The sequence below is a fragment of the Paraburkholderia sp. genome (genome assembly GCF_004298475.1).
Classification (GTDB): domain Bacteria; phylum Pseudomonadota; class Gammaproteobacteria; order Burkholderiales; family Burkholderiaceae; genus Paraburkholderia; species Paraburkholderia denitrificans.
Map to the genome: position 1 here is coordinate 1 of NZ_SCRP01000007.1, position 56,419 is coordinate 56,419.

The window sequence follows — 56,419 nt, forward strand, 5'->3', positions numbered from 1 at the left end:
CGCCAGCGAAGTGGCACGCCGTCTTCGCGGCAAGCATAAGCCTGAGTTCACCCCGCACGTCGACACCGGTGATTTCATCATCGTCATCAACGCCGGCAAGCTGAAGGTCACGGGCAACAAAACCACCGACAAGAAGTACTACCGTCACTCGGGCTACCCGGGCGGCATCTATGAAACGACGTTTGGCAAAATGCAGGAACGCTTCCCGGGCCGCGCGCTCGAGAAGGCGGTCAAGGGCATGCTGCCGAAGGGTCCGCTCGGCTACGCGATGATCAAGAAGCTGAAGGTCTACGCCGACGCAACGCATCCGCACTCGGCCCAACAGCCGAAGGCGCTCGAGATCTAAGGGGAGCCCACATGATCGGTAACTGGAACTACGGTACGGGCCGCCGCAAGAGCGCCGTCGCTCGTGTCTTCATCAAGTCGGGCAAGGGCGAAATCGTCGTCAACGGCAAGCCCATCGCCGACTATTTCTCGCGCGAAACCTCGCTGATGATCGTGCGTCAACCGCTGGAACTCACGAACCACGGCCAGACGTTCGACATCAAGGTCAACGTGACCGGCGGCGGCGAAACCGGCCAGGCCGGCGCAGTTCGCCACGGCATCACCCGCGCGCTGATCGACTACGATGCGACCCTCAAGCCGGCTCTGTCGACCGCAGGGTTCGTCACGCGTGACGCACGTGAAGTCGAGCGTAAGAAGGTCGGCTTCCACAAGGCACGCCGCCGCAAGCAGTTCTCGAAGCGTTAATCGCTTGGGCGTTGCGCGCCTCACGGAGCGCAACTGCTACAAAAAGCCGCCAGTGCGTCATGCACCGGCGGCTTTTTCGCTTTCAGGGCCGCCGCGCAGGGCCGCCGTGCGCGTTTTGCGCGTGTTTTGCACGTGTTTTAAGGAGAGGGCCTCTTGACTTTGTGGGCTTAAGCACGATATTGGGAACAGCCCTACAATAGCGGTTAAAGCCTTTTTGGAGAGTTCGAATGAGCGCTGTCACCGAAACCCCCGTGACCGAAATGCCCGGTCCCTTCGTTTTCACCGACGCGGCGGCTGACAAGGTCAAGCAACTGATCGACGAAGAAGGAAACCCGGAGCTGAAGTTGCGCGTATTCGTGCAGGGCGGCGGCTGCTCGGGCTTCCAGTATGGCTTCACGTTCGACGAAGCGATCAACGACGACGACACCGTCATGAACAAGAACGGCGTCCAGCTGCTGATCGATTCGATGAGCTATCAATATCTGGTCGGCGCCGAGATCGACTACAAGGACGATCTGAACGGCGCGCAATTCGTCATCAAGAACCCGAACGCCAACACCACCTGTGGTTGCGGCTCGTCGTTCTCGGCTTGAGCGAATACTGGGCGAAAGCGCCACAGCATGAAAAACGGGGCATCAAGCCCCGTTTCCATTTGTGCAGCGCATCGGCGTATCGATGTATCTGCGTGCGCGCGGGCGTTCAGCGCGGATAAATCGCACCGAGCACGCGTTCGCCCGCAGCGCCCGTCACGGAAGCAAGATTGCCGGGCTCGCGCGCGAGACAGCGCATCGCGAGCCACGCGAACGCGAGCGGCTCCACCTGCTGCGGCGGCACGCCGAGCGCACCGGTCGTCGCGACCTGCGCGCCGTTTGCGCCGACCGTCTCCAGCGCGCTTTGCAGCGCCGTCATCAGCACCGGATTGCGTGCGCCGCCACCACATACGTACACGTTGCGGCAGTCCGCCGCGTGACGCTCGATCTCGCGCGCCACGCTCACAGCGGTGAGCGCAACGAGCGTCGCTTGCACGTCGGCGGGAGCGAGCGTCTCGAAGCCCTTGAGCTTCGCATCGAGCCACGGCGCGTTGAACAGATCGCGCCCCGTGCTTTTCGGCGGCTGCTGCGCGAAGTACGGTTCGTCGAGCAACGCGTCCAGCAACGGCTGGCGCACGGCGCCGCTTGCGGCGAAGTGGCCGTGATCGTCGTAGGGCTTGCCGAGATGGCGCTCCGCCCACAGGTCGAGCAGCGCGTTTGCCGGGCCGCAATCGAAGCCGCGCACCGCGCCCGTGACCGGCAAAATCGTGATGTTGCTGATTCCCCCGAGATTGCAGACGACGCGCGTATCTTCGCTCGATCCGAACACCGTCGCATGAAAAGCCGGCACGAGCGGCGCGCCCTGGCCGCCGGAGGCGACATCGCGGCGGCGGAAATCGGCGATCACGTCGATATGCGTCAGTTCGGCGAGCAGCGCCGGATTCTGGATCTGCACCGTGTAGCCTTTTTCGGGGCGGTGCCGCACCGTTTGTCCGTGTGCGCCGATCGCGCGGACGTCGTCGGCGGCGAGATTGCCCGCGCGCAGCAATTCGTGGCAGCACACGGCGTAGCGCGCCGCGAGCGCGTTGCCGGCCAGCGCCTCACGCTCGATTTCGTTTTCGCCCGGCTGTTGCAGCGAAAAGAGCGCCTCGCGCAAATTGTGGGCAAAGGCAACGAACGCCTCGGCCAGCACGACGGGCCGTTTGCCCTGCTCGAAGCGCACGGCGACGCCGTCCACGCCATCCATGCTCGTGCCCGACATCAGGCCGAAATACACGCCATCTGCAGGGTTTGCGCTCTCTTTTCGCGCATCGCGTAGTCCCACCTCGTGCTCCTCGTTGATTGCGACGTTCGTTTCGTGGCGTCGATTATCGGCGCATCGGCGCTTGCACGTAAGACACGTCCACACAACCCCGGCGACAGCCCGGGCCGTAACCCGGACGAAGCTTTTAACGGGGCGCAGGCGCTTAAACATCGGGGACGCCGCTCGAATCACGTAAAATCGCGGTCTAAACCTGACTTTACGATCGAAGCATGAGCACCGAGTCCCCGAATACCCCCGCCTTTCCGGTCACCGACGAGGTTCGTCACGCGCTCGACGTCACGAAGCGCGGCGTGGATGAACTGCTGATCGAAGAAGAATTCCTGCAGAAACTCGCGAAGAGCGCAGCCACCGGCAAGCCTCTGCGCATCAAGCTCGGCCTCGATCCCACCGCGCCCGATATCCACATCGGCCACACCGTGGTGCTCAACAAGATGCGTCAGTTGCAGGATCTCGGCCACACCGTGATCTTCCTGATCGGCGACTTCACCTCGCTGATCGGCGACCCGTCGGGCCGCAACGCAACGCGTCCGCCGCTCACGCGCGAGCAGATCGAATCGAACGCGAAGACCTACTTCGAACAGGCCGCGCTCGTGCTCGACCGCGACAAGACCGAGATCCGCTACAACAGCGAATGGTCGATGCCGCTCGGCGCCGACGGCATGATCAAGCTCGCATCGCGCTACACCGTCGCGCGTATCCTCGAACGCGAAGATTTCACGAAGCGCTTCCAGAACGGCGTGCCGATCTCGATCCACGAGTTCCTGTACCCGCTGATGCAGGGCTACGACTCGGTTGCGCTCAATGCCGACCTCGAACTCGGCGGCACCGACCAGAAGTTCAACCTGCTCGTCGGTCGCGAGCTGCAGAAGCAGTACGGCCAGGAGCAGCAGTGCATTCTCACGATGCCGCTGCTCGAAGGCCTCGACGGCGTCGAGAAGATGTCGAAGTCGAAGAACAACTACATCGGCATCAGCGAGAAGCCCAGCGACATGTTCGGCAAGCTCATGAGCATCTCCGACGTGCTCATGTGGCGCTACTTCGAGCTGCTGTCGTTCCGTCCGATGAGCGAAATCGAAGGGTTCCGCCGCGAAGCCGGGGAAGGGCGCAATCCGCGCGACTTCAAGGTGATGCTTGCGCAGGAAATCGTTGCGCGTTTTCACTCGCAGGCGGACGCCGGGCATGCGCTCGAAGACTTCAATCACCGCGCGAAGGGCGGCGTGCCCGACGACATTCCTTCGGTCACGCTTGCCGGCGCGCCGCTCGCGATCGGCCAGTTGCTCAAGCAGGCGGGCCTCGTGCCGTCGACGAGCGAAGCGCTGCGCAACATCGAGCAGGGCGGCGTGAAGATCGACGGTGCGACCGTGTCGGACAAGGGCCTGAAGGTCGAGGCGGGCGAGTTCGTCGTGCAGGTGGGCAAGCGCCGATTCGCGCGCGTGACGCTGACCGCGTGATGATGTTGCACTCGCAACGGATGGACCGCACAGGCCGCGCGCACCGGCGGGAGCGCGCGCGATGATCGCCCTGATCCAGCGCGTGCGCCGCGCTGACGTGCGCGTCGACGAGCGCGTGACAGGCGCGATCGGCCAGGGGCTGCTCGCGCTTGTCTGCGCCGAGCGCGGCGACACCGAGGCTCAAGCCGACAAGCTGCTCGCGAAGCTGCTCGGCTACCGCGTGTTCAGCGATGCGGCCGGCAAGATGAATCTTCCGGTGCAGAACATCGACGGCAACGGCACGGCGGGCGGCCTGCTGCTCGTCTCGCAGTTCACGCTTGCCGCCGACACCAACAGCGGCCTGCGCCCGAGCTTCACGCCCGCTGCGCCGCCCGAGGAAGGGCGGCGGCTGTTCGAATACTTCGTCGCCGCAGCGCGTGCGAAGCATCCGGTCGTCGAGACGGGCGAATTCGGCGCCGACATGCAGGTGTCGCTCGTCAACGACGGCCCGGTGACCTTCTGGCTGCAAGTCCGCAACTGAGTTTTCCCGGTTTTTCCGTACCCTGGCCCTTCACCGCGCGCGCCGCTCCATGACCACGCAAATCCTCTTCATCCGACACGGCGAAACCGACTGGAACCGCATCAAGCGTATCCAGGGGCACATCGACATCCCGCTCGCCAGCAGCGGCATCGAGCAGGCGCAGCAGCTCGCCGTGCGCATCGCCGCCGAGGCGCAAGCCGGAGCGCGGCTCGATGCGGTCTGGTGCAGCGACCTGATGCGCGCGCAGCAAACCGCGCAGCCGCTCGCACAGGCGCTGCGTCTGCCGGTGCAACTTGCGCCGGGGTTGCGCGAACGGCACTACGGCGCGTTCCAGGGCCACGACAGCGACGAGATCGCCGCGCGCTTTCCCGACGAATTTGCACACTGGCAAACGCGCGACCCGGGCTTCACGCCGCCCGAGGGCGAATCGCAGCGCGCGTTCTACCATCGCGTGCTGCACGCGCTCGAACCGCTGATCGCCGCGCACCCGGACGGCCGTATCGCGGTCGTCACGCATGGCGGCGTGCTCGACTGCGTCTATCGCTTTGCGCAGGGCCTGCCGCTCGACGCGCCGCGCAACTGGCCGCTGCTCAATACGAGCGTGAACGTCGTCGATTTCGAAACCGATGGCTATGTCACGCAGGCACGCGTCGTGGCCTGGGCCGACGTCGCGCATCTGGGCGGCGTGAGCGCCGACGACGGCTTCAGGTACGCAACCGAACCGCGCCGCTGACCCGTACCACCCGAACCGCGCGTACCTCACGTACCTCACGTACCTCACGTACCTCACGTACCTCACGTACCTCACGCATCGCATGCTGCGGGCATAAGCGTCGTCGTCGCATGCGATGCCGATCTCGTTATCGGCATCAAGCCCTCTCTTCTCTTTCTTGCGTCCCCTTTCTAATCGCCAACCCGAAACCGGAATTGGCTGATACCATTCTCCGACCTTTGCGCCGCTGCGGCGTTTGGGCGCTGCGACACCGCCTTACCAGCGGTTTCGCGGGCCGGCCGCGCGTTGAAGAGGACGCGCGCGTGTCGCGCCGCGGCGCGCATAGGGCTACATGAAAGCTGGTTCCAGAAAAAACGCAGGAGATTTCAATGACGTTCAAGTTTCACAAGCTGCTGCCCGTCAGCGCCGCAGTCGTTGCACTCGCGACGATGTCCGCCTACGCATCCGCCGACCAGATCGTGAAGATCGGCCACGTCGGCCCGCTCACCGGCGGCTCGGCCCACCTCGGCAAGGACAATGAAAACGGCGCGCGTCTCGCCATCGAAGAGATCAACGCGAAGGGCCTCACCATCGGCGGCCAGAAGATCACGCTGCAGCTTGACGGCCAGGACGACGGGGCCGACCCGCGCCAGGCGACCCAGGTGGCGCAGAAGCTCGTCGACGACAAGGTTGTCGCCGTGATCGGCCACCTGAACTCGGGCGCTTCGATTCCGGCTTCGAAGATCTACAGCGATGCAGGCATCGTGCAGATTTCGCCGTCGGCGACCAACCCGGCCTACACGCAGCAAGGTTTCAAGACGACCTTCCGCGTCGTCGCGACCGACGCGCAGCAAGGCCCGGCACTCGCCAACTACGCAGGCAAGTCGCTGAACGTGAAGACCGTCGCGGTTATCGACGACTCGACCGCTTACGGCCAGGGCCTCGCGAACGAGTTCGAGAAGACCGCAAAGGCGCTCGGCATGAAGGTGCTGTCGCATGACGCGACGAACGACAAGGCCGTGGACTTCCGCGCGATTCTCACGAAGGTCAAGGGCGAGAACCCCGACGCGATCATGTTCGGCGGCATGGACGCCACCGGCGGCCCGTTCGCCAAGCAGGCGAAGCAACTGGGCCTGCGCGCGAAGATCCTCGCGGGCGACGGCGTCTGCACGGAAAGCCTCGCGAATCTCGCGGGCGCAGCGGCCGACAACGTCGTGTGCTCGCAGGCCGGCATGGCGCTCGAACGCATGGACGGCGGCGCGGCGTTTTCGGCGAAGTACGCGAAGCGCTTCGGCCACCCGATCGAATTCGATGCACCGTTCACGTATGACACGGTGTACATCATCGTCGATGCGATGAAGCGCGCGAATTCGACCGATGCAGCGAAGATCCTCGCAGCGATGCCGGCCACCGACTACAAGGGCGTGATCGGCCAAACGACGTTCGACTCGAAGGGCGACCTCAAGCACGGCGTGATCTCGCTGTACAACTACAAGGCAGGCAAGAAGACGCTGCTCGACGTGGTGAAGATGTAATTCGCCGCGCGCCGCAAGGCGCGTCAGGCGTGACGAAACGGCCAACCCGCGTTCTGCGGGCTGGCCGTTTTATTTTGGGTGATGCCTGCTGGCGTGAGTTGTTGACAGCGGTTGTTGACGGCAGTTGTTGATGTTAGTGCGGCGGCTGCGCCGCCCGCCGCCGTGCCCGCTTCGACACGCCGTTGACGAGCGCCCAGCGCATCACGGGCGCGAGCGCGCGCATGCCGGGCTGCACGAGGACATGGCGCACGCGCGCGAAGCGGTCGAAGCCGAGCAATTGCTGTGCGAACGGCGGCAAGAGGTCGATGCCGGCCTGTCGAATCAGCGCGCCTGCCGGGCGCATCGACGGACGCGGCGCGGGCGCGTTCATGAGCACGCGCACGACTTCGCGCGTGCGGTCGCTGGCCAGGAGTTCGGGCTGCATCGCGCGCAAATACGCTGCTATCCCGGCGCACGATTCGGGTACGTCGGTCGCGCCGAGGAGCCGCGCGATGCGCGCCGTCTCCGCGTAATACCGATCCTGCTCCGCGACGGGCAGCGCCGGATTCACGTAGCGCAGATGCGCTGCCAGAAAGCTCGACACTTCGGCCACATGCACCCATGTCAACAGCACAGGGTCGCTCGCGCTGTACGGACGGCCGTCCGGCGCCGTGCCCTTCACGTTTGCGTGGATCCGCTTCACGCGCTCGATCAGCGCGAGCGCGTCGGCGCGGTTGCCGTAGGTCGTGCCGGCGATGAAGGTCGCGGTGCGGCGCAGCCGGCCGAGAATGTCGTCGCGGAACGTCGAGTGATCCCAGACGCCCGCGAGCGCGAGCGGATGGAGCGCCTGCAGCAGCAGCGCGCTGACGCCGCCCGTCATCATCGACGCGAAATCGGCGTGCACCTTCCAGCACACCGCGTCGGGGCCGAAGAGGCCAGGATCGCCCGGCGGCGACGAGTAATCGAGTTTCGGACCGCCGCCCGTGGTGAGGTGCGTCACGCTGTCGGCGAGCGCCATGCGCACGCGTTGCGCGAGCAGGCCGGTCAGGCTGGTCGGCTTGGGGGCGTCGTGGCGGCGGCCGGCGTGTTGTTCGGACATCGCGAATTCACTTGAGCCCGTCGCGCATCAGGATGCGCTTGGGTCCCAGAGGCCGCCCGAGGCCGCTGCATCCGGCGCGATGAGCCCGAAGTGGCGGTAGGTGAGCTGCGTGGCGACGCGGCCGCGCGGCGTGCGCTGCAGATAGCCCTGCTGGATCAGGTACGGCTCCAGCACGTCTTCGATCGTGTCGCGTTCTTCGCCGATCGCCGCAGCCAGGTTGTCGACGCCGACCGGCCCGCCGTCGAACTTGTGCAGGATCGCTTCGAGCAGCTTGCGGTCCATGAGGTCGAAACCGACCGGATCGACGTCGAGCATCTTGAGCGCGGCGTCGGCGACCTTCGCCGTGATGGCGCCGTCGGCCTTCACTTCGGCGAAGTCGCGCACACGGCGCAGCAGACGGTTCGCGATACGCGGCGTGCCGCGCGAACGCCGTGCGATTTCGAGTGCGCCGTCGGGATGGATGTGCGCGCCGAGCAGCGAAGCGGAACGCTGCACGATGCGGGCGAGTTCGCTGGCGTTGTAGAACTCCAGCCTCGACACGATGCCGAAGCGGTCGCGCAGCGGGTTCGTGAGCATGCCCGCGCGCGTGGTCGCGCCGACCAGCGTGAACGGCTGCAGATCGAGCTTCACGCTGCGCGCGGCCGGTCCTTCGCCGATCATGATGTCGATCTGATAGTCCTCGAGCGCCGGATAGAGGATTTCCTCGACGACCGGCGAGAGCCGGTGAATTTCGTCGATGAAGAGCACATCGTTCGGTTCGAGGTTCGTGAGCAGGGCGGCGAGATCGCCCGCGCGTTCGAGCACCGGGCCCGACGTCTGCCGCAGATTGACCCCCATTTCACGCGCGATGATGTGCGCGAGCGTGGTCTTGCCGAGCCCTGGCGGGCCGAACAGCAGCACGTGGTCGAGCGGCTCGGAGCGGCGCTTTGCGGCCTCGATGAAGATCTCTAGCTGGCCGCGCACCTTTTCCTGGCCGACGTATTCGTCGAGGTGGCGCGGCCGCAGCGCGCGCTCGAACGCCTCCTCGTTGGGCGAGGCCGGCGTGGCGGCGATTACGCGTTCGGCGCTGGCGCTGGCATTGGCACGGTTGGCGGCGAGTTTGTCGGTTTCGATCATGCAGCAATTGTACAGCGCAAGGCGTGCGCGGGCGGACCGTGCCTGGCAGCCCCGCTGCACGCTACGTGCGCTGCCGTTATGCCTTCGACAGCACCTTTAGCGCGAGCTTGATCCCCTCGGACACGCCGGTGCCCGCAGGAACGTTCTTGATCGCGGCGAGCGCTTCCTTTTCCGAATAGCCGAGCGCGAGCAGCGCGTTGAGGATGTCGTTGGCGTGATCGGACGGCGAAGCCGCCGAGGCCATCGCACCGAGATCCGCGCCGAGCTTGCCCTTGAGTTCGAGCATCAGACGCTCGGCCGTCTTCTTGCCGATGCCGGGCACGCGCGTGAGGCGCGCCGCGTCCTGCAGCGTCACCGCCTGCGCAAGCTCGTGCACGCTCATGCCCGAGAGCACTGCGAGCGCCATGCGTGCGCCGATGCCCGTGATCTTGAGCAGCTCGCGAAACGTCGAGCGCTCCTGCGGCGTGCCGAAGCCGTAGAGCAGATGGGCGTCCTCGCGCACGATCATCTGCGTGAGCAGCACGATCTTTTCGCCGGTGCCGGGCAGGTTGTAGAACGTGCTCATGGGCACGTCGATTTCGTAGCCGACACCGTTGCAGTCGACGAGCAGGTGCGGCGGATTCTTTTCCAGCAGGACGCCGGCAATGCGACCGATCATGGCGGATTCAGAGATGGGAGAAAGCGTGAGTGTAGCGGAGCGCGCAGTTTAGCCACGCGGTTAGCCACGCAGTTTAGCCGCGCAGTTAGCCGATCAGCCGCCCGCGCCGCACGCGCATGCCCTTCTTCGCGAGCGTGGGCGCGAGCGTGCCGAGCGCCGCGAGCGCATCGCCGCCGTGGGCGTGGCAGATGGCCATGCCGAGCGCGTCGGCGGCGTCGGTGCCCGGCGTGCCCGAGAGGTCGAGCAGGCGCACGACCATCTGCTGCATCTGCTCCTTGGTCGCGCGGCCGTAGCCCACAACGGCCTTCTTGAGTTGCAGCGCGGTGTATTCGGCGACCGGCACGCCGCCCGTCACGAGCCCGCAGATTGCCGCGCCGCGCGCCTGGCCGAGCAGCAGCGTCGATTGCGGATTGACGTTGACGAACACCTTTTCGATCGCGGCATGGTCGGGCGCGTGCTGGCGGATCAGCGTGGACACGCCTTCGTAGATCGTGCCGAGGCGCGTGGGCAGATCGGCGTCGCCCGTGCGGATCACGCCGCTCGCGATGTACGTGAGCTGCTGGCCGTGACGCTCGATTACGCCGAAGCCGGTGACGCGCAAGCCGGGGTCGATGCCGATGATTCTCATGAAGACCGGGGAAAAACGAATGTGCCTGCGATGGTACAACGAACGGCGGCGCGGCCGCGAGCGGATCCAGCGCATGAAAAAACCCGCGGGACGTGCAGCGCAGTGCAGTCCGGCGGGTTTTTGACGGTGCGGCGCGTTACCGTGCGCGCCGCGCCTGAACGCCTCGGTGAAGCTTAGTGACGGAAGTGGCGGACGCCCGTCACCACCATGGCGATGTTGTGCTCGTCGGCGGCGGCGATCACTTCGTCGTCGCGCATCGAGCCGCCCGGCTGGATCACGCAGGTCGCGCCCGCGGCCACGACGACGTCGAGGCCGTCGCGGAACGGGAAGAACGCGTCGGACGCCACGGCCGTTCCCGTGAGCGCGAGGCCCGCGTTCTGCGCCTTGATGCTCGCGATGCGCGCCGAGTCCACGCGGCTCATCTGGCCTGCGCCCACGCCCATCGTCATGCCGTTCGCGCAGAACACGATCGCGTTCGACTTCACGAACTTCGCGACGCGCCAGGCGAACAGCAGGTCGTCCATTTCCTTCGGCGTCGGGTGGCGCTTCGTCACGACGCGCAGCTCGTGCGGCTGCACGTTCTTCGCATCGAGCGACTGCACGAGCAGGCCGCCGCCCACGCGCTTCAGATCGAATGCGTTGTGGCCTTCGCCCAGTGCGATTTCGAGCAGACGCACGTTCTGCTTCGCGGCAAACACGGCCTTCGCCGCGCTCGTGAACGACGGCGCGATCAGCACTTCGACGAACTGCTTGCTGACGGCCTGCGCGGCCGCTTCATCGACTTCGCGGTTGAACGCGATGATGCCGCCGAATGCCGAGGTCGGATCGGTCTGGAACGCCTTTGCGTACGCTTCGTGCGCATCGGCGCCCACAGCCACGCCGCACGGATTCGCGTGCTTGACGATCACGCAGGCGGGCGTCGCGAACGTCTTCACGCATTCCCATGCCGCGTCCGAATCGGCGATGTTGTTGTACGACAGTTCCTTGCCCTGCAGCTGCGTGTAGTTCGAGAGCGCACCGGCGGGGGCGGCGAGGTCGCGGTAGAACGCGGCGCGCTGGTGCGGGTTTTCGCCGTAGCGCAGGTCCTGCACCTTGTCGAACGCGAGGTTCAGCACGGCCGGATAGGTGTTGCGCGAGCGGTGCTCGAGCGCTTCGGTCAGGCTCGTGAGGTAGTTCGTGATCGCGCCGTCGTACTGCGCCGTGTGCGCGAACACCTTGGTCGCGAGGCGGAAGTTCGTTGCATAGCTCACGGTGTTGCCGCTTGCGCGCATTTCATCGAGCACGCCCGCGTAGTCAGCGGGATCGACCACGACGGTCACGTCGCGGTGATTCTTCGCCGCCGAGCGCAGCATCGTCGGGCCGCCGATGTCGATATTCTCGATCGCGTCTTCCAGCGTGCACTCTTCCTTCGAAACGGTCTGGACGAACGGATAGAGGTTCACCACGAGCAGATCGATGGTGGGGATGTCGTGCTTCGCCAGCGCCGCCATGTGCTCGGGCAGGTCACGGCGCGCGAGGATGCCGCCGTGAACCTTCGGGTGCAGCGTTTTCACGCGGCCGTCGAGCATTTCCGGGAAGCCGGTGTAGTCGGCGACCTCGGTGACGGGGAGGCCTGCTTCGGCCAGCAGTTTCGCGGTGCCGCCGGTCGACAGGAGCTTGACGCCGAGCGAGGAAAGCGACTTCGCGAAGTCGACGATGCCCGACTTGTCGGAAACGGAGATGAGCGCTTGCTTGATCATGATGGGGGAGGGAGCCGGAAGGATCGAGGGTGCCGCGCGAGGCGCTACAGCAGGCCGTGCTGCTGGAGCTTCTTGCGCAGCGTGTTTCGGTTGATGCCGAGATACTCGGCGGCCAGCGACTGATTGCCGCCGGTTTGCTCGAGCACCACCTCGAGCATCGGTTTTTCGACGATCGAAATCACCATTTCATACACGTCGTGCGGGTTGGAGCCGTCGAGATCCTGGAAATACATGTCGAGGCTCTCGCGGACGCATTGTTCGATGTTGTGCTTGCTCATGCTGCCAGTCGATCGGTTGATTCGCCCTCGCCATCCGGGGCTTCGCGGCCGTCGCCGTCTTCGTTGCCTGCTTCGGCTTCGTAGACGAGACGATCCGAGCGCGCCTTTTGTTCTTCGAAGAACCGGTTGACGGCGAGGAGTTGTTCGCGCGTGGTGTCCAGCGTATTCATACGGTGCCGGAACGCGTTGGCGCCGCAAAGGCCGCGAGTGTACCAGCCGATATGCTTGCGTGCAGTGCGAACGCCCGCATACTCGCCGTAAAACGCGTAGTGATCCTCCAGATGCTCGTTCATGATCGACTGGATTTCTTCGACGAACGGCGGCGGCAGCAGCTCGCCGGTCGCGAAGAAATGGCCGATCTCGCGAAAGAGCCACGGGCGGCCCTGCGCGGCGCGCCCGATCATGATGGCGTCGGCGCCGGTTGCCGCGAGCACGTCGCGCGCGCGCTGCGGCGTCGCGATGTCGCCGTTGGCGACGACCGGGATGCGCGCCGCGGCTTTCACCGCGGCAATCGTTTCGTACTCCGCTTCACCGTGATAGAGGTCGGCGCGCGTGCGCCCGTGCACGGTCAGCATCGAGATGCCGCAGTCCTCGGCAATGCGCGCGATGGCCAGCGCGTTGCGGTTTTGCCGGTCCCAGCCCGTGCGGATCTTGAGCGTGACGGGCACGGCGTCGGGGCCCGTGCCCACCGCATCCACCACGGCTTTCACGATGCGCGCGACGAGCGGCTCGTTTTGCAGGAGCGCCGAGCCCGCCGCGACGTTGCACACCTTCTTGGCCGGGCAGCCCATGTTGATATCGATGATCTGCGCGCCGTTCGCGACGTTGTAGCGTGCGGCTTCGGCCATCATGGCCGGATCGGCCCCGGCGATCTGCACGGCGATCGGCTCGACCTCGCCCGTGTGGTTCGCGCGCCGCAGGGTCTTTTCGCTTTTCCAGAGCTGCGCGTTCGACGCGACCATTTCCGACACCGCGTAGCCCGCGCCGAGGCGCTTGCACAACTGACGAAACGGCCGGTCCGTGACGCCCGCCATCGGGGCGACGAACAGGTTGTTGCGCAGAGTGTGACGGCCGATCGTGAGCATGAAACGCGGGCGAAGCCGCTGCCGCGCGGTGGTTCCGATGGTTCCGATGAATCCGGTGTTACCGGTGGTTCGGACCCTGGCGCGGCTACGGCCGGAAAAAATGGGGGAAACGCGTATTTTAGCTTAAGCGACCAGCGCGGTCGCGCTGGGCTGTTCGGGGCGTTGACTCTGTGCCGTCTGTGTGCCAGGCAGGCGTTGTCGCGCGCGCGGCTTGCGTACCGCTATTGCAGCGCCGCGCAGCTCAGATCCGCTGGCCGAACATCATCTGCCGGACGAGCGCCGCCTTGACGGGCGGCACGAATTCGAGCGCGGTGAGCGCGAGGCCGCGCAGCGCCGCCAATGGCCCGAAATCGACGGTGAAAATTCGCGCGAGCGTATCCGTCGCGCCGATCGTCATGCGGCGGTCGAATGCGCGCTGGCGCGAGAAGTTGGCGAGCGCGAGCGGCGTCGCGCCGTATTGCGCGAGGGCTTCGGCCAGTGCGTGCGCGTCGCGCAGACCCAGATTCAGCCCCTGGCCCGCGACCGGATGCAGCGTCTGCGCCGCGTTGCCCACCGCCGCGATGCGGCCCTGGCCCGTGACGAGCGTATCGAGCGCGTTCAGGCCGAGCGGAAAACCCGCGCGCGCGTGGATCCGCGTGAAGCGGCCCATGCGCGCGCCGAACGCAGCCCCGAGTTCCGCGAGGAAATCCGCGTCCGGCAACTGCGCGCGCCGCGCCGATTCGTCGGGCGAGCAGCACCACACGAGCGCGTAGTCCGCGTTGCGCACGCCGCCCATCGGCAGGAGGGCGATCGGGCCTTCGTTCGTGAAGCGCTCCCACGCTACGTGCGGCTGCGGCGCCGAGACGGTCACGACGCCGACCAGCGCCGTCTGGCCGTAGTCGCGCTGGCGTTTCGTTTCGCCCTTGGCTTGCGCCGCGGCTTCCTTCGCGGCGGTCGCGCCCGCATCCGGATCGCCATGCACGGCGCGCTCCGAGCGCGGCCGGAACAGACCGCCTTCGGCATTCACGAGGACGCGCGTGCGCACGCGGCGCTCGACGCCTGCGCACAGGATCGGCAGCGTTACGCCATCGTGATCGACAGCCGGTTCGAGCGCCTTCGTCTGATGCAGCCAGTGAACCGGCGTTGCGCGCACCGCCTGCGCGAGCGACTGCACGATCGCGCCGTAGCGCGCGACGTAGCCGAGCGCGGGCAGACGGTAGTCGTGGCGGTCGATGAGCGTGCGTCCGAAGTGGCCGCGCTGCGAGACGTGGATGCGTTCGATGGTGCTGGCGTCGTGCGGCCACGCGAGCGATTCGAGCAGCGTGCGGCTGCCTTGCGAAATGGCGATGGCGCGCGGGTCGCCGATGCTGTCCTCGGGCTCGCGCGCGTCGATCAGCGCGACCTTGAGCGCGGACGTCGCGCTGCGCCGCGTGAGCCAGCCCGCGAGCGCCATGCCGACCGGCCCGGCGCCGACGATCGTGACGTCGTAGTCGAACGGGGCGGCGGCGGTGTTGGCATTCGCGTCGGCGGGGGACGTGGCGTCGGAAGTGGCTGAGACTCGGTTCATGGCGGTTCGACTGGTTCGATCTGTTCGTGTTGCTGGGCGATGCGGTTTTATCCGTGCTTGCGCGCGTCCTGCATCAGCGCTTCGATTTCGCCGGCCTCGACCGGCACGTCGCGCGTGATGAGTTCGCAGCCTGTTTCGGTGACGATCGCGTCGTCCTCGATGCGGATGCCGATGTCCCAGTAGCGCTCGGGCACGTCCTCGGCCGCGCGCACGTAAAGGCCGGGCTCGATCGTGAGCGTCATGCCTGGCCGCAGCGTGCGCCACGGCGGCGCGATATCGGCTTGCGCCGCGCTTGCCTGGGCGTTTTGTTCAGCGCCGTTTTTGCTGCTGCTTTCCCCGCTTCTTTCGCCGCTTCGCTCTCCGCTTCTTTCCCCGCTTCTCTCCCGGTAATCGCCCGCATCATGCACGTCCATGCCGATCCAGTGCCCCGTGCGATGCATGTAGAAGCGCGCGTAGGCGCGCTCGGCGATCACGTCGTCGACGCTCGCAAAGCGCTGCCGGTCGAGGATGCCCGTGTCGAGCAGCCCTTGTGCGAGTACACGCACAGCCGCGTCGTGCGGGGCCTCGAAGTTCGCCCCGGCGCGCGTCGCATCGATGGCGGCCTGCTGCGCCGCAAGCACGATGTCGTAAAGCTCGCGCTGCGCAGCCGTGTAGTGCCCGCTCGCCGGGAACGTGCGCGTGATGTCCGAGGCGTAGCCGTTCAGCTCGCACGCGGCGTCGATCAGGATCAGGTCGCCCGCGCGCATGACCGCGTTGCCGGCCGGGTAGTGCAGCACGCACGCGTTCGCGCCTGCCGCGACGATCGAACCGTAGGCCGGGCCCGTCGCGCCGTGCTTGCGGAACGTGTAGAGCAGCTCGGCTTCGAGTTCGTATTCGCGCATGCCCGGACGGCACACGGCCATCGCGCGGCGGTGCGCGAGCGCCGAAATCTTCGCTGCGCGCCGCATCGTGTCGAGTTCGTGCGCATCCTTGAACACGCGCATGTCGTCGAGCAGCGGCATCAGGTCGTAGGCCGCGCCAGGCGCCGTGACGCCGCTGCGCCCCTGCGCGCGCACGGCGTCGATCCAGCGCCTGACCTGCGCATCGATGTGCTCCGAGGCCGCGAGCGCATAGTGCAGCGCCGCCCGGTTCGCGATGAGACGCGGCATGCGCGTGTCGAGTTCATCGAAGGCGAATGCGGCGTCCAGGCCGAATGCCTCGCGCGCGCCATCCGGGCCGTAGCGATAGCCTTCCCACGTTTCGCGCTCGACGTTCTTCGCGCGGCAGAACAGGATCGACGCGGGCTGGTTCTCGCCCGCGTCGGCGTCGAGTACGAGCAGCGCCTCGGGCTCCGTGAAGCCGGTCAGGTAGTAGAAGTAGCTGTCGTGCCGATAGGGATAGTCGGCGTCGCGGTTGCGCATGGCTTCCGGCGCGGTCGGCACGAACGCGAGGCCGCCGCCGCGCGCGCGCATCGCGGCGAGCACGCGCTCGCGGCGCGCGCGGTAGAGCGCCGCGCCGCCATCGGGGGCGCGGGGTGCGTGCGTATCTGCGTGCATGCTGGCGGTCGCGCCGGTGTGCGTATTGGTGTGCACGTCGGCGTGCACATCGGCGTGCGGGACGGGGAGCGGAGCGGCGGGTGTGGGGGTCGGGTCCATCGTGCGATTGTAGCGTCCCATCCGGGCGCATGCGGGCGCGCCGCAAGCCGTGCACGCCGGGGCATGCGGCGCAGCCCGCAGGCGCTGCGCCGATGTTGCATCCGGCCCACATCGGCTGCCGGATAATGGCCGCCGGGCGCGGCATGCTGCGTCAGCAAGTCGTCATTCCAACGTATCCAACGTATACTTCCGCCGGATTCCCGAAAAGGCAGGTGCGATGAAACTTATCGGTTCGCTCAGCAGCCCGTTCGTGCGCAAGGCGCGGATCATGCTCGCTGAAAAGAAAATCGACTACAAGCTGGTGCTCGAAAACGTGTGGTCCGCCGACACGGCGATCCACGAGTTCAACCCGCTCGGCAAGGTACCGTGTCTCGTGATGGAGGACGGCGAGGCGGTATTCGATTCGCGCGTGATCTGCGAATACGCCGACACGCTCTCGCCGGTCGGCAAGCTGATTCCGCCCTCGGGGCGCGAGCGCCTCGAAGTGCGTTGCTGGGAAGCGCTTGCCGACGGCATTCTCGACGCCGCCGTGGCGATCCGCCTGGAAGCGCTTGCGCGCAAGCCAGAAGAGCGCAGTGAAACGTGGGTCGCGCGCCAGCAGCGCAAGATTCACGAAGGCCTGAATGCGATGAGCAAGGGGCTTGCAGGCAACGCGTGGTGCGCGGGCAATCACTACACGCTCGCCGATATCGCCGTGGGCTGCACGCTCGGCTACCTCGACTTCCGCACGCCCGAACTCGACTGGCGCGACCCGCATCCGAACCTTGCACGCTACTTCGAGAAGCTCTCGCAACGCCCCTCGTTCGTCGACACTTTCCCGCGCGATTAATACCCGGGCGCGCAATCGCGGGTGTTCCGCCGCCCGCCCGTTTTTGCCGCTTTCTACGCTTCCGCCGTTTTCCCCCTTTGCCTGTTCCGCTCCGCTTTGCCGCCTTTCAGCGGCAAAGCGGAGACCTCAACCCCGCGCGGCGATCGTCTCCGCCTCGGGCGCAAACGAGTCGCTGCGCGCGGCCGGCCACCACCTTTCGTACAAGCGATAGCGATAGCGGCCTTCGAGCAGATCGCCGGGCGACAGGTACTTGAGCAGATCCGACATCAGCCTGACCTCGTACGACGATACGCGCCGCACGATGTGATGCGCGCGCAGATCGCCGGGGCTCGCCAGACCTGCGGCCTGGATGAGTTCCTTGAGCGCGAGCAGCGTGTTGTGGTGGAAATTGAACACACGCTCGCCCTTGTCGGGCACGTTCAGCGCGCGCTGGCGCACCGGATCCTGAGTCGCGACGCCGGTCGGGCAGCGGTCCGAGTGGCACTTCTGCGCCTGGATGCAGCCCACCGCGAACATGAAGCCGCGCGCTGAGTTCACCCAGTCGGCGCCCACTGCGAGCGTCTTCGCGATATCGAACGCCGTGATGATCTTGCCGCTCGCGCCGATCCTGATCTTCTCGCGCAGCCCGATGCCGACCAGCGTGTTGTGCACGAGCAGAAGCCCTTCCTGAAGCGGCGTGCCGACGTGATCGGTGAATTCGAGCGGCGCCGCGCCCGTGCCGCCTTCTGCGCCGTCGACGACGATGAAGTCGGGCAGGATGCCCGTTTCGAGCATGGCTTTCGCGATGCCGAAGAATTCCCAGGGATGCCCGATGCACAGCTTGAAGCCGGTGGGCTTGCCGCCCGAGAGCTTGCGCAGGCGCTCGACGAATTCGAGCAGGCCGCGCGGCGTCGAGAATTCCGAATGGCGCGCGGGCGAGACGCAGTCCTGGCCCACGGGAATACCGCGCGTTTCGGCGATTTCGGGCGTGACCTTGGCCGCGAGCAGCACGCCGCCGTGACCGGGTTTCGCGCCCTGCGAGAGCTTCACCTCGATCATCTTCACCTGCGGCTCGCTCGCCTGGCGCCGGAATTTTTCGGCGTTGAACGTGCCGTCGTCGTTGCGGCAGCCGAAGTAGCCCGACGCGATTTCCCAGATGATGTCGCCGCCATGCTCGCGGTGATACTTCGACATCGAGCCTTCGCCCGTATCGTGGGCAAAGCCGCCTTTCTTCGCGCCCATGTTGAGCGCGCGGATCGCGTTCGCCGAGAGCGCGCCGAAGCTCATCGCCGAAACGTTGAAGATCGACATCGAATACGGCTGCGCGCGATCCGCGCCGACGAGCACGCGAAAGTCGCAGCCGCCGAGTTTCGTCGGTGCGAGCGAATGGCTGATCCACTCGTGGCCCACGGCTTTGACGTCGCGTTCGGTGCCGTACGGGCGGCTGTCGACCGCGTTTTTCGCGCGCTGGTAGACGAGGCTGCGCTGCGCGAGCGAGAACGGCTTTTCGTCGGTATCGTCTTCGACGAAATACTGGCGGATCTCGGGCCGCACGAACTCGAAGAAGAAACGCAGATGGCCCCAGACCGGATAGTTGCGCAGGATGGCGTGGCGATCCTGATTGATGTCGTAGAAGCCGAGCACGACAACGAGCGCGGGCACGATCGCGTAGAGCCACGACAGGTGATGCAGCGCCGCGGCGGCGATGCAGGCTGCCGTGAGCAGCACGGCGGCCCATATCGCGAGATAACGTCGGGAAAACATGTGAAACTCCTCGAACTTGAGCGGATGCGCGCGCCCGTATCGGGCGGCGCAATGCCGCAGCATGATGCCGCAAGTTCGTGAAACCGGCAGGGAAGCCGGCAAGGCAGGAGTGGGGTGAAGAAGGGAGAACGCGCGGCGCGCAGCGTGAGAAGCAGCGCGCCGCGCGCGGGTGCTTACGCTTCGCTTGCCGCGCCGCTGGTCAGCGCGGGCTTTTTCTGCCCGGCGTTCTTCGTGCCCTTCGTACGCTTTGCACGCTTCGCGCGAACAGGCGCGGGCGGCGGCACATCGGGTACGTGCGGCGCGAGCGTCTCGACCGATTCGATGATGCCGCCGCCGAGGCACACGTCGCCGTCGTAGAGCACCGCCGACTGGCCGGGCGTGACGGCCCATTGCGCGTCGGGAAAATGCAGTGCGAAGCGTGCATCGGCGGATGCATCGCCGGATGCGGCCTCGACGCCGAACGTGCAGTGCGCGTCGGCCTGGCGATAGCGCGTTTTCGCGCCGCACGCGTGGCCGTCGGCTGGCGGTTCGCCCGCCACCCAGCTCACGTTGCCCGCGCGCAGATCGTGTGCGAGCAGCCACGGATGATCGTGACCCTGCACGACGTAGAGCGTGTTCGACGCCATATCCTTGCCCGCGACGAACCACGGCTCGCCGCTGCCGTCCTTGCTGCCGCCGAGGCCAATGCCCTTCCGCTGCCCGAACGTGTAGAACGCAAGGCCGATATGCTCGCCGACGACCTTGCCGTCGGGCGTCATCATCGGGCCGGGCTGCGTCGGCAGATAGCGGTTCAGGAAGTCGCGGAACGGCCGCTCGCCGATGAAGCAGATGCCCGTCGAGTCCTTCTTCTTCGCATTCGGCAGGCCGATCTGCGCTGCGATCTCGCGCACTTTCGTCTTCGGGATTTCGCCGAGCGGGAACATCGTCTTCGAAAGCTGCGCCTGGTTCAGACGATGCAGGAAGTACGACTGATCTTTCGTGTGATCGAAGGCCTTCAGCAATTCGAAGCGGCCATCGTTCTCGCGCACGCGCGCGTAGTGGCCCGTGGCGATCGTTTCCGCGCCGAGCGACATCGCGTGATCGAGGAATGCCTTGAACTTGATTTCGGCGTTGCAGAGCACGTCGGGGTTCGGCGTGCGGCCCGCGGAATATTCGCGCAGGAACTCCGCGAACACGCGGTCCTTGTATTCGGCGGCGAAGTTCACGGCTTCGACGTCGATGCCGATCAGGTCCGCCACCGACACCACGTCGATCCAGTCCTGGCGCGTCGAGCAGTACTCGCCGTCGTCGTCGTCTTCCCAGTTCTTCATGAAGAGACCGACGACGTCGAACCCCTGCTCCTTGAGCAGCCACGCCGTCACCGACGAATCGACGCCGCCCGACATGCCTACCACGACCTTACGTTTGCTCATCTCTTAAGCTGCCTTCAACCTTGAGGACCGGCACTGGAATCCGCGTTTTGCCCCGCTTTGGGACGCGCTTTTTGCCCAACCGCATGCACATGCACGAAATCGAGCGGTATGCGCACGCCCGCGAGGTAATCGTCGATGCACTTCATGACGAGCGGCGTGCGGTGACGCTCGCTCGCCGCGCGCAGTTCGTCGGCGCTCATCCACAGCGTACGGACGATATCGGGATCGAGCGCGCGATGCTGAGGCGCGTCCGCAACTGTGCCGCAGTACGTAAAACGCAGATACGTCGCGCCGCTTTCGCCGGGCTGGCCGAAATGGGTCATGTAGACGCCGACGAGCGCCGAGGGCGTGAATGCGTACGCGGTTTCCTCGAGCGTTTCGCGCACCACGGCGTCGACGAGCGTTTCGCCCGCCTCCAGATGCCCGGCGGGCTGGTTCAGCCGCAGCCCGGCCGGCGTGTGTTCCTCGACGACGAGATAGCGCCCGTCGCGCTCGATGATCGCCGCGACGGTAACGTGCGGAGCCCAGATGTCCTCATTCATGGTCCGCCATTTTACCGGGACGCGCCGGGTGCTGCTGGCGTGCGGCGTGATCCGGTGCGGTGTGCCTGCAAGGATCGTAATAGCCTGCCGGACGGACGGTTTATCGGTGCGCCTGCTTGAAGAAGGCATGCAGGCATGCAAGCGTGCAAGCATGCAACACAGGCTTATTACGGGGATGATCGGTCCCCGGCTTTCGGTTAAAGTGGTGCGTCCTTATGCCGTTGCATTAGAAAAAAATACTTGCCGACGAACCTCGTCGGCCCCCCGAATCTTTATAGCGCTGGAAGGTCGAGGAGATTCAACGATGCATATCGGAGTACCCGCTGAAACGCGGGCAAATGAAAGCCGCGTGGCCGCGACACCGGAGACAGTCAAGAAATACGTCGCCCAGGGCCACAGCGTGACGATCCAGAGCGGCGCGGGCCTGCCCGCCAGCTTTCCCGACGAAGCCTATGTCGCGGCTGGTGCGCGGATAGCCGACGCGGCCGCTGCCTTTGGTGCAGAGCTCGTGCTGAAGGTCCAGTCGCCGACGGTCAGCGAGCTGCCGTTCATGACGCGCGGCGCCGTGCTGGTCGGCATGCTCGATCCCTTTAACGCAGAGAACGCCGCGAAGCTCGCCGAGGCGAGCGTGACCGCATTCGCGCTCGAAGCCGCGCCGCGCGTCACGCGCGCGCAGAGCCTCGACGTGCTGTCGTCGCAGGCCAACATCGCGGGCTACAAGGCCGTGCTCGTCGCGTCGAACCTTTATCCGCGCTTCGTGCCGATGCTCATGACCGCCGCCGGAACCGTCAAGGCCGCGCGCGTGCTGATTCTCGGCGCGGGCGTAGCGGGCCTGCAGGCGATTGCCACGGCGCGGCGTCTGGGCGCCGTGATCGAGGCTTCCGACGTGCGTCCCGCCGTGAAGGAGCAGATCGAATCGCTTGGCGCGAAGTTTCTCGATGTGCCGTTCGAAACCGACGAAGAACGCGACGCGGCGCAGGGCGTGGGCGGCTACGCACGGCCGATGCCGCCGTCGTGGCTCGCGCGCCAGTCCGCGCTGGTTCACGAGCGCGCGAAGCAGGCCGACATCGTGATCTCGACCGCGCTGATTCCGGGCCGCGACGCGCCCACGCTTTTGCCCGCCGAAACCGTGCAGGCGATGAAGCCGGGCTCGGTCGTGATCGACCTCGCGGCAGGGCGCGGCCCGGTTGCCGATGCAGAGACGGGAAGGCGCGGCGGCAACTGCCCGCTGACCGTCGCGGACGAAGTGGTCACGCGCCACGGCGTGCAGATCTGCGGCTACACGAATCTCGCGTCGATGGTCGCCGCCGATGCTTCGTCGCTCTACGCGCGCAACCTGCTCGACTTCCTGAAGCTGATCGTCACGAAGGAAGGCACGCTCAACATCGATCTCGCAGACGACATCGTCGCGGCCACGCTGCTGGCCCGCGACGGCGCCGTCACGAAGAAGTCGTAAACGGAGACCGGCGATGGAAATCATCAACCACACCGTCATTAACCTGATCATCTTCGTGCTGGCCGTGTACGTGGGCTATCACGTGGTCTGGAACGTCACGCCCGCGCTGCATACGCCGCTCATGGCCGTGACGAATGCGATCTCGGCGATCGTGATCGTCGGCGCGATGCTTGCCACCGGGCTCACCGTGGGCGGCGCGGGCAAGTTCTTCGGCACCTTTGCCGTGATGCTCGCGGCCGTCAACGTATTCGGCGGATTCCTCGTCACGCGGCGCATGCTCGAAATGTTCCGCAAGAAGGAACCGAAGAAGCTCACCAGCAAGGAGGGCGCATAAATGAGCATGAACGTCGTAACGCTCCTCTACCTGGTCGCGTCGGTCTGCTTCATCCAGGCGCTCAAGGGGCTCTCGAATCCGAAAAGCGCACGCGCGGGCAACGTGTTCGGCATGACCGGCATGGCCATCGCGATCCTCACGACCCTCGCGCTGATCGTCAAGGAGTCCGCGCAATTCGGCTCGGACCTCGGGCTCGGCCTCGTGCTCCTGTTCGGCGCGCTCGTGATCGGCGGCGGGCTGGGCGCGTATGTCGCCGCGCGCGTCGAGATGACGAAGATGCCCGAACTCGTCGCCGCCATGCACTCGCTGATCGGTCTTGCCGCGGTGTGCATCGCGTATGCGGTCGTCTCCGAGCCTGCCGCGTTCGGACTCGTGACCGCCGATGCGCCGTACCCGGACTTCCTGCCTTACGGGAATCGCGTCGAGCTGTTTATCGGCACGTTCGTCGGCGCGATCACGTTCAGCGGCTCGGTGATCGCGTTCGGCAAGCTCTCGGGCAAGTACAAGTTCCGGCTCTTCCAGGGCGCGCCCGTGGTGTACGCGGGCCAGCATCTGATCAACCTGATGCTCGCGCTCGGCATGATCGGCTTCGGGATTCTGTTCTTCCTCACGCAGTCGTGGCTGCCGTTCATCATCATGACGTTGATCGCGTTCGCGCTCGGCGTGCTCATCATCATTCCGATCGGCGGCGCGGACATGCCCGTCGTGGTGTCGATGCTGAACTCGTATTCGGGCTGGGCGGCGGCGGGCATCGGCTTCTCGCTGAACAACGCGATGCTGATCATCGCCGGGTCGCTCGTCGGATCTTCGGGCGCGATCCTCTCGTACATCATGTGCCGCGCGATGAACCGCTCGTTCATCAACGTGCTGCTGGGCGGCTTTGGCGCGGAAGCAGGCGGTGCGGCGGCGGGCGGTGCGACGGAGCAGCGTCCGGTGAAGTCGGGTTCCGCCGACGACGCCGCATTCATGCTCGGCAACGCCGAATCCGTGGTGATCGTGCCGGGGTACGGCCTTGCGGTGGCGCGCGCGCAGCATGCCTTGAAAGAGCTGACCGACAAGCTCGTGGATAAGGGCGTGGATGTGCGCTACGCGATTCACCCGGTCGCGGGGCGCATGCCGGGCCATATGAACGTGCTGCTCGCGGAAGCGGAAGTGCCCTACGATCTCGTGTTCGAGATGGATGACATCAACAACGAGTTTGGGCGCACCGATGTCGTGCTCGTGCTTGGGGCGAACGACGTGGTGAATCCGGCGGCGAAGAACGATCCGAAGTCGCCGATTGCAGGCATGCCGATCATCGAGGCGTACAAGGCGCGCACGGTCATCGTGAACAAGCGCTCGATGGCTTCGGGTTACGCGGGCCTCGACAATGAATTGTTCTACATGGACAAGACGATGATGGTGTTTGGTGATGCCAAGAAGGTGATCGAGGAGATGGTGAAGTCGGTTGAGTGATGGCGTTTTTTTGTACGGCAGGGAAAGCGCGCAGTGATGCGCGCTTTTTTTGTTTGTTCTTCACGGATTTCGGTGGAGGGTGGGGGATATCGGTCAGGGGCAGCTACGGCTCATCGCGCGGGGCGGCAGTCGGCCATAAAGCGACACCGGTATAGCGTTTTGCATTGACCTTCGAGTGGCCCATGTCCGCGAGTGACGAGACGTCGGCTTGGCGAGGCGGTTTCCTGCGTGCACAACCACTTATGGCCGCAGCCATCCTTGGCCGATCGGCCAGGCGAACGTTTTACGGTACGCCGCAACGCATGTCCGTGTAAAAGCCGATCCCCATTTGCTCCAGAGCGCCGAACTCAGAACGTATGTCATCCAGGCGACGCTGGCCGCGCCGACCATGTCGAACGGAAAGTGCACTCCGACAAACACGCGCGACCACGCCACCGCGATATCGACGGCGAGAATAAACATGCCAGGGAGTCGCTTCCCGCTGTAGAGGAAAGTGAACGACACGGCTGAAAGCAGCGTAACGTGATCGCTTGGAAACGACGAATCTGGCGCATGTGCCAAAAACGTGTGTCCCAATCCAGTCACGAACGGTCGAGGGTGATACCAGACCATACCGATCAATTGGTTGATGCCAAGCGCGAAAAAGCCAACGAGGCTCGCGCGAACGGCTATTTCACGCCTCTTTTCCCCTGCCGCCAGCCACATGCAGGCAAGTGTGACCGGGACTATCCAGATTGCGTAGTTGGCGATTAGCAAACCAGATTCGGTAAGCCAATGCGGCGTAGCTGGCGTGGCGTTGATCCGGAGGAAAATCGCTCGATTGAATGCTTCGAATGTCTGGATCATGGACTTTTACTGTAAAGCCAGGGAGATGTTGGCGGCCCCGCTTCGCGAAGCAGCACATCATCAATGGGGTGATCGCAAACACGGCCCCGACGAAGTATGAGAATGCCGGTGAATGATGTTAAACGCCTGCACTCCGTTCGGTTTGCAGATATCGGTACTCATGCCACGTAAGCGCGATTACGACGACGTCCATCACTGTGAGCAGCAACAGCCATACGGAATCGGTGCACGTGTATCGGTAGAGCGGGTAGCCAATGTGGAAGACAAGAGTACAGCAAGTAAGCTTAAGAGCGGATTAAGGCAACGATAGCGGCATTATCTGGCGAATGACCGAACTTTCGGCGAGGCGCAGCGTGAACGCTCCGCATGGAGAAGCGAAGCGGTTGATTAAGCAAACGGCCTATTGCGTCACTTCTGGTCCACTGTCCAGACGTATACCCCCGTACCCTATCTGAAGTAATATAGCCCCCTACCGTATTCAGGGGGAAAGCCGTGAGCCATACGATTCGCGAAAAACAGAAGCTGCTCAACCGGGTTCGCCGCATCAAGGGGCAGGTTGAAGCGATTGAGCGCGCACTTGAGGAAGAGCGCGGCTGCATGGATGTACTCCAACTCATCACCAGTAGCCGCGGCGCGATGAACGGCCTGCTTGCCGTGGTTCTCGAAGACCACATCCGAACGCATCTCGTCGACGCGGAACCGGACGACGAGCACGGCAGCAGCACCGAGCAGTTGATTGAGGTAGTCCACAGCTACTTCAAGTAAGAGGGAACCATGAGCAACTTCGAAAATTCCGCTTTCGGAGCGGGACACGACCATATTTTTCTTGGCTCAGCGCATGAAGACAACGAGCGCAGGACCTGGATGGTGATTGCGCTGTGCAGCGCAATGATGGTGACTGAGATCGTCGGCGGCAGTCTTTTTGGCTCGCTGGCGCTCGTCGCCGATGGTCTGCACATGTCGACACATGCCGGCGCGATGCTGATTGCCGCTTTGGCGTATACCTACGCGCGCAGGCATGCGACCGACAATCGCTTCGTGTTCGGCACCGGCAAGCTGGGCGACCTCGCGGGCTTCACCAGCGCCATCGTTCTCGCCATGATCGCGCTGCTGATCGGATACGAAGCCGTCTCTCGCTTTCTCTCACCCGTACCGATCCACTTCGGTCAGGCGATTCCCATCGCGGTACTTGGACTGCTGGTCAATCTTGCGAGCGTCTGGCTGCTGAGCGGCAACCACCATGGCCACAGTCACGGTCATGGGCACAGCCACGGTCACGGTCATGATCATGGCCATGAAGACGAACACGATCACGAAGACGAAGGGCATCGCATCTTCGGCAGCGCGGGCGTGTTTGCCTTGTCGGTCTTCGAAGACGGTGTACCACCCGTCTTCCGCATTACGCCCGAACGGGCTTCCTCGAAGCTGAACGCCGATGCTGTTTCAGTTACGACGATTCGCCCCGACGGCACTCGACAGACCTTCTCGTTTGCCGATCACGGTGGCTATCTGGAGTCGAAGGATGACATTCCCGAGCCGCATGCATTCAGGGCCATTGTCCGGCTGCCTGATGGTGAGCATCAGATTGAGTTCGAGGAGCACGAGCATGATCATGACGATGCACAGACGGCTGCAAACCGTGACCACAACATCCGCTCGGCCTACATTCACGTCATTGCCGATGCGGCGGTTTCCGTGCTGGCGATCATCGGGCTGCTGCTGGCGCAGGCCTTCGGCTGGATCTGGATGGACCCGCTTGCGGGCGTAATCGGCGCCCTGGTGATTGCAAACTGGTCGTGGGGCTTGATGCGCGATACGGGCGGCATTCTGCTCGACATGAACCTGGACCGTCGTATGGCCGACAACCTTCGCCGTGCGATCGAGGACAATGGAGACAACGTGCTCGACCTGCACGTGTGGCGCGTCGGTCCCGGGCACATGAGTGTCGTGGTCTCAGTCGCCACACGAGAAGCGCAGCGTAGCCCAGGCTTCTATCACGCGGCGCTCAGCCGATTCAAGGGGCTGTCGCATGTGACAGTCGAAGTGAATCCGGTGCGTGCCGCCGCCTGAGCGATGGCGGTTCATCGAAGGATGACGCGAGCATTGTGCCGGGCACACGATATTCGGATCAACGCTAAAAGGAGTGTGACGTGAGTTGTGAGTGTTCCCGCGTTTCGTCCCATACGGCGGCAGAGCGGAAGGCAATCAAGACCGCGCTGGTTCTGAATCTGGCGATGTTCGTGATCGGTATGCTGGCAGGATGGCATGCGCAATCGACGGGGATTTTGTCGGACGCGCTGGACATGTTGACCGATGCGGCTGCCTATGCCCTGGCGCTGATGGCATTCACGCGCGGGATGGCGTTCAAAAGGAACGCAGCCAGATGGACCGGCGGCATCCTGGTGCTGCTGGGGGCGGGGATCATCGCCGAGGTGATCCGGCGCTGGTATTCCGGCAGTGAGCCCATCGGAATGGTGATGCTGGCCTATTCGGTTGTATCGTTCGCGGTCAATCTCTACGTCCTGATGCAACTGGCAAAGTACCGGCGCGGCGAGGTTCATATGCGCGCAAGTTATATCTGCACGCGAGCCGATGTCCTGGCCAACATCGCGGTGTTTGTATCGGGCGGCATTGTGCTGGCGACAGGCTTTCGCGCCGTTGATCTGCTGGTAGGGTTCGTTATCGGGCTATACGTGCTGAAAGAGGCGGTCGAGATCCTGCGAGAGGCAAACGAGGCGGGCGCTACGATCTGAACGCCGCTCTTGACGCCTCAGCGTAACGGCTCGGTGATCGGTACGTTGTGCGCCGCAGGCAATCCAGCCCACACGGCGCTGAATAAACGCTTCGAGAACGAACGTGCATCTCTCATCGGTCGGCTGCGCGCAACCGCGACGCGCGACCACCCCAACGCATCACTCAGCCTCACCCGCTTTTCGCGGTTCATAGAACAGCGCAAACAATTCGGACTGTGAGCCGATCCCGAGTTTTGCGTAGATGTGTTTTCTGTGTGCGCGCACTGTCTCGAATGAAATAGACAATTTCTCCGCCATCGCGCGCGACGAGAATCCGCTCAACGACAGCATGGCCACTTCGATTTCGCGCGTCGTCAACGCGCCGCGTCCGCTCTTGTCCGTCAACATGCCAAAGCGCGCTTGCGGGTCTGGCCCCACGCTTTCGGTGGCGCGCGGCTCTTGCGGCGCTGCTTTCACGGCGAATTTTTCGAAGCGCAAGCGCTGCTGCATCAACGCCCGCACCCAGGGCGAGTACAGCGTGAGCGATGCGATTTCGCGCTCGTCGTACCGGCTCGTTTTGCCGAGCGAAAAACCCATTGTGTGATCTCGATCAATCACGACGTTGAAATGCACTTCGTCGCCGACGATATTTTTCCTGAAGTACCGTTCGTAGTATTCGGTCATCCGGAAGTTGTCCGGTGCGACATCGGCGAGCGTGTAGAAACCCGACTCCTGCACTTCGAATGCGGTGAGATAGAACGGATCGAGCTGATAGAGCGCAGCCAGATAGTCCTGGAACATCAGATCGATCTTGCCGTCGGGCATCGGCTGCTCGGCGAGTACGAGCGGCGCGGCATCGCGAGCGAAACAGAGCGCAACCCAGCTGTCGAATTCGATATGTCTTTCGAGCACGCGCGTGAGGCGCGCCCAGAAGTGCGGGCCATCGAGGGCATCGATGACCGAACCGATCTCCCGATGAAACGCGAGATCTCGCCACTCCAGGTCCATCATGTCCTCCGGTGAGGGTAACCCTCGTGGGTAATTGCGGGAAAAAATAATACCGCGATAATCCGCATCATTACGAGGCAGCGGCGCAATCTGTTTTGCGCGACGAAGAGTCGTACGAGCGTGCGAACGCAAACGACATGCTGCCGAAAGGTGTTTGGAAGGAGACGTTTTCATGCAGGTAGAACTGGCGCAACTCGCGCTCATCGACGGCAACGTCGCGCACAACACGCGCAAGGTGATCGAGGCGATCGAACGCGTCGATGCGACGGGCGGCACGAAACTGGTCGTGTTCCCCGAAACGACGTTGTCGGGCTTCCCGACGCGCGAAAACGTCGCCGATATTGCACAGACGCTCGACGGCCCCGCGTTGTCCTCGGTGCGCGACGCGGCACGGAAAAAAGGTGTCGCCGTTGCAGTGGGCCTCGCGGAACGCGACGGCAACGCGTTCTACAACACCTCCGTGCTCATCGACGAAAGCGGCGCCATTGCGCTGCGCTATCGCAAGACGCATCTGTGGGCGTCGGACGTCGGCGTGTTCACGCCAGGTGACCGCTTCGTGACCGGCCGGTGGAACGATCTCACGGTAGGTCTCCTGATTTGCTACGACATCGAATTTCCTGAAACGGCGCGCGCGGTCGGCGCGCTCGACGCCGATCTGCTGATCGTCACGAACGGCAACATGGATCCGTTCGGTCCGGTGCATCGCCGTGCGATTGCGGCGCGCGCGATGGAAAACCAGATGTTCGCGCTGATGGTGAACCGTTGCGGTTCCGGCGACGACAACCTCACGTTCGCGGGCCTTTCCGCAGTCGTCGATCCGTTTGGCGAGACTCTCGTCGAACTCGGTCGCGACGAGACGGTCGCGAAGGCGAAGATCGATCTCACGCGTATCGAAGCCAGCCTCGAACATTACAACTATCTGCACGACGCACGCGTGCCGCTCGGTCTCGTGCCTGTCGAACAAGCGGACGGGAATCGCGCGTTGTTGATCGAAGCGACTCGACGTCGCGTCACGTAAGCCCTCTTAGCCGTTCTTCCGCGACATCGCGCAAGGCCATGTGCCCTGCGCGTGCCTGCTTACTTTCATTAAATGCCGGCTGTACGACAAAAAGGCATTCGTATCGGCCTTCCAAAAGGTCAAGGAGACATCATGCAAGCGTCGTCCTCTTCTGAACCGTCTCGTCTCAAGCGCACGCTCGGCCTGCCGTCCGTGCTGCTTTTCGGTCTCGCCTACATGGCGCCGCTGATCGTCTACGGCACCTACGGCGTGCTCGCCAAGGCCAGCGGCGACACGGCCGCTCTCGCCTATCTGCTCGCACTGATCGGGATCGGATTCACCGCGCTCAGCTACGGCAAACTCGCGCGGCTCTTTCCTGTCGCCGGTTCCGCTTACACGTACACGCGCAAGACGTTCAACCCGCATCTCGGCTTCATGATCGGCTGGGCGACGCTGCTCGATTATTTCTTCCTGCCGATGGTGATCTGGCTGATCGGCGCGGCGTATCTCAACGCGGCGTTCCCGACCGTGCCGACCTGGATCTGGATCGTTGCGTTCATCGTGCTGACGAGCGGTTTGAATATCGTCGGCATCGAACTGGCCGCGCGCTTCAATATCGTTCTGATGATCGTGCAGCTGGCGATCACCGCCATGTTCGTCGTGCTGTGCTGGCATTACGCGTCGGCGGCGGCTGGCCCTGGCGGCATTGCGATGGCCGAGCCGTTCTTCAAGCCACACGTGCCGTTCGGCGCGACGATGGCGGGCGCTGCAATTGCCGCCTATTCCTATCTCGGCTTCGACGCGGTTTCCACGCTTACCGAAGAAACCATCGATCCGACCAAAAACATGCCGCGCGCGATTCTGTTGATCGCGCTGATCGGCGGTGCGATCTTCGTGATTGCAGCGTACACGATGCAGCTTGCGCACCCGGGCGTCGAATTCAAGGACACGGATTCGGCCGCGTTTGAAGTGGCGAAGATGATCGGCGGCGATGTATTCGTGACCGTGTTCCTCGCGGGCCTGATCCTCGCGCAGTTTGCGTCGGGCATCTCGGCGCAGGCGAGCGTCGGCCGGCTGCTCTACGCGATGGGCCGCGACGAGATTCTGCCCAAGCGCGTGTTCGGCTTCATTCATCCGCGCTTTAAAACGCCCGCGTTAAACATCGCACTCGCAGGCATCGTCGGATTGATCGCGCTGAAACTCGATGTCGCCACCTCGACCTCGTTCATCAACTTCGGCGCGTTCCTCGCCTTTACGGCTGTCAATCTGTGCGTGGTTCGCGTGTACCTGTCCGGTAATCACGGCGAGCGCAGGATCGGCCTGATCGGCGGCATGATTTTCCCGCTGATCGGCGCGGTCGCCGATATCTGGCTGCTCGCGAGTCTCGAGAAGACTGCGCTCGTGCTCGGCGCCGTGTGGTTCGTGCTCGGGCTGGCGTATCTGTGCTGGATCACGCGCCTGTTCCGCCAGGCGCCGCCTGAAGTGGCAATCTGATCCGAGATCCCGAATCGCTTCAGCGGATCTCGCGATGTGAGCGCGCCGGGTGCACGTGATATGTGCACCCGGCGCGCGTGCTTCATGCCCAGTCCCTAATGCCCGGCCTCTAACGCGTCGGCGCATTCACGCGCCGCAAGTAGTCGGCGAGCCTGCGTCCGCTCATGTCGGGAAACGGTTCGAGCACTTCGACGCCGGTCATGCGCGCGATGTCGATATCGGCGGTTGTCACCAGGAAATAAAGTGTGGAGTGCGAAATGAGGCGGGCGGAAGCTGCTGTGCTCTTTACGGCCTTATGTACGCTGCGGCGCGCATCCTTCGGGGATGCGCGCCGCCGTTGAATCGGGCGCTAATCAGGCGCTAATCAGGAATTTTGGCCCGGGTTCGCGTTGTCCTGCGCGGGACGCTGGCGCACGCTGCCCGCGATCAGATCGAAGCGGAACAGGCGGCATTCGAGCGCGCCGTTGTAGAGCGGCGTCTTCGCCGATTCGCGCAGGCGCAGCTGGCCCGGCAGCTTGCGGTCCGAGGTGAGCACGAACGCGCGCCAGCCGGTGAAGCGCTGCTTGAGCGCGTCGCCGAGCGCCTGGAAGAATTCGGCGTCGGGTGCGTCGGCGTCGGTCTGGGCGCGGCGAAAGCCTTCTTCGGCGTCGTCGCGGTCGCGCGATGTCGGCCGTGCTTCGCCGCGCGCGTTGCGCCCGCGCACTTCAATGCGCTCGCCATACGGCGGATTCGCGACGAGGATGCCCGGCGCGTCTTCGGGCGGCGTCATGTTGCGCGCGTCGAGCTGCTTGAGCGGCACGTTGCCGAAGCCCGCGCGCGCGAAGTTGGCGCGCGCCTTTTCCAGCATCACGTCCGAAATGTCGCTGCCGTAGATGTGCAGACCGGACGTGCGGCTTTGCGCGGTGTTGCGCGCCGTGTTCGCCTCGCTCTTCAGATAACGCCAGGCGGCCGTGTCGGTTTGCTTGAGGCGCTCGAAGCCGAAGCTGCGCGAGAGCCCCGGCGCGATGTCGAGCGCGACCTGCGCCGCCTCGGCGAGGAACGTGCCGCTGCCGCACATCGGGTCGTAGAGCGGCGTGCCGGGCGTCCAGCCCGTGAGACGCAGGATGCCGGCGGCGAGGTTCTCGCGCAGCGGCGCCGCGCCCTTGTCGAGACGCCAGCCACGCTTGAAGAGCGGCTCGCCCGACGTGTCGAGATAGAGCGTGCAGTCGCTGGCGGTGAGGAACGCGAACACGCGCACGTCGGGATACGCGGTGTCGATGCTCGGACGCGCACCGGCTTTCGAGCGCATGCGGTCGCAGATCGCGTCCTTCACGCGCAGCGTGGCGAATTCGAGGCTGCGCAGCGGCGATTTGATCGCGGTGATGTCGACGCGCAGCGTTTCGTTCGGCGTGAACCACTGCTCCCAGCGCTGCTCGGCGGCGAGCGCGTAGATGTCCTGTTCGCTCCGATACGGACGGTGGGCGATCTTCAGGAGCACGCGGCTCGCGATGCGCGAGTGCAGATTCGCGGCCATGCCGCCGGCCCAGTTGCCGCGGAAGTGCACGCCGCCGGGCACATCGGCGCCGACCTCGAGCGCACCGGGCGGCAAGCGCCGTTGCGCGGTTTCGGCCAGTTCGGCGGCGAGCGCGGTTTCGAGGCCGCGCGGGCAGGGAGCAAAGAATTCGAAGGACATGAAGAAAGACGGGACGCTGCGGGGAAGGCGCTATTGTACGCGGGTTGCGGCGGCGGGCCGCTCAGGTGTCGGGCGGCGCGGACGGACCGCTTGCCGCCCTTCCACGCGGTGCTCCGCTGCCGTGCCGGAGTCGCCAGTTCAGTGCCGTCCCGCCTTCGCGCCGTCCCGGCTCCTGCGCATCGGCCAGAAGAGGTCGATCGGGCGGCGCACCACGCGCCGCTGCAGCGCGCGCATGAGCGGCCGCACGTCCTTGTGCCGCAGGCCGCGCGAGCGCAGCGCCATCTGCATCGCGAGCCCGAAGCTCACCGTCACGTTGAGCACCGCCATGCTGGCGACGCCCGCAGCGGCCCACCAGAGTTCGGCGGTTTCGAGCGTCGCAGCGCCGAGCACGCCCATCGCGACGCCGATCGCGCCCGCCGAAAGCGTCACGTGGCGCACCTCGAACTGGAACGCGAACGCGGACACGATGGCCGGAACCAGCCCGAGCAGCATCCCGAGCACGACGTTGCCCCAGACACCTCCGGCGTTGGCGCGGCAGAAGCGGGCGAAGCGCGCCGCGCCCGAGGTGCCGAGCGTGAGACGCAGACGCCGGTTCCACGCGAGCGCGTCCTCGACGCGATGCAGCACGAACCAGTTGTCCGCCCACCCGGCGAATACGCTCGATGCCCACAGCAGCACGCCGGTCAGCGCGGCGTAGAGCGGCGTCGGGCCTGCGAGCGAGAACGACTGCAGCGTACTGTGCGCTTTCTCGGGCGAGATCAGGCTCGCGTCGAAAAGCCAGCCGAAGACGAGCTGGATCGCGAGGCAGGCCGGAAACACCAGTAGGACGTTGCCGAGCACCGCCGCCGCCTGGGTGCGGATCAGCGCCACCGCCGACGAAACGAAGCGCGCGCGCCCGGGCGCCTTGCCGGTGCCGTCGAGTTCGCGCGCGAGCGTCGGCGCGGTCATCGCGGGCTGCTTGGTCGCGAGCGAGAAGTGGCAAAAGTGGATCGCGAGAAAGCTGAGCGCGTAGTTGAGGCCCGCGAACACCCCTTCGACGATTGACGGCAGGTGCGCGCCCGTGATGCCGAACTTCACGTACACCGTCACCGCCGTGACGAGCCCGCCGCCCGCGGCCATGCGCAGCATGGTCAGATACTCGGCGCGGTTGCGGGCGATGTAGTGTTCGCCGGTGTCGGCGCTCAGTTCGACGACCTTGCGCGAGAGCAGCGCGAAGTTGCTGCGCAACAGGTGCGCGACGCTCTGGCTGGCCTGGTTCGCGCTCACCAGATCGGCGACGAGGCGCGCCTGAAGGCGCACGTCATGTGACGCCATCCATGCGTCGAGCAACTGCTCGGCGCGCTGCACCCGCATGCGCATGCGGTCGACCTGGAACACCGTGTCGACGCGCACGCCGTGACGGTAGAGGTGGGCGAACACATCGTTGGTGGCCGCGCGGCAGCTATCGAGCAGGACGCGCAGCCAACGCACTTCCTGGAGCAGCCGCTCCGGTTCGCCCGCGTCGCGGGCGTTCTCCACGGCGAGCATCGCGCGGTTCAGGCGGTAGAACGGCAGGCGTTCGACATCCGCCGGGGCGTCGTCGTCCAGCAGGCGGCTGCGGACCGTCGATGAAAGGCCCGTCGAGCTGATCTGGCTCGTGAGGTTGTGAAGCGCCGTCAACAGATCGACCGGGAAGTCGCTGTGCCGCCGCCCGCGCGGCATGGTTGCGGCCGCATCGGGTTCGTCTTCTGCAAGGCCGGTGGCGGCTGTGGCAGGCAGGGGCGCGTGCGCTTCCTCCGGTTCGACGATCAACGCGTGCAGCCGGGTCAGCAGATCGAGCGGCAGCGTCGCAATCCAGTCGGGATCGTTTTCGTTCGGAAACATCAGCGTGAAGAGCGCCGCGAGGTCGCGCCGGCTCGGCGCGGGCGGGATCAACTGCGCCTGGATGCGCTCGACAAGCGCGCCGGTCAGGCCCGAATGCACGGGCATGCCTGCGTCGCAGAGCAGCGAAATGCTGTCGCTCTCGCGCAGCAGCTTGCGGATGATCGCGCCGACGTTCGCCCGCCACGCGGGATTGCGTTCGAGCACGTGCAGCAGGTAGCGCACGCGCGCGTGTTCGGGCGGTGCGGCGCGCGGTTCGTCGTCGGACGCCGTGCGCGCGAGGTCCGTCGCGTCGAGCGTGCCGCGCCGGTGAATCCAGTGCATCAGCTCGATCAGACAGTCGCTGCGTTCGGCGTAAGGGGCGTCGGCATCGGCGGCGGCGAGCAGCGCGTCGAGTTGCTGCACGGTGCCGCGCGATGCGCGCCACTTCTTCCAGAGAGATTTGAACGAATGAATCATGGGGCGTAACGTGCCTGCGTTGCGCCTCGGGTGGAGGCAGGTGGCGCCTGCCGCACGGTCTATGCCGTGCAGCACGCGTGGTGGGATTAGCCGGGCGTCGTGCCCGGCGCGGCGGAAGAGGTGGATGATCCGGCTGCGGCAGCGGGCGCCGTGGCCGGGCAGGGGATGAGGGCGGCGGGCTGCGCGCGGCTGGTGTGCTTTGCGCCGCCAGGCGCCGATTTCGATTGCGTCTGCGCTTGTGTCTGCGCTTGTGTCTGAGTCTGGGCCGCGAGCGCGCGCACGCCGCTCGCAATCGCCGTCGAGAGCGCCGCGACTGCGCGCCGATGCCCGGTGACGAGCGCGTCATAGCCGTCGCCGACCGGTTCGTTGAGCACGCTGCGGCAGGTCATGACCGTCTGCGTCGTGAGCGAGCGCACGCTCCATACGGCATCGACGAGCGCATGCGAGCCGGGCCACGATTCGAAGCGCTGCACGTTGACGCTCACGCGGTAGACCGGCACGCCTTCGGGATGCGGCGAGCCGTAGACGTCAATGCTGTGGAGCTGCTGCGTGAGGTCGCCCGACAGCGCGCGGCGGATCTCGTCGCCCGGCATCGACGCCCAGCGCCGCTGTTCGAGCACGAGGACCCGGGTCGCGTCGGTCTGCACGACGAACTGCGGTTTCGCGACTTGCGGCGGCACGTTGACCGGCGCGAGTTCGATCAGCCACGCGGGGTTGCCCGCGGTGACCGACGTTGCCGCCGGTGCGGCGTCGTCGCTCGGACTCAGCGTGTAGAAGTGGCTCGGCGGCGAGGCGCAACCGGCCAGCAATGCAGTTGCCGCCGCAGCGGCCAGCGCCGCCGCGCGGGCGGCGTGCGTGGCGATTGCGGCGACTGTGGCGACTTTGGTGACTGTGGCGATTCCGGCGCGGCGGCCGGTCCTGCCGGCGTGCCGTGGAGGGAGCCGGTCGAACGTCATGGCTGGTCTCCTGATTTGCCGCGCAGCAGCGATTCGGGATGGCGCTCCAGATAGTCCGAGAGCGAGTTGAGCGACTGCAGCGTGCGCGTCAGTTCCTGCATGGCCTGATGCACGTCGGACTGCAGCGGCGAATCCTGCTGCAGCGTCGCCTGGGCCGCGCTGAAGGTCTTCTGCGCTTCGCCCAATGTGCCGCGCAACTGCGGCAGCAGTTCGGTGTTCACCTGGGCGAAGAGCTGGTTGGCGCTCTTGAGCGAATCGTTCAGGTTCGCCCCGATCTGGTCGAACGGGATCTTGTCGAGCTTCTTCACGATGTCGGCCACCTGGAGCTGCAGTTCTTCGAGCGAGTTCGGAATGGTCGGCAGTTCGAGCGGGTCGTGATCGAGATCGGTGTGCGACGGCGGGGCCTTCGGGAAGATGTCGAGCGCGACGTAGAGCTGGCCGGTGAGCAGGTTGCCGGTGCGCAACTGCCCGCGCAGTCCGCGTGCGACGAGGCGCTTCATCAGTTCGTGGGCCTGCGGCGTATGCGGCGGCGGCGGCTGGCCGCGGCCGCGACGCGACAGACGCAGCGGATACAGATCCATCGCGACCGGCATCGTGAAGTTGTGCTCCTTCGCGTCGTATTCGATGCCGATGTCGGTGACCTGGCCGAGCACGATGCCGCGGAAGTCTACCGGCGCGCCGACCGCGAGCCCGCGCAGCGACTGGTTGAAGTACATGACGACGTGCAGCGGTGCGCCGTCGGGCTCGCGCATCGCCTCGACTTCGTCGGAGGCGAGCGTGAACACCGAACTGTCGGGCGCCTCCGGTCCCGCCGTTTGACCCGGCGGCGCCTGGAATGCGAGGCCGCCCACCACGACGGTCGCGAGCGACTGCGTGTTCACCTTGATACCGTTCGAATCGAGTTGCACGTTCACGCCGCTGGCGTGCCACCAGCGCGTGTTGGTGCCGACGTACTGGTCGTAGGGCGCGCTCACGAACACGTGCACCGTGACGCCGGTGCCGTCCCTGTCGAGCGAGTAGCCCGTCACCTGGCCCACCTGGATGCGCCGGTAGAAAATCGGCGTGCCGATGTCGAGCGAGCCGAGCGTTTCGCTGTGCAGCGTGTAGCGGTGGCCTTTCTGATCGATCGTGACGGCGGGCGGCGCGTCGAGCCCGGTGAAGTCCGTGGCGGATTCGGTCGAGCGGCCCGCGTCGGCGCCGATGTAGGAGCCCGAAAGCAGCGTCGAGAGCCCCGACACGCCGCTCGCGCCGATGCGCGCGCGCACGACCCAGAAGCGGCTGTCCTTCACGGCGAACGCTTCGGCGTCCTTGGTCAGCTCGACGGTGACGAGCACGTGCGAGAGGTTCGGCGAGAGCTTGATCGCGCGCACCGAGCCGATCTCGACGTCCTTGTACTTCACCTTGGTCTTGCCGGGTTCGAGGCCTTCGGCATTCGCGAAGCTGATCGTGATGGTCGGACCGCGCATGGCCACCGCCTTCACCACGAGCGCCACGCCGATCAGCGCCGCGACGAGCGGCACGATCCAGACGAGCGAGGGCAGCCAGCGCTTCGGTCGGACGATTTCCGGCTCGGGCAGATCGGGCGGGAGCGGGCCGCCCCCGCTGGGTGGGGGCGGTCCTTTCGGGTCACTCATGAGGATGATCCTGTGTAGATGGCTCGGGTGTCTGCGTGCCTGTGTGTCTGTCTTCGTCGACGGGGTCCCAGATCAGGCGCGGATCGAACTGCATCGACGCCATCATGGTCAGGACCACCACCGAGCCGAACGCAATCGCGCCCGGACGCGCCGTGATCACGGCCAGCGACTGAAACCGCACGAGCGCGACGGTCAGCGTCACGACGAAGACGTCGAGCATCGACCAGCGGCCGATGAACTCCACGAGCCGGAAGAGCTTCGCGCGCTCGACGGGCCGCCACTTCGAGCGGCGTCCGGCGGTGAGCGAGAGGAGCACGAGCACCGAGAGCTTGAGCATCGGCACGAGAATGCTCGCGATGAACACGATGATCGCGAGCGGCCATGAGCCCGAGGTCCAGAAGTAGACGACGCCGCTCATGATCGTGTCGTCTTCCTCGCCGACGAGCGTGGCCGTGTGCATGACCGGCAGCAGGTTGGCGGGAATGTACAGCACCGCGGCGGCGATGAGGAGCGCCCACGTGCGCGTGAGGCTGTCCGGGTGGCGTTCGTGGAGCGTTGCGCCGCAGCGCGCGCAGGGTGACGGGGCGACGCCGCGCGGGCGTGGCTGGACGCGCCCGCAGGAGCGGCACGAAACGAGACCAGCAACGGAAGCGGTCAGGTATTTCATGGGTCGCCTCAGTGCGGGGACGCGCCCGTCGGGTTCGGACCGGGGTGCGGCGGCTTTGGTGCGGCGGGGCCGTGGATCTCGGGCGCGGCAGCGCGCTTTGCCTGCTCACGCGCGCGCAGGGTGTCGGCGATATCCCAGAGCGTGCGCGCGTCGAACGTGACGACCACGGTGAACATCAGCGTGAGCGCGCCGAATGCGAACAGCGACGTTTCCGGAATCACGCGCGCGAGGCTCACCATCTTTACGATCGTGATCAGCACGCCGAGCATGAACACTTCGAGCATGCCCCAGGGCCGCACGAATTCGATGGCGCGCAGCACGCGGTTAAAGCCCGGCGGCACGACGCCGCGCCGCACGGGCAGCAGCACGTAGAGCAGGGCGACGAGTTCGGTGAGCGGAAAGAGGATTGTGGCGCAGAACACCATCAGCGCGACGATCTGCATGTCCTCGCTCCACAGCACGAGGAGCGCGCCGAAGAGACTCGAGTCCGTCGTGATGCCGTTGGCGTCGAGTTCGATGATAGGAAACGATTGGGCGATGATGAACGTGACGAGCGCGGCGAGCGTCATCGCGCAGATGCGGTCGAGCTGCGCGGAGCCGCTGCTATAGAGGGTCGCACCGCAGCGGGAGCAGCGCGCGGTCTGCCGGCCGAGCAGATGCGGCTTGCGATAGAGCGCGTCGCAGTCGTGACACGCGATCAGGTGTTCGTAGGCCATGCTCGCAGATGACGCAAATCGACGTGAACGGGACGAACGGCGCGGGTGCGCGCGAAACAGGTTCGGGGTTCGCCGCAGCTTCGTGCAATGTTACCAAACGCGGGCTGCGGCGTGCCGTGGCGCTCTCCGCCCGCGCACCGCCTGCAGGACGTGCTGCCGGGCGCTGCTGGAGCAGCACGACGGGCCAGGAGTGTGCCACGTTTAGGCGTTCGATGCTGGTGAGCCGCGCACGAGGTCCGCAACTTGCGAATGCGTGGAATGGTGCAGCCTGCTGTCGCGTTAAATGACAATAACCGATCAACAAGCTGGCTGGAACGGCTCACGATCCCTATGTCGCACGATTTGGCCTCGTCCGAAGACTACACCCGCACCGCGATTGCGCTGCACTGGGTCATGGCGCTCCTCATGGCGGGGGCGTTCGCGCTCGGCTGGGTGATGACCGGCATTCCCGGGATCACGCCCAACAAACTCCGTTACTACGCGTGGCACAAGTGGATCGGCGTCACCCTGTTCGGCCTTGCCGTGCTGCGCGTGGCCTGGCTCGCGGCGCACCGCGCCCCCGCGCTGCCGCCTGGCATGTCGCGCTGGCAGCGCGCGGCGGCGCAAGGGGCACACGTATTGCTGTATCTCCTGATGTTTGCCGTGCCGATTACCGGCTACCTTTTCAGTTGCGCGGCCAACGTACCCGTCGTCTATCTCGGGCTCGTGCGCCTGCCGATGCTGATCGGTCCCGACCCGGTGCTGAAGCCGATCCTGCGCCTCGTGCACGTCGCGCTGAACTACACGCTCGCCGCGCTCGTGGCGGTGCATGTGGCGGCGGCGCTCAAGCATCATTGGGTGGACCGCGACGGTTTGCTTGCGCGGATGATTCCTGTGCTCAGACGAGGGCGATCATGAATGCGAGCTTCGGATGGACGAGACACCGTCCTGCGGCCGTGCTGGCGCTCGCGGCGGGCTGGGCTGCGGCGCTTGCGTGGGTGGGCGATGCGCAGGCGCAGATCGATGCGGCGAAGAGTACGTTAGTCGCTGTCTCGCGGCAGATGAACGTGCCGGTGGAAGGTCGCTTCACGAAGTTCGACGCGCAGATCGCCTTCGATCCCGCGAAGCCGCAAGCGGGCACGGCGCGCATCACGGTGGATACCGGCAGCTACGATCTCGGCGACGCGAGCTACAACGATTCCATTCGCGGTCCTGAATGGTTCGATGCGAAGACCTGGCCGCAGGCCACGTTCGTTTCGACTTCGGTTGCGCCGACCGGGCCAAACCAGTTTCGCGTGAACGGCAATCTCACGATCAAGGGGCACGCCGAGGCCGTGGCCGTGCCGATTGTGCTTACGCAGCAAGGCACGACGCAGATGTTCGACGGCACGCTGCCCATCCATCGGCTCGCATTCAACGTCGGCACTGGCGAGTGGAAAGACACGTCCACCGTCGCCGACGAAGTGGTGATCAAGTTTCACATCGTCGTCGCGCACAAATAGCGCGACGACTTCGGCGCGGATCTCGGCAAGCCGCAGGGCTTCAGGATGGCGACCCGGCTGCATGTCCGGACCGAAGGCATCAGGCCGTAGCGCAAATGAAGTAGCGCAAACAAACTAGCGCAAATGAAAAAGCCGGTTCGCGAGAACCGGCTTTTGCGTTGATCGAACCGACGGGGCTTAAACCTGCGCGCCCGCGTTGGGATCGTTCGGATCGTACTTGTCCTTCTTTTCCTTGACGAGGTCTTCGCGCTTCACGCCGAGCCACATCGCGATGGCCGCCGCGACGAACACCGACGAGTAGATGCCGAAGAGAATGCCCACCGTCAGCGCAAGTGCGAAGTAGTGGAGCGTCGGGCCGCCGAAGAAGAACATCGAGAGCACCATCATCTGCGTACAGCCGTGGGTGATGATGGTTCGCGACATCGTGCTCGTGATCGCGTGGTTGATGACCTCAGCAACGGTCATCTTGCGTTCGCGCCGGAAGGTTTCGCGAATCCGGTCGAAGATAACGACCGATTCGTTCACCGAGTAGCCGAGCACCGCGAGCACGGCGGCAAGCACCGAGAGCGAGAACTCCCACTGGAAGAACGCGAAGAAGCCGAGAATGATCACGACGTCGTGCAGGTTCGCGATCACGCCGGCCACGGCGTACTTCCATTCGAAGCGGAACGACAGGTAGATGATGATGCCCGCCACCACGCACGCGAGCGCGAGCAGGCCGTCGGTGGCGAGTTCCTTGCCGACCTGCGGGCCGACGAACTCCACGCGCTGAAGCTGCACCTGCGAATCCGCGGACTTGAGCGCGCCCATGACCTGGTCGCTCTGCTGCGCGGACGTGAGCCCCTGCTTGAGCGGCAGGCGGATCAGCACGTCGCGCGAGGTGCCGAAGTTCTGCACCTGCGCGTCGCCATAGCCGAGCTTCGCGAGCGTGCCGCGCACGGGCTCGAGTTCGACCGCCTGCGGATACTGCACTTCGATGACCGTGCCGCCCGTGAACTCGATCGACAGATGCAGGCCGCGGTGGAACAGGAAGAACACCGCCGCGATGAACGTGATGAGCGAGATCGCGTTGAAGATCAACGCGTGCTTCATGAACGGGATGTCTTTGCGGATGCGGAAAAATTCCATGATCTTGACTCCGTATCAGCGGGACGAGCCCGGGTTGCTCGGGCCGCTCGGCCCGTTTCTGCGGCGCACGACCGGCTTGGCGCGCGCCGTGCCGCTCGCCGTGCCCGCAGCCTTCGCGGACCTGGTGGCCTTGGCGGTCTCACGCGTTGCCGTGGCGATGGCGCGGCCCGTGTCGGTGTCCGCGTCGTCGTCGCTGGTCAGCATGGCAGCGCCTGCCATGTCCGGCTGCGGACGCCACACCTGGCCCACGGCCAGCGACTTGAGCTTCTTCTTGCCGCCGTACCAGAGGTTCACGAGCCCGCGCGAGAAGAACACGGCCGAGAACATCGACGTCAAAATGCCGATCACGTGCACGATCGCGAAGCCGCGCACCGGGCCCGAGCCGAACGCGAGCAGCGCGAGACCGGCGATGAGCGTGGTCACGTTCGAGTCGAGAATCGTCGCCCAGGCGTGCGCGTAGCCGTTGTGGATCGCGAGCTGCGGCGGCGCGCCGTGGCGCAGTTCTTCACGGACCCGCTCGTTGATGAGCACGTTCGAGTCGATCGCCATACCGAGCGCGAGCGCGATAGCGGCGATGCCGGGCAGCGTGAGCGTGGCCTGCAGCACCGAGAGCACCGCGACGAGCAGCAGCAGGTTCACCGAGAGGCCGATCACCGAGATCATGCCGAACAGCATGTAGTAGCCGATCATGAACACGGAAATCGCGGCAAAGCCGTAGATCACCGAGTCGAAGCCCTTGCGGATGTTGTCGGCGCCGAGGCTCGGGCCGACCGTGCGTTCTTCGATGATTTCCATCGGCGCCGCGAGCGAGCCGGCGCGCAGGAGCAGCGCGAGGTCGGCGGCGGCCTGCGGCGTGGGCTGGCCCGTGATCTGGAAGCGGTCGCCCAGTTCCGACTGGATCGTCGCGACCGTCAGCACTTCGCCCTTGCCGCGCTCGAACAGCACCATCGCCATCGGCTTGCCGATGTTGTCGCGCGAGACGCTGCGCACGGAGCGCCCGCCCGCCGAGTCGAGACGGATGTTGACCGACGGACGCTGATGTTCGTCGAAGCCCGCCGACGCGTCGATGATGCGGTCGCCGGTGAAGATCACCTGCTTTCTGAGCAGCACGGGCGCCTGGTTGCCCTGCGTGAAGAGTTCGTCGCCCGGCGGAACCGGCGCATTCGGATCCGGGTGCAGGCCGAGCGGGTCGGCGAGGCGCGCTTCGAGCGTCGCCGTGCGGCCGATGATGTCCTTCGCCTTCGCGGTGTCCTGCACGCCCGGCAACTCGACCACGATGCGGTCGTTGCCTTGCTGCTGGATCACGGGCTCGGCCACGCCGAGTTCGTTCACGCGGTTATGCAGCGTCTGGATGTTCTGCTTGAGCGCGGCTTGCTGAACCGACTGTCTGACCGTGGGCGTGAACGTGCCGACGAGCTGCACGCCGCCTTCCGGCGCGGTTTGCGTGGCCCACTGGAGTTCGCTGACGCCGCTTGCGAGCACCTTGCGCGCGCCTTCGGCGACTGCCGGATCGGCGAAATTGATCACCACCGACTGGCCGACGCGGTTCACGCCGCCGTCGCGGATGTTCTTCTCGCGCAGCAGCGTGCGCGCATCCGATGCGTCCGAATCGAGCTTCTTGCTGAGCGCGCCGTTCATGTCGACTTGCAGCAGGAAGTGCACGCCGCCGCGCAGATCGAGACCGAGGTACATCGGCAGCGCGCGCATGCCGGTCAGCCAGCGCGGCGAGGCGCTTTGCAGGTTCAGCGCGACGATGTACTGCGGATCGGTCGGGTCGGCATTCAGCGCCTTCGTGAGCACGTCCTTCAGGCGCAACTGCGTGTCGGTGTCGGCAACGCGCACGCGGATGTTCGCGTTCATCGCCGAGTTGTCGAACGTGACGTCGGCGGCGGCGATGTTGTTCGCGGCGAGCGCGGCCTGCACCTGGGCGAGCGTGCCGCTGTCGAGCTTGACAGTGGCCTTGCCGCTCGACACCTGGACTGCGGGCGCTTCGCCGAAGAAATTGGGCAATGTGTACACGAGGCCGATGGCGAGCGCCACGACCATCACGACATATTTCCAGAGGGGATAACGGTTCATTGGTTGACCCAACGGGGGAGGGGAATTGCGTGCTCGAGTTGCGTGCTCGATGCGCGCGCGTCCGGCAGGGTCTGGGCTGGTGGATTTCAGCCGGGACAGTGCCGGACGCTTCAGGCTGCTCAGGCTGTTCGCGGGAACGCTGCGGCTTGCGGCGTTCGCGAGCGAGCGCTTACAGCGACTTGATCGTGCCCTTCGGCAGGATCGTCGAAACCGCCGACTTCTGCACGGTGATTTCGGTGCCGTCCGCCACTTCGACGTCCACGTAGGCTTCGCCGACCTTGGTCACCTTGCCGACGATGCCGCCGCTCGTGACGACTTCATCGCCCTTGGCCATGTTCGCGAGCATGTTGCGGTGTTCCTTCTGACGCTTCATCTGCGGACGGATCATGATGAAGTACAGCACCGCGAACATCAGGATCAGCGGCAGGAAGCTCATCAGACTGGATTCCGCGCCACCCGCTGCGGAGCCTTGTGCGAAGGCATTGGAAATGAACGACACGTTGGTCTCTCCGTTTATACGATCGAAAATCAAGCCGGTTATTCTACCACCGGCGCCCGGCGCGACGGCTACCCAAAATTGGCTTTCCTATCAAGCTCTTAATGCGACAAATGCGCATTGCGGGCGGTGATGGGAGTGGCCGATCCTGGATCAGTGTGGTTCGTCGGCGCTTCGCGCTTGTTGCGCTGCGTCGCGCGACGGACCCGTCCGTCCGTCTTGTGTTGGTGAAAGCGGATTGTAATGTACTCCGGGTGCATGCGGTGCGCGGCCAACGGCTGCCGGCGCGCAAACCGTCGTGCGATGTTGCCTGGCTTCGGCGCCTCGCGCCCTTATTGCTCCACGCCGCGCGCGCGGTTCTCGTGGAAGCGCTGACGGAAAGCCGCGAACGTCTTCGCCTCGATCGCCTGGCGGATCTCGCTCATCAGTTCGAGGTAGTAGTGCAGGTTGTGGATCGTGTTCAACTGCGCGCCGAGAATCTCGCCTACGCGATGCAGGTGATGCAAATAGCCGCGCGTGAAATTGCGGCAGGTGTAGCAGCCGCACTGCTCGTCGAGCGGGCGCAGCGAGTTGCGGTGCGTCGCGTTGCGGATCTTGATGTCGCCGAAGCGCGTGAAGATCCAGCCGTTGCGCGCATTGCGCGTCGGCATCACGCAGTCGAACATGTCGATGCCCGACGCCACGCCCGCCACGAGATCCTCCGGCGTGCCGACGCCCATCAGGTAGTGCGGCTTGTCGGCGGGAAGCTGCGGCGCGATGTGTTCGAGCACGCGCATCATGTCTTCCTTCGGCTCGCCGACTGAAAGACCGCCGATCGCAAAGCCGTGAAACGGCATCTCCGAGAGGCCGGCGAGCGATTCGTCGCGCAGGTCCTCGAACATGCCGCCCTGCACGATGCCGAAGAGCGCGTTCGGGTTGCCGAGGCGGTTGAACTCGTCGATCGAGCGCTTCGCCCAGCGCATCGACATGCGCATGGAGTCGGCGGCGTCTTTGTGCGTCGTCGGCACGCCGTTGGTCGCGTAGGGCGTGCATTCGTCGAACTGCATGACGATGTCCGAGTTCAGCACCTTCTGGATCTGCATCGACACTTCGGGCGAAAGGAACAGCTTGTCGCCGTTGACGGGCGACGCGAAGCGCACGCCGTCTTCGGAGATCTTGCGCAGGTCGCCGAGCGAGAACACCTGGAAGCCGCCCGAATCGGTGAGGATCGGACGGTTCCAGCCCATGAAGCGATGCAGGCCGCCGTGCGCCTCGATCGTTTCGAGCCCCGGGCGCAGCCAGAGGTGGAAGGTGTTGCCGAGGATGATCTGCGCGTTCATCTCGACCAGCTCGCGCGGCTGCGTCGCCTTGACCGTGCCGTAGGTGCCCACGGGCATGAAGATCGGCGTTTCGACGACGCCGTGATTGAGCGTGACGCGCCCGCGCCGCGCGAGGCCGTCGGTGCCGAGCAGTTCGAATTTCAGGCCATTTTGTGGCCGTTCGCCAAGGTAGGCGCCGTGTTCGGCGCGTGCATCGTTTTGTTGATGACCGTCGGTCATGCATGAGCTCCTGTGCCACCGGAAAACAGTCCGGCGCAGATGGTGGCGACCGTCGCGTTCGCGCTTGTGTTCGCGTTCGTGCGCGGCGGTCGAGGGAAATTCGTGTGGGCGCCTGTTACCCGCCTATTACCCGCTTATTACCCGTTGGTTACGCGTCGAGCGCGTTCTCGCTCCGGGTGAGCAGCATGGCGTCGCCGTAGCTGAAGAACCGGTAGCGCGCCTCGATGGCGTGACGATACGCCGCGCGGATCGTTTCGACCCCCGCGAACGCCGACACGAGCATGAGCAGCGTCGACTTCGGCAGGTGAAAGTTCGTGACGAGCCGGTCCACCACGCGGAACTGGTAGCCTGGCGTGATGAAGATGTCGGTTTCCGCCGAAGTCGCCGCAAGCGCGCGGCCTTCGCGCCCGGCGTCGCGCGCCGCCGCTTCGAGCGCGCGCATCGACGTCGTGCCCACCGCGATCACGCGCCCGCCGCGCGCACGGGTGGCCGCGATCTTGTCGACGAGCGACTGCGGCAACTCGTACCACTCGCTGTGCATCTTGTGCTCGGCGATGTTCTCCACGCGCACCGGCTGGAACGTGCCCGCGCCGACGTGCAGCGTGAGCGTCGCGCGCTCGACGCCCATCGCGTCGAATTTCGCGAGCAGCGCATCGTCGAAGTGCAGGCCCGCCGTGGGCGCGGCCACCGCGCCCGGATTGTGCGCGAACACGGTCTGGTAGCGCGTCTCGTCGGTCGCGTCGGCGTCGTGCGTGATGTAGGGCGGTAACGGCAGGCGGCCGTGCTGCTCGATCAGCGTGAGGCAGTCGTCGGGGAAATGCAGCGTGTAGAACGGCTCGACGCGCTCGCCCACCGTCACGTCGAATGCGTCGGCGAGGCGCAGCGTCGTGCCCGGCGCGGGGCTCTTGCTCGCGCGGATCTGCGCGAGCGCCGTGCGCGCGCCCGTGAGGCGCTCGACGAGCACCTCGATCTTGCCGCCGCTGGCCTTCTGGCCGAAGAAGCGCGCCTTGAGCACCTTCGTATCGTTGAAGACAAGCAGATCGCCGGGCGCGAGGCACTCCGGCAGGTCCGCGAAGCGGCGGTCGGTGAGGCGCGCGGGCTGCACGCGGTTGTCGACTTCCAGCAGACGGCTCGCGCTGCGCTCGGGCAGAGCGGTCTGCGCAATCAGTTCTTCGGGGAGGTCGAAATCGAAATCGGAAAGCTTGAACATGCGGCCTGATGAAACGGAAATGCGGCTGATGGCTTCGGGCGGCGCTTGCGCGAGAGGCGGCTCGCGCGCCGCGATCAAAACCACGATGCCCGCCGCGGTGCGGCGAGCGGCTATGATGGCGGGACCGTTCGCGTTTGTGCTCGCGTTTGTGCTTGTGCAGCACGCGTTGCGTGCCACGCGCGCTCTCGCGAGCGGCAGCGGGTCTTGTCGCACAATGCGCGCTTGGGGCCTGCTGCGCCACGCCGGAAAGCCGATATTGTACTTGCGAAGCCGCCTATGCCCTCATCTGTGAGCCGTCCGATGCCCGAAACCGATTCGTCCGGCGACGCGCGCGAGCGCGTCGGCGCGAGCGTTGCGGCGGCGGACGGCAAGCACGCGGCTGCGGAACGCTCCGCTGAGCGCACAGAGCGCGGCGGCCGCGGCAGGCGTGCGGCGAGCGCGCCTGCGGACGGCGAGCGCAACGAAGGCAACAAGAGCAACGAGGGCATCGACAAGCACGGCGCAACGGCCGAGGCGCCGAAGGGCAAAAAGAGCGCTCGCGCGAAAGAGAAAGACAAGCCCGCCGTCACGAAAACCGCCGACCGTCTCGCCAAACTCGGCCTCTCGCGCGACATCGACCTCGTCCTGCATCTGCCGATGCGCTACGAGGACGAAACCACGCTCACGCCGATTGGCGAACTGCTGCCCGGCGGCGTCGCGCAGACGGAAGGCGTCGTGTTCGATAACGAAATCGCGTACCGTCCGCGCCGCCAGTTGCTGGTGAAACTGCGCGACGAGCGCGGCGACGAACTCGTCCTGCGCTTTCTGAACTTCTACGGCTCGCAGGTCACGCAGATGGCGGCGGGCCGCCGCCTGCGCGTGCGCGGCGACGTGCGCGGCGGGTTCTTCGGCATGGAAATGGTGCATCCGGCGGTGCGCGTCGTCGACGACGACACGCCGCTGCCGCAGGCGCTCACGCCGGTCTATCCGTCGACGGCGGGCGTGAGCCAGGCGTATCTGCGCAAGGCGATCGACAACGCGCTCGCGCGCGCGTCGCTGCCCGAACTGCTGCCCGAGGCCGTCGAGCGCGAATTCATGGCGCCGCTCGGCCTGCCCCCGCTGATGGAAGCGGTGAAGACGCTGCACCATCCGCCCATCGACGCCGACGAAGCCGAGCTGATCGACGGCACGCATCCGGCGTGGACGCGCATCAAATTCGAGGAACTGCTCGCGCAGCAACTGTCGCTCAAACGCGCCCACGAAGAGCGCCGCACGCGCGCCGCACCGGCCATGCCGTTGCGCGAAACTGCCGCGCCGGGTGCCGAGGGTGTTGCTGACGCGCCGCTGGTCGAGCCGCGTGTTCAGCCGCTTGTTCAGCCACTTGTCGAAAGATTGCGCGCCTCGCTGCCGTTCCAGTTGACGAGCGCGCAGCAGCGCGTCGTCGCCGAGATCGCGCGCGAACTCGAACTGCCGCATCCGATGCAGCGTCTCCTGCAGGGCGACGTCGGCAGCGGCAAGACCGTGGTGGCGGCGCTGGCGGCGGCGCAGGCCATCGACGCGGGCTATCAAGCGGCGCTGATGGCGCCCACCGAAATCCTCGCCGAGCAGCACGCGCGCAAGCTGCGCGGCTGGCTCGAACCGCTCGGCGTGCAGGTGGCCTGGCTCGCGGGCAGCCTCAAGGCGAAGGAAAAGCGCGCCGCGATCGAAGCGGCGGCGCTCGGCACCGCGCAGCTCGTGATCGGCACGCACGCGATCATTCAGGATACCGTCGAATTCGCGCGGCTCGGCCTCGTGATCGTCGACGAACAGCACCGCTTCGGCGTCGAGCAGCGGCTCGCGCTGCGCGCGAAGGCGAAGAACACGAGCGCCGCCGCGCCCGCCGGGCAGGCGTTCCAGCCGCATCAGCTGATGATGTCGGCGACGCCCATTCCGCGCACGCTCGCGATGACGTATTACGCGGACCTCGACGTATCCACCATCGACGAACTGCCGCCTGGCCGCACGCCGATCCTCACGAAGCTCATCTCCGACGCGCGCCGCGAAGAAGTGATCGGGCGCGTGCGCGCGGCGGCGCTCACGGGACGCCAGGTCTACTGGGTTTGCCCGCTGATCGAGGAGAGCGAGACGCTTCAGCTGCAAACGGCGGTGGAGACATACGAGACGCTCGTCGCCGCGCTGCCGGAATTGACGGTCGGGCTCGTGCACGGGCGGCTTTCGTCGACGGAGAAGGCCACCGTGATGGACGCCTTCTCGCGCGACGAAGTGCAGTTGCTCGTGGCGACGACCGTGATCGAAGTGGGCGTGGACGTGCCCAACGCCTCGCTGATGGTGATCGAGCACGCCGAGCGCTTCGGCCTCGCGCAGCTGCATCAACTGCGCGGACGCGTGGGGCGGGGCAGCACGGCGTCGGTGTGCGTGCTGCTCTACAGCGGGCCGCTTTCGCTCACGGGCCGCGCGCGGCTGCAGACGATGCGCGAAACCACCGACGGCTTCGAGATCGCGCGCCGCGATCTGGAGATCCGCGGCCCCGGCGAATTCCTCGGCGCGCGTCAGTCGGGCGCGGCGATGCTGCGCTTCGCGAACCTCGAAACGGACGGCTGGCTCATCGAACCCGCGCGCGGCGCGGCCGACTTGCTGCTGCGCGACTGGCCGCACGTCGTCGCGCAGCATCTGAACCGCTGGCTCGGCGCGCGCGAGCAGTATCTGAAGGCCTGAGTGAAAACTTCACATCAGGCACCGCTGCGCCGTGGAATCCGTGCGCTTCGGCGTCGTCTGAGGAATGCCGTTCCTGCCCGACGATGTATGTTGAATATTGGCGAATCGCCGCCATAGGTGTATAAGTACAAACTATCGAATTATCTATTCTGATTGGTCCCCAAAGAAATGACGCTGACTGAATTGAAATACATAGTCGCGGTTGCTCGCGAGCGCCACTTCGGACGGGCCGCAGAAGCGTGTTTCGTCAGCCAGCCGACCTTGTCGGTGGCGATCAAGAAGCTCGAAGACGAACTCAACGTGCAGATTTTCGAGCGCGGCACGAGCGAAGTGAGCGTCACGCCGATCGGCGAGCAGATCGTCACGCAGGCCCAGCGCGTTCTCGAACAGACGCTGGCCATCAAGGAAATCGCCAAGCAGGGCAAGGATCCGTTGATCGGACCGCTGCGGCTCGGCGTGATCTACACGATCGGGCCGTACCTGCTGCCGACGCTCGTCAAGCAGATGATCACGCGCTTCCCGCAGATGCCGCTCATGCTGCAGGAAAACTACACGCTCAAGCTCATCGAACTGCTCAAGCAGGGCGAGATCGACGTGGCGATCCTGGCGCTGCCGTTCCCCGAAACCGGCCTCACGCTGCGCCCGCTCTACGACGAGCCGTTCGTCGTCGCGCTGCCGTCCGGCCACGCGTGGGAGAAGCGCGAGAAGATCGACGCGGGCGACCTCAAGCAGGAAACGATGCTGCTGCTCGGCAGCGGGCATTGCTTCCGCGATCACGTCCTCGGCGTGTGTCCCGAGCTGATGCGCTTCTCGCAGAACGCGGACGGCATCCAGAAAACCTTCGAAGGCTCGTCGCTCGAAACCATCCGCCATATGGTGGCGAGCGGCGTCGGCATCACGGTGCTGCCGCGCATGTCGGTGCAGGAGGTGAAACCGCACGCGGGCGGTGTCGATTCGGGGCTGCTCTCGTACGTGCCGTTCGACGAACCTGTGCCGGACCGCCGCGTCGTGCTCGCATGGCGCAAGAGCTTTACGCGCATGCCGGCAATCGAGGCGATCGTCGATGCAGTGCACGCCTGCGATCTGCCGGGCGTCAAAAAGATCGAGGCGTCGGCCGAAGCGGCCTGAGGTATTTTCGGGCTCATTCGCCGCCTGGTCGGCACTCATCTGCCACTTCGCTGCCGCCCGCTGATGCTGGCGGCGGTGTCCACCTTCCCTCTGGATTGCCCGCTCTGCGTTCCCGTCTGACGATGGGAACCCGATAGCGAAAGGCTATTTGATAGATTTCTTTAATCAAATATCGTTCGTCAATAGCTGTTGATATAGTGCCTCCCATGCGTCGCGGCCCGGGATCAACGGGCGCGGCGAAGTCACCGCCACTGTGGCGGCAGCGGCGAAGCGTACGGACGCTTCGTCGTCTTCAGGACCGGTCAAGGAGAACGATCATGACGAGGATTGCAACGATGACGCTCGATGCCATCGGCATCGCCCGCCCAGTCGATGCGGGGCAGCGGTTCGCTCGCGCGACATTGGCGCTGCGCCGCGCGAGCGGCTTCGCGATCTTCGCAGGCGGGCTCATTGTGCTCGCGAGCCATGCGCTGACGCGTCTGGCTGGCGGTTGAACGCAGGCTGCCGCACGGCGTGGTTTGGGTGCGGTTTCACCGTCCGACAGACAGGGTCGGATGAGCGTGGCCGCCTTTCCATCTACGCTAAACTGACTCCCGTTTGATCATTTGCGGTTCGCCGCCGATGCGGTGCGACCGGACCCGACCCGACTGGCATCGACAATTCGTCACACTTCAAACAAGGAGTCGCCATGGTTAAGAAAGCAAACGTGCAGCATGTGAATATCGGCATCAGCGACAAGGATCGCAAGAAGATCGCGGAAGGACTCTCGCACCTGCTCGCGGACACCTACACGCTGTACCTCAAGACTCACAATTTCCACTGGAACGTCACGGGGCCGATGTTCAACACCCTGCATCTGATGTTCGAGACGCAGTACACGGAACTGGCGATGGCCGTCGATGCAATCGCCGAGCGTATTCGTGCGCTGGGCGTGAACGCGCCGGGCAGCTATAAGGAATTCGCGAAGCTTTCGTCGATTGCGGAAGCGGACGGCGTGCCGGCGGCGGAAGAGATGATCCGCCAGCTGGTGGAAGGCCAGGAAGCGGTGGTGCGCACGGCGCGCGCGATTTTCCCGGCGACGGAAGCCGCCTCGGACGAGCCGACCGCCGACCTGCTCACGCAGCGCATGCAGACGCATGAAAAGACGGCGTGGATGCTGCGCTCGCTGCTGGCGTAATGGTCGATTAGCGGTTGCTTGGTGGTTGATTAACGGTCGATTTGCAGCGCGGCGCGCTGCGAAACGATTCTCAAAGGGCCTGCCGGAACCTCCGGCGGGCCTTTGTTTTAGCGGCGCGCACCGATGTTCTGCCCAGCGCGCCCGTATTCACTCGGCGGCGTCATGACGGTAACGCGGTGGGCGGCGTGCGCACTGTCCTACAATAGCGGCATTGTTTTTCCCACACCGATCATGTTCGCCCGACTCCCGCTTTATCTGCGGCTCGTCCGCATGGACAAGCCGATCGGCAGCCTGCTGCTGCTCTGGCCGACGCTCAACGCGCTGTGGATTGCCTCGAATGGCCGTCCGTCGCTGTCGCTGCTCGTGATTTTCACGGTCGGCACCGTGCTCATGCGCTCGGCGGGCTGCGCGATCAACGACTACGCCGACCGCGACTTCGACCGATACGTGAAGCGCACCGCCGAGCGGCCCATCACGTCGGGCCGTATCCGCGCATGGGAGGCGGTGGCGATTGCGGCAGGGCTCGCGCTCGTCTCGTTTCTCCTGATCCTGCCGCTCAATACGCTCACGAAGCAGCTTTCGGTGGTCGCGCTTTTCGTTGCGGCGTCGTATCCGTTCACGAAGCGCTTCTTCGCGATTCCGCAGGCGTATCTGGGCATCGCGTTCGGGTTCGGCATTCCGATGGCGTTCGCCGCTGTGCAGGATCATGTGCCGCTGCTCGGCTGGATCATGCTGGCCGCGAACGTATGCTGGTCCATCGCCTACGACACCGAATACGCCATGGTCGATCGCGACGACGACATCAAGATCGGCATCCGCACCTCCGCGCTGACGTTCGGCCGCTTCGACGTGCTCGCCATCATGCTGTGCTATGCGGCGACGCTCGGCATTTACGTCTGGGTGGGCATCGCGCTCGGTCTCGGGCTGCTTTACTGGATCGGCTGGGCGGCTGCGGCAGGCTGCGCGGTATATCACTACACACTTATCAAAGACCGCGAGCGTATGCCGTGCTTCGCCGCCTTTCGCCATAACAACTGGCTGGGCGGAGCGCTGTTCGCGGGCATCGCCGCGCATTACGCATTCGCGGCGGCGATGTAACGGTGCGGGCGGGCGCAAAACCCGCGCGCGCCGTCCGGCTCGCTACTGCCTGCCGAACTCTTCACCCATTTCCTTCGCGCGCGCATCAGCGGCCAGGGCGCCGCGCACGATCGCATCCTTCACGCCCGAACCCGCGAACGAGGTAAGCGCCGCAGCCGTTGTTCCGCCCTTCGACGTCACGCGCTCGCGCAGCACCGCGGGCGATTCGTCTGATTGCAGCGCGAGTTGCGCCGCGCCCGTGAAGGTGGCGACAGCGAGTGCGCGGCTTTGCTGCTCGTCCATGCCGAGCTGGCGGGCCGCCTCTTCCAGCGCTTCGATGAAATAGAACACGTAGGCCGGGCCGCTGCCAGAAATCGCGGTGACGGCGTCGATCTTCGCTTCGTCGTCGAACCAGACCGTCTGGCCGACCGCGCCGAGCGCGTCCGAGGCGAGCTGGCGGCCCGCTGCATCGACGCCTTCGCTCGCGACCAGCCCCGTTGCGCCCATGCCGATCAGCGCGGGCGTGTTGGGCATCGTGCGGACGACGCGTGCGTGGCCGTCGAGCCAGCGCGACAGATCCGCGATCCGGATGCCGGCCATGATGCTGATGACGACCTGATGCGGCGCGAGATGCGGCGCGAGCCCTTCGGCGACGCTCTTGGCGACTTGCGGCTTGACCGCGAGCAGCACGGCGTCGTACTGCGCGAGTGCCGCGTCTGCGCTTGCGCCGGTGCGTACGCCGAATTGTTCGCTGGTGCGCTTGCGGGCGTCCTCGTTCGGATCGACCGCGTACAGATTGGCGGCGGGCACGCCTTTGCGGATCAGTCCGCCGATGAGTGCGGCGGCCATGTTGCCGCCGCCGATGAATGCGATTTTCATGGTGAGGGAGAGCGTGAGTGGATCAGTGGGAATAATCGCGTGCGCCGAAGATCGCCGTACCGATTCGCACGATGGTCGCGCCTTCCAGCACGGCGGCTTCGAGGTCGGCGGACATGCCCATCGACAGCGTATCGAGCGCAAGACCGTTCGCGCGCAGCGCGTCGAACAGCTCGCGCAGCACGCGGTGCGGCGCGCGCTGCGCCTCGAGGGTGGTTTCGGGTTCGGGAATCGACATCAGCCCGCGCAGCCGCAGATTGGGCAGCGCTGCGATTTCATACGCGATCTGCGCCGCTTCCTGTGGCGCGACACCGCTCTTGCTGGCCTCGCCGCTCACGTTGATCTGGAGGCACACGTTGAGCGGCGCCATGCCGGCGGGGCGCTGTTCAGAAAGACGCTGCGCGATCTTCAGGCGGTCGACCGAATGCACCCAGTCGAAGCGTTCCGCGACGGGCCGCGTCTTGTTCGACTGCAGCGGCCCGATGAAATGCCATTCGAGGCTTGCTCGCAGATCGGCCAGCGCTTCGATTTTCTCGACGGACTCCTGCACGTAGTTCTCCCCGAACGCACGCTGCCCGGCAACGTGTGCCGCGCGCACGTCCTGCGCGGGGAAGGTTTTGGAGACCGCGAGCAGCGCGACTGATTGCGGATCGCGGCCGGCGTTGCGGGCGGCGGCGGCAATGCGTTGCTGGACGGCTTCGAGATTGTGGGCGAGATCGGTCATGGGACTTGTAGCGAGCCGCGCTGCATTGCAGGCGGCCATTGAATCGAACCGGAAAGAACGAGGGCAATTATACGGACTGCGCCGGACGCGAAACATAGGCCGAACGGCCAGCTATTTTCGCGCCCGGCGTTTCGCTACGCTGGCTCGACGTTCAATCTTTCGCGCTCAGTTCGCTGCCAGCATATGTTCGACCAGCTCGATCCAGTGTGTTACCGGAATCGTCGTGCCGCTTTGCAGGTGCGCGATGCAGCCGATATTCGCCGAAACGATCAGTTGCGGCTCAAGCGCCTTGAGGCGCTCGATTTTCTGGTTGCGCAGCGTGTAGGACAGGCGCGGCTGCGTGATCGAATACGTGCCGGCCGAGCCGCAGCACAGGTGGCTGTCGACGGGCAGACGCACGTCGAGGCCGAGCGCGCCCAGCACCTTTTCCACGCCGCCGCGCAATTGCTGTCCATGCTGGAGCGTGCAGGGCGGGTGCCACGCGACCGTCTGGATGCTGCGCCGGCGCGTCGCCGCGACGAGCTGTTCTTCGAACGCGGGCAGGATTTCCGAAAGATCGCGCGTGAGCTCGACGATGCGCCGCGCGCGCCCGGCATAGGCCGGATCGTTGCGCAACAGGTGCGCGTATTCCTTCACCGTCGCGCCGCAGCCCGAGGCGTTCATCACGATCGCCTCCACGCCTTGCTCCACATACGGCCACCAGGCATCGATATTGGCGCGCGCGTCGTCGAGCGCGTCGTCCATGTATCCCAGATGCAGGCGGAACGCGCCGCAGCAGCCGGCGTCGGGCGCCACGATCGTTTCGATATCGAGCGCGTCCAGCACACGCGCCGTCGCGATGTTGATGTTCGGCATCATCGAAGGCTGCACGCAGCCCGAGAGCATCAGCATCTTGCGTGCGTGCTTCGCGGTCGGCCAGGCGAGCGGGCGCTGGCGCACGGGCACCTTGTCGCGCAGGCGTCGCGGCAGGAGCGGGCGGACCTGCTGGCCGAGCCGCATCACGGGCGAAAACAGCGCGCGGCGCGGCAGGACGGTGGCGAGCACCCGGCGCAGCACGCGCTGGCGCAGCGGCCGCGCGACCTTCTCTTCGGCGTGCTTGCGGCCGATTTCAACGAGCCGGCCGTACTGCACGCCGGAGGGGCAGGTGGTCTCGCAACTGCGGCAGGTCAGGCAGCGGTCGAGGTGCGTCAGCGTGCTCCTCGTCACGGGCGCGCCTTCCACCATCTGCTTGATCAGATAGATGCGCCCGCGCGGGCCGTCGAGTTCGTCGCCGAGGAGATGATAGGTCGGGCAGGTCGCCGTGCAGAAGCCGCAATGCACGCATTTGCGCAGGATGGCGTCGGCTTCGTCGCCGTCCGCCGTGTTCCGGATGAAGTCCGCGAGGTTCGTCTGCATTGCGGCGTGTCGATGGGTTC

At 65.4% G+C, this 56,419-nt stretch carries 53 protein-coding genes and 1 pseudogene (1 of these 54 cut by a window edge); 23 read left to right on the top strand and 31 right to left on the bottom strand.

Going from position 1 to position 56,419, the window contains the following annotated elements; genetic code table 11:
* From rplM to erpA, 3 genes are all read left to right on the top strand, one after another.
* A partial coding sequence (gene rplM / locus EPN59_RS03655; protein WP_293035549.1) for a 50S ribosomal protein L13 occupies positions 1-346 on the top strand: 346 nt, incomplete at its 5' end.
* Positions 347-357: 11 nt separating this feature from the next.
* Positions 358-750, top strand: a complete 393-nt coding sequence (gene rpsI, locus EPN59_RS03660) for a 30S ribosomal protein S9 (protein WP_293035550.1) — start codon at positions 358-360, stop codon at positions 748-750.
* Positions 751-977: 227 nt separating this feature from the next.
* Entirely contained in the window at positions 978-1,343 is a 366-nt protein-coding gene (erpA, locus tag EPN59_RS03665) for an iron-sulfur cluster insertion protein ErpA (RefSeq protein WP_293035551.1), read from the top strand.
* A gap of 106 nt (positions 1,344-1,449) precedes the next feature.
* Here erpA and EPN59_RS03670 read toward each other — a convergent pair whose 3' ends face one another.
* The gene (locus EPN59_RS03670) at positions 1,450-2,604 is read right to left on the bottom strand and encodes an anhydro-N-acetylmuramic acid kinase (protein ID WP_293035552.1); all 1,155 of its coding nucleotides are present in this window, start codon (positions 2,602-2,604) and stop codon (positions 1,450-1,452) included.
* Positions 2,605-2,813: 209 nt separating this feature from the next.
* Here EPN59_RS03670 and tyrS point away from each other — a divergent pair, with 209 nt between their 5' ends.
* The 4 genes from tyrS to EPN59_RS03690 all read left to right on the top strand — a co-directional run bounded on the left by tyrS (position 2,814) and on the right by EPN59_RS03690 (position 6,822).
* Positions 2,814-4,055 (top strand): tyrosine--tRNA ligase, encoded by a 1,242-nt coding sequence (gene tyrS, locus EPN59_RS03675; RefSeq protein WP_293035553.1) that lies wholly within the window; start codon positions 2,814-2,816, stop codon positions 4,053-4,055.
* Between the two features lie 61 nt (positions 4,056-4,116).
* A complete protein-coding gene (dtd, locus tag EPN59_RS03680; protein ID WP_293035554.1) occupies positions 4,117-4,575 on the top strand; it encodes a D-aminoacyl-tRNA deacylase in 459 nt (152 codons plus the stop codon).
* A 49-nt stretch (positions 4,576-4,624) separates the two neighbouring features.
* A complete protein-coding gene (locus tag EPN59_RS03685; protein ID WP_293035555.1) occupies positions 4,625-5,308 on the top strand; it encodes a histidine phosphatase family protein in 684 nt (227 codons plus the stop codon).
* Positions 5,309-5,676: 368 nt separating this feature from the next.
* Positions 5,677-6,822, top strand: coding sequence for a branched-chain amino acid ABC transporter substrate-binding protein (locus tag EPN59_RS03690; protein WP_293035556.1), 1,146 nt, complete (start codon positions 5,677-5,679; stop codon positions 6,820-6,822).
* Between the two features lie 133 nt (positions 6,823-6,955).
* Here the strand turns inward: EPN59_RS03690 and EPN59_RS03695 are convergent, their stop codons facing one another.
* From EPN59_RS03695 to EPN59_RS03735, 9 genes are all read right to left on the bottom strand, one after another.
* On the bottom strand, positions 6,956-7,819 hold the full coding sequence (locus EPN59_RS03695) for an oxygenase MpaB family protein (RefSeq protein ID WP_293045600.1): 864 nt from the start codon (positions 7,817-7,819) through the stop codon (positions 6,956-6,958).
* A 108-nt stretch (positions 7,820-7,927) separates the two neighbouring features.
* Positions 7,928-9,016: a Holliday junction branch migration DNA helicase RuvB gene (ruvB, locus tag EPN59_RS03700; RefSeq protein WP_293039726.1), complete on the bottom strand. Its 1,089-nt coding sequence runs from the start codon at positions 9,014-9,016 to the stop codon at positions 7,928-7,930.
* Positions 9,017-9,092: 76 nt separating this feature from the next.
* Complete coding sequence (ruvA, locus tag EPN59_RS03705; RefSeq protein ID WP_293039729.1) at positions 9,093-9,674, bottom strand: Holliday junction branch migration protein RuvA; 582 nt, start codon at positions 9,672-9,674, stop codon at positions 9,093-9,095.
* 85 nt (positions 9,675-9,759) lie between these two features.
* On the bottom strand, positions 9,760-10,302 hold the full coding sequence (ruvC, locus tag EPN59_RS03710) for a crossover junction endodeoxyribonuclease RuvC (protein ID WP_293039731.1): 543 nt from the start codon (positions 10,300-10,302) through the stop codon (positions 9,760-9,762).
* 173 nt (positions 10,303-10,475) lie between these two features.
* On the bottom strand, positions 10,476-12,041 hold the full coding sequence (gene purH / locus EPN59_RS03715; protein WP_293039734.1) for a bifunctional phosphoribosylaminoimidazolecarboxamide formyltransferase/IMP cyclohydrolase: 1,566 nt from the start codon (positions 12,039-12,041) through the stop codon (positions 10,476-10,478).
* Positions 12,042-12,085: 44 nt separating this feature from the next.
* Positions 12,086-12,319 (bottom strand): Fis family transcriptional regulator, encoded by a 234-nt coding sequence (locus tag EPN59_RS03720; RefSeq protein ID WP_293039737.1) that lies wholly within the window; start codon positions 12,317-12,319, stop codon positions 12,086-12,088.
* A complete protein-coding gene (dusB, locus tag EPN59_RS03725) occupies positions 12,316-13,404 on the bottom strand; it encodes a tRNA dihydrouridine synthase DusB (RefSeq protein ID WP_293039740.1) in 1,089 nt (362 codons plus the stop codon). The genes EPN59_RS03720 and dusB overlap by 4 nt, the downstream gene beginning before the upstream one ends.
* Positions 13,405-13,645: 241 nt before the next feature.
* Positions 13,646-14,950 carry a UbiH/UbiF/VisC/COQ6 family ubiquinone biosynthesis hydroxylase gene (locus EPN59_RS03730; RefSeq protein WP_293039743.1) on the bottom strand — a complete coding sequence of 435 codons (1,305 nt, stop codon included), beginning with the start codon at positions 14,948-14,950 and terminating at the stop codon, positions 13,646-13,648.
* Between the two features lie 47 nt (positions 14,951-14,997).
* Entirely contained in the window at positions 14,998-16,485 is a 1,488-nt protein-coding gene (locus EPN59_RS03735; RefSeq protein WP_293045601.1) for an aminopeptidase P N-terminal domain-containing protein, read from the bottom strand.
* A gap of 316 nt (positions 16,486-16,801) precedes the next feature.
* On the opposite strand from EPN59_RS03735, the gene EPN59_RS03740 reads away from it, so the two are divergent.
* Entirely contained in the window at positions 16,802-17,413 is a 612-nt protein-coding gene (locus tag EPN59_RS03740) for a glutathione S-transferase C-terminal domain-containing protein (protein ID WP_293042240.1), read from the top strand.
* Positions 17,414-17,539: 126 nt separating this feature from the next.
* Here EPN59_RS03740 and EPN59_RS03745 read toward each other — a convergent pair whose 3' ends face one another.
* The 3 genes from EPN59_RS03745 to EPN59_RS03755 form a co-directional block, all read right to left on the bottom strand.
* A complete protein-coding gene (locus tag EPN59_RS03745) occupies positions 17,540-19,156 on the bottom strand; it encodes an FMN-binding glutamate synthase family protein (RefSeq protein WP_293042243.1) in 1,617 nt (538 codons plus the stop codon).
* Between the two features lie 173 nt (positions 19,157-19,329).
* On the bottom strand, positions 19,330-20,568 hold the full coding sequence (gene mnmA, locus EPN59_RS03750; protein WP_293042246.1) for a tRNA 2-thiouridine(34) synthase MnmA: 1,239 nt from the start codon (positions 20,566-20,568) through the stop codon (positions 19,330-19,332).
* A gap of 14 nt (positions 20,569-20,582) precedes the next feature.
* Positions 20,583-21,110, bottom strand: coding sequence for an NUDIX hydrolase (locus EPN59_RS03755; RefSeq protein WP_293042249.1), 528 nt, complete (start codon positions 21,108-21,110; stop codon positions 20,583-20,585).
* A gap of 304 nt (positions 21,111-21,414) precedes the next feature.
* Between EPN59_RS03755 and EPN59_RS03760 the strand changes: the two genes are divergently transcribed.
* From EPN59_RS03760 to EPN59_RS03770, 3 genes are read left to right on the top strand one after another with little or no spacing between them, the layout of a single operon-like run.
* Entirely contained in the window at positions 21,415-22,566 is a 1,152-nt protein-coding gene (locus tag EPN59_RS03760) for a Re/Si-specific NAD(P)(+) transhydrogenase subunit alpha (protein WP_293045582.1), read from the top strand.
* Between the two features lie 13 nt (positions 22,567-22,579).
* Positions 22,580-22,900 carry an NAD(P) transhydrogenase subunit alpha gene (locus EPN59_RS03765; protein WP_293033180.1) on the top strand — a complete coding sequence of 107 codons (321 nt, stop codon included), beginning with the start codon at positions 22,580-22,582 and terminating at the stop codon, positions 22,898-22,900.
* The gene (locus EPN59_RS03770) at positions 22,901-24,355 is read left to right on the top strand and encodes an NAD(P)(+) transhydrogenase (Re/Si-specific) subunit beta (RefSeq protein WP_293033182.1); all 1,455 of its coding nucleotides are present in this window, start codon (positions 22,901-22,903) and stop codon (positions 24,353-24,355) included.
* 240 nt (positions 24,356-24,595) lie between these two features.
* Here EPN59_RS03770 and EPN59_RS03775 read toward each other — a convergent pair whose 3' ends face one another.
* A complete protein-coding gene (locus EPN59_RS03775) occupies positions 24,596-25,198 on the bottom strand; it encodes a phosphatase PAP2 family protein (protein ID WP_293033228.1) in 603 nt (200 codons plus the stop codon).
* A 495-nt stretch (positions 25,199-25,693) separates the two neighbouring features.
* Here EPN59_RS03775 and EPN59_RS03780 point away from each other — a divergent pair, with 495 nt between their 5' ends.
* From EPN59_RS03780 to EPN59_RS03790, 3 genes are all read left to right on the top strand, one after another.
* Positions 25,694-25,966 (top strand): metal/formaldehyde-sensitive transcriptional repressor, encoded by a 273-nt coding sequence (locus EPN59_RS03780; RefSeq protein ID WP_293033184.1) that lies wholly within the window; start codon positions 25,694-25,696, stop codon positions 25,964-25,966.
* A gap of 9 nt (positions 25,967-25,975) precedes the next feature.
* A complete protein-coding gene (gene dmeF / locus EPN59_RS03785) occupies positions 25,976-27,271 on the top strand; it encodes a CDF family Co(II)/Ni(II) efflux transporter DmeF (protein ID WP_293033186.1) in 1,296 nt (431 codons plus the stop codon).
* An 80-nt stretch (positions 27,272-27,351) separates the two neighbouring features.
* On the top strand, positions 27,352-27,954 hold the full coding sequence (locus EPN59_RS03790; RefSeq protein ID WP_293033188.1) for a cation transporter: 603 nt from the start codon (positions 27,352-27,354) through the stop codon (positions 27,952-27,954).
* A 159-nt stretch (positions 27,955-28,113) separates the two neighbouring features.
* On the opposite strand, the gene EPN59_RS03795 is transcribed toward EPN59_RS03790, so the two are convergent.
* On the bottom strand, positions 28,114-28,941 hold the full coding sequence (locus EPN59_RS03795; protein ID WP_293033229.1) for a helix-turn-helix transcriptional regulator: 828 nt from the start codon (positions 28,939-28,941) through the stop codon (positions 28,114-28,116).
* Positions 28,942-29,113: 172 nt separating this feature from the next.
* Here EPN59_RS03795 and EPN59_RS03800 point away from each other — a divergent pair, with 172 nt between their 5' ends.
* Entirely contained in the window at positions 29,114-29,959 is an 846-nt protein-coding gene (locus EPN59_RS03800) for a carbon-nitrogen hydrolase family protein (RefSeq protein WP_293033190.1), read from the top strand.
* Between the two features lie 132 nt (positions 29,960-30,091).
* The gene (locus EPN59_RS03805) at positions 30,092-31,432 is read left to right on the top strand and encodes an APC family permease (RefSeq protein ID WP_293033192.1); all 1,341 of its coding nucleotides are present in this window, start codon (positions 30,092-30,094) and stop codon (positions 31,430-31,432) included.
* A gap of 109 nt (positions 31,433-31,541) precedes the next feature.
* On the opposite strand, the pseudogene EPN59_RS03810 reads toward EPN59_RS03805, so the two are convergent.
* From EPN59_RS03810 to EPN59_RS03840, 7 genes and pseudogenes are all read right to left on the bottom strand, one after another.
* Positions 31,542-31,646 (bottom strand): annotated as a pseudogene (locus tag EPN59_RS03810) (DNA-binding transcriptional regulator); the annotation flags it as partial.
* Positions 31,647-31,796: 150 nt separating this feature from the next.
* Positions 31,797-33,104: a class I SAM-dependent RNA methyltransferase gene (locus EPN59_RS03815; protein ID WP_293033194.1), complete on the bottom strand. Its 1,308-nt coding sequence runs from the start codon at positions 33,102-33,104 to the stop codon at positions 31,797-31,799.
* A gap of 138 nt (positions 33,105-33,242) precedes the next feature.
* Complete coding sequence (locus tag EPN59_RS03820) at positions 33,243-35,423, bottom strand: site-specific recombinase (protein ID WP_293033196.1); 2,181 nt, start codon at positions 35,421-35,423, stop codon at positions 33,243-33,245.
* An 86-nt stretch (positions 35,424-35,509) separates the two neighbouring features.
* Positions 35,510-36,379, bottom strand: a complete 870-nt coding sequence (locus EPN59_RS03825; RefSeq protein ID WP_293033198.1) for a PqiC family protein — start codon at positions 36,377-36,379, stop codon at positions 35,510-35,512.
* Positions 36,376-38,013 carry an MlaD family protein gene (locus EPN59_RS03830; RefSeq protein ID WP_293033200.1) on the bottom strand — a complete coding sequence of 546 codons (1,638 nt, stop codon included), beginning with the start codon at positions 38,011-38,013 and terminating at the stop codon, positions 36,376-36,378. Before EPN59_RS03830 ends, EPN59_RS03825 begins: the two co-directional genes overlap by 4 nt.
* Positions 38,006-38,680, bottom strand: a complete 675-nt coding sequence (locus EPN59_RS03835) for a paraquat-inducible protein A (protein ID WP_293033202.1) — start codon at positions 38,678-38,680, stop codon at positions 38,006-38,008. The genes EPN59_RS03830 and EPN59_RS03835 overlap by 8 nt, the downstream gene beginning before the upstream one ends.
* An 8-nt stretch (positions 38,681-38,688) precedes the next feature.
* Positions 38,689-39,396 carry a paraquat-inducible protein A gene (locus EPN59_RS03840; protein ID WP_293033204.1) on the bottom strand — a complete coding sequence of 236 codons (708 nt, stop codon included), beginning with the start codon at positions 39,394-39,396 and terminating at the stop codon, positions 38,689-38,691.
* Positions 39,397-39,726: 330 nt separating this feature from the next.
* Between EPN59_RS03840 and EPN59_RS03845 the strand changes: the two genes are divergently transcribed.
* Positions 39,727-40,293, top strand: a complete 567-nt coding sequence (locus EPN59_RS03845; protein WP_293033206.1) for a cytochrome b — start codon at positions 39,727-39,729, stop codon at positions 40,291-40,293.
* Positions 40,290-40,877: a YceI family protein gene (locus EPN59_RS03850; RefSeq protein ID WP_293033208.1), complete on the top strand. Its 588-nt coding sequence runs from the start codon at positions 40,290-40,292 to the stop codon at positions 40,875-40,877. The genes EPN59_RS03845 and EPN59_RS03850 overlap by 4 nt, the downstream gene beginning before the upstream one ends.
* A 177-nt stretch (positions 40,878-41,054) precedes the next feature.
* Here EPN59_RS03850 and secF read toward each other — a convergent pair whose 3' ends face one another.
* The 5 genes from secF to queA form a co-directional block, all read right to left on the bottom strand.
* Positions 41,055-42,005, bottom strand: a complete 951-nt coding sequence (gene secF, locus EPN59_RS03855; protein WP_293033210.1) for a protein translocase subunit SecF — start codon at positions 42,003-42,005, stop codon at positions 41,055-41,057.
* Positions 42,006-42,020: 15 nt separating this feature from the next.
* A complete protein-coding gene (gene secD, locus EPN59_RS03860; protein ID WP_293033212.1) occupies positions 42,021-44,084 on the bottom strand; it encodes a protein translocase subunit SecD in 2,064 nt (687 codons plus the stop codon).
* 169 nt (positions 44,085-44,253) lie between these two features.
* Positions 44,254-44,583, bottom strand: coding sequence for a preprotein translocase subunit YajC (yajC, locus tag EPN59_RS03865; RefSeq protein WP_293033214.1), 330 nt, complete (start codon positions 44,581-44,583; stop codon positions 44,254-44,256).
* A gap of 329 nt (positions 44,584-44,912) precedes the next feature.
* Positions 44,913-46,118, bottom strand: a complete 1,206-nt coding sequence (gene tgt / locus EPN59_RS03870) for a tRNA guanosine(34) transglycosylase Tgt (protein ID WP_293033216.1) — start codon at positions 46,116-46,118, stop codon at positions 44,913-44,915.
* 148 nt (positions 46,119-46,266) lie between these two features.
* Complete coding sequence (gene queA / locus EPN59_RS03875; RefSeq protein ID WP_293033230.1) at positions 46,267-47,328, bottom strand: tRNA preQ1(34) S-adenosylmethionine ribosyltransferase-isomerase QueA; 1,062 nt, start codon at positions 47,326-47,328, stop codon at positions 46,267-46,269.
* A 300-nt stretch (positions 47,329-47,628) separates the two neighbouring features.
* Between queA and recG the strand changes: the two genes are divergently transcribed.
* From recG to ubiA, 5 genes are all read left to right on the top strand, one after another.
* Positions 47,629-50,022: an ATP-dependent DNA helicase RecG gene (gene recG, locus EPN59_RS03880; protein ID WP_293033218.1), complete on the top strand. Its 2,394-nt coding sequence runs from the start codon at positions 47,629-47,631 to the stop codon at positions 50,020-50,022.
* Positions 50,023-50,190: 168 nt separating this feature from the next.
* Positions 50,191-51,150 carry a LysR substrate-binding domain-containing protein gene (locus EPN59_RS03885; RefSeq protein ID WP_293033220.1) on the top strand — a complete coding sequence of 320 codons (960 nt, stop codon included), beginning with the start codon at positions 50,191-50,193 and terminating at the stop codon, positions 51,148-51,150.
* A gap of 317 nt (positions 51,151-51,467) precedes the next feature.
* Positions 51,468-51,644, top strand: a complete 177-nt coding sequence (locus EPN59_RS03890) for a hypothetical protein (protein WP_293033222.1) — start codon at positions 51,468-51,470, stop codon at positions 51,642-51,644.
* A 194-nt stretch (positions 51,645-51,838) separates the two neighbouring features.
* Positions 51,839-52,327 carry a Dps family protein gene (locus EPN59_RS03895; protein ID WP_293033224.1) on the top strand — a complete coding sequence of 163 codons (489 nt, stop codon included), beginning with the start codon at positions 51,839-51,841 and terminating at the stop codon, positions 52,325-52,327.
* A gap of 231 nt (positions 52,328-52,558) precedes the next feature.
* Positions 52,559-53,425, top strand: a complete 867-nt coding sequence (ubiA, locus tag EPN59_RS03900) for a 4-hydroxybenzoate octaprenyltransferase (RefSeq protein ID WP_293045585.1) — start codon at positions 52,559-52,561, stop codon at positions 53,423-53,425.
* Positions 53,426-53,467: 42 nt separating this feature from the next.
* On the opposite strand, the gene proC is transcribed toward ubiA, so the two are convergent.
* The 4 genes from proC to glcE all read right to left on the bottom strand — a co-directional run.
* The gene (gene proC, locus EPN59_RS03905; protein ID WP_293034536.1) at positions 53,468-54,283 is read right to left on the bottom strand and encodes a pyrroline-5-carboxylate reductase; all 816 of its coding nucleotides are present in this window, start codon (positions 54,281-54,283) and stop codon (positions 53,468-53,470) included.
* 22 nt (positions 54,284-54,305) lie between these two features.
* Entirely contained in the window at positions 54,306-55,004 is a 699-nt protein-coding gene (locus EPN59_RS03910; protein ID WP_293034535.1) for a YggS family pyridoxal phosphate-dependent enzyme, read from the bottom strand.
* Between the two features lie 165 nt (positions 55,005-55,169).
* Positions 55,170-56,399 (bottom strand): glycolate oxidase subunit GlcF, encoded by a 1,230-nt coding sequence (gene glcF / locus EPN59_RS03915; protein WP_293034534.1) that lies wholly within the window; start codon positions 56,397-56,399, stop codon positions 55,170-55,172.
* A gap of 18 nt (positions 56,400-56,417) precedes the next feature.
* Positions 56,418-56,419: a 2-nt sliver of a glycolate oxidase subunit GlcE gene (gene glcE, locus EPN59_RS03920; RefSeq protein ID WP_293034533.1), read on the bottom strand. The gene runs 1,087 nt beyond the window's last position; only 2 of the gene's 1,089 nt are visible here; its start codon lies off the right edge, out of view; its stop codon straddles the right edge of the window (only 2 of its three bases are visible, at positions 56,418-56,419).

Bases quoted from the DNA above. Each gene is read 5' to 3' on its own strand.
- EPN59_RS03895 (WP_293033224.1), top strand. From the start codon at position 51,839: ATGGTTAAGAAAGCAAACGTGCAGCATGTGAATATCGGCATCAGCGAC.
- queA (WP_293033230.1), bottom strand. From the start codon at position 47,328: ATGTTCAAGCTTTCCGATTTCGATTTCGACCTCCCCGAAGAACTGATT.
- mnmA (WP_293042246.1), bottom strand. From the start codon at position 20,568: ATGAGCAAACGTAAGGTCGTGGTAGGCATGTCGGGCGGCGTCGATTCG.
- EPN59_RS03815 (WP_293033194.1), bottom strand. From the start codon at position 33,104: ATGTCCTTCGAATTCTTTGCTCCCTGCCCGCGCGGCCTCGAAACCGCG.
- EPN59_RS03825 (WP_293033198.1), bottom strand. From the start codon at position 36,379: ATGACGTTCGACCGGCTCCCTCCACGGCACGCCGGCAGGACCGGCCGC.
- EPN59_RS03820 (WP_293033196.1), bottom strand. From the start codon at position 35,423: ATGATTCATTCGTTCAAATCTCTCTGGAAGAAGTGGCGCGCATCGCGC.
- EPN59_RS03730 (WP_293039743.1), bottom strand. From the start codon at position 14,950: ATGAACCGAGTCTCAGCCACTTCCGACGCCACGTCCCCCGCCGACGCG.
- rpsI (WP_293035550.1), top strand. From the start codon at position 358: ATGATCGGTAACTGGAACTACGGTACGGGCCGCCGCAAGAGCGCCGTC.
- EPN59_RS03830 (WP_293033200.1), bottom strand. From the start codon at position 38,013: ATGAGTGACCCGAAAGGACCGCCCCCACCCAGCGGGGGCGGCCCGCTC.
- dusB (WP_293039740.1), bottom strand. From the start codon at position 13,404: ATGCTCACGATCGGCCGTCACACTCTGCGCAACAACCTGTTCGTCGCC.
- EPN59_RS03690 (WP_293035556.1), top strand. From the start codon at position 5,677: ATGACGTTCAAGTTTCACAAGCTGCTGCCCGTCAGCGCCGCAGTCGTT.
- proC (WP_293034536.1), bottom strand. From the start codon at position 54,283: ATGAAAATCGCATTCATCGGCGGCGGCAACATGGCCGCCGCACTCATC.
- EPN59_RS03845 (WP_293033206.1), top strand. From the start codon at position 39,727: ATGTCGCACGATTTGGCCTCGTCCGAAGACTACACCCGCACCGCGATT.
- erpA (WP_293035551.1), top strand. From the start codon at position 978: ATGAGCGCTGTCACCGAAACCCCCGTGACCGAAATGCCCGGTCCCTTC.
- ruvC (WP_293039731.1), bottom strand. From the start codon at position 10,302: ATGAGAATCATCGGCATCGACCCCGGCTTGCGCGTCACCGGCTTCGGC.
- ruvA (WP_293039729.1), bottom strand. From the start codon at position 9,674: ATGATCGGTCGCATTGCCGGCGTCCTGCTGGAAAAGAATCCGCCGCAC.
- EPN59_RS03850 (WP_293033208.1), top strand. From the start codon at position 40,290: ATGAATGCGAGCTTCGGATGGACGAGACACCGTCCTGCGGCCGTGCTG.
- tyrS (WP_293035553.1), top strand. From the start codon at position 2,814: ATGAGCACCGAGTCCCCGAATACCCCCGCCTTTCCGGTCACCGACGAG.
- tgt (WP_293033216.1), bottom strand. From the start codon at position 46,118: ATGACCGACGGTCATCAACAAAACGATGCACGCGCCGAACACGGCGCC.
- EPN59_RS03800 (WP_293033190.1), top strand. From the start codon at position 29,114: ATGCAGGTAGAACTGGCGCAACTCGCGCTCATCGACGGCAACGTCGCG.
- recG (WP_293033218.1), top strand. From the start codon at position 47,629: ATGCCCGAAACCGATTCGTCCGGCGACGCGCGCGAGCGCGTCGGCGCG.
- dtd (WP_293035554.1), top strand. From the start codon at position 4,117: ATGATCGCCCTGATCCAGCGCGTGCGCCGCGCTGACGTGCGCGTCGAC.
- EPN59_RS03735 (WP_293045601.1), bottom strand. From the start codon at position 16,485: ATGCACGCAGATACGCACGCACCCCGCGCCCCCGATGGCGGCGCGGCG.
- EPN59_RS03755 (WP_293042249.1), bottom strand. From the start codon at position 21,110: ATGAATGAGGACATCTGGGCTCCGCACGTTACCGTCGCGGCGATCATC.
- ruvB (WP_293039726.1), bottom strand. From the start codon at position 9,016: ATGATCGAAACCGACAAACTCGCCGCCAACCGTGCCAATGCCAGCGCC.
- EPN59_RS03805 (WP_293033192.1), top strand. From the start codon at position 30,092: ATGCAAGCGTCGTCCTCTTCTGAACCGTCTCGTCTCAAGCGCACGCTC.
- secF (WP_293033210.1), bottom strand. From the start codon at position 42,005: ATGGAATTTTTCCGCATCCGCAAAGACATCCCGTTCATGAAGCACGCG.
- EPN59_RS03910 (WP_293034535.1), bottom strand. From the start codon at position 55,004: ATGACCGATCTCGCCCACAATCTCGAAGCCGTCCAGCAACGCATTGCC.
- EPN59_RS03760 (WP_293045582.1), top strand. From the start codon at position 21,415: ATGCATATCGGAGTACCCGCTGAAACGCGGGCAAATGAAAGCCGCGTG.
- dmeF (WP_293033186.1), top strand. From the start codon at position 25,976: ATGAGCAACTTCGAAAATTCCGCTTTCGGAGCGGGACACGACCATATT.
- secD (WP_293033212.1), bottom strand. From the start codon at position 44,084: ATGAACCGTTATCCCCTCTGGAAATATGTCGTGATGGTCGTGGCGCTC.
- EPN59_RS03885 (WP_293033220.1), top strand. From the start codon at position 50,191: ATGACGCTGACTGAATTGAAATACATAGTCGCGGTTGCTCGCGAGCGC.
- EPN59_RS03695 (WP_293045600.1), bottom strand. From the start codon at position 7,819: ATGGCGCTCGCCGACAGCGTGACGCACCTCACCACGGGCGGCGGTCCG.
- EPN59_RS03745 (WP_293042243.1), bottom strand. From the start codon at position 19,156: ATGTTTTCCCGACGTTATCTCGCGATATGGGCCGCCGTGCTGCTCACG.
- EPN59_RS03765 (WP_293033180.1), top strand. From the start codon at position 22,580: ATGGAAATCATCAACCACACCGTCATTAACCTGATCATCTTCGTGCTG.
- EPN59_RS03770 (WP_293033182.1), top strand. From the start codon at position 22,901: ATGAGCATGAACGTCGTAACGCTCCTCTACCTGGTCGCGTCGGTCTGC.
- EPN59_RS03795 (WP_293033229.1), bottom strand. From the start codon at position 28,941: ATGGACCTGGAGTGGCGAGATCTCGCGTTTCATCGGGAGATCGGTTCG.
- purH (WP_293039734.1), bottom strand. From the start codon at position 12,041: ATGATCAAGCAAGCGCTCATCTCCGTTTCCGACAAGTCGGGCATCGTC.
- EPN59_RS03835 (WP_293033202.1), bottom strand. From the start codon at position 38,680: ATGAAATACCTGACCGCTTCCGTTGCTGGTCTCGTTTCGTGCCGCTCC.
- EPN59_RS03840 (WP_293033204.1), bottom strand. From the start codon at position 39,396: ATGGCCTACGAACACCTGATCGCGTGTCACGACTGCGACGCGCTCTAT.
- EPN59_RS03890 (WP_293033222.1), top strand. From the start codon at position 51,468: ATGACGAGGATTGCAACGATGACGCTCGATGCCATCGGCATCGCCCGC.
- EPN59_RS03720 (WP_293039737.1), bottom strand. From the start codon at position 12,319: ATGAGCAAGCACAACATCGAACAATGCGTCCGCGAGAGCCTCGACATG.
- glcF (WP_293034534.1), bottom strand. From the start codon at position 56,399: ATGCAGACGAACCTCGCGGACTTCATCCGGAACACGGCGGACGGCGAC.
- EPN59_RS03740 (WP_293042240.1), top strand. From the start codon at position 16,802: ATGAAACTTATCGGTTCGCTCAGCAGCCCGTTCGTGCGCAAGGCGCGG.
- ubiA (WP_293045585.1), top strand. From the start codon at position 52,559: ATGTTCGCCCGACTCCCGCTTTATCTGCGGCTCGTCCGCATGGACAAG.
- EPN59_RS03685 (WP_293035555.1), top strand. From the start codon at position 4,625: ATGACCACGCAAATCCTCTTCATCCGACACGGCGAAACCGACTGGAAC.